Genomic DNA, 54,961 nt, shown 5'->3' with positions numbered 1-54,961 from the left:
CGATGCCCTGTTCGCGGCAGGCAGGATCAACGAACAACCCGGTCAACCAATGCCCGTCCGCGACCGGTCGCAAGCACAGCGCGCCGATGATCCCCTCGCGTCTGGCGACCCAGAGTTGTGCGTCGCGCACGGCTTTCATCGACGATTGATGAGCGCGATAAAACTTGTTCATCAGTGGCCACAAAGGCTCGTCGAGCAAGGTGTACTGGGTGTCGGGCATAGGGTTGGCTTGTCGATACGTAAAACGGGCGATTATAAAAGAACACGCGTGCGGCGATAGGTGTATACCTGATTCCACATCCCGTATGAGTGGAGTACGTATCATGGCCAAAGGCATGGATTCAAAGAAAGCAGCGAAGAAAAAACCGGCAAAAACCGCCGATGAAAAGCGCGCGGACAAGAAGGCCAAGAAGGTGGATGTGTTCGGTCATTGATCCCGCGACAAGGGAGCCCGGCCCTCGGGCTCCTGCTGTCTGTCTAACCTCATAACCAAATAATCTGCAAGAAAACCCGGCGTTCATGCACAGAAGGGGATTGATCCTCGATCTGAGCAACGCCATGCCCACCACTTCGACAATACCCTCCGGGCGCGCTCCAGGGAGGTGTTCCGCGATCCTGAAGACAAGAGTTGCTTGCCGGGTTACATCGCCACGAGGGTTGGCGCCGGTTTGTAGCGAGAAAAAAGGATCAAAACTGTCATTTGTGACAGTAGACAAGATGTCATCAGAAACAGACTCTGCACCTGAACATCACCAATGATCAGCGTGCATTCAGGCGCGGAGTTTTTACATGGTTATCAGATTGATCCTCGTCATCTTTGCGCTGTGTGTTGGCGTCTTCGTACTGTTCTTCTTTTATGCAAAAGACGCCGTAGGTGAAAAAAGTCGTTTCGCCGTCATCAATCCCCCAATGAATGCTGCGCAAACGGTGGCGGTCCAGCAGCGGATCGATGAACAGCTCATTCGCAAAGGGGGTGGCGAGCAAATCAGCTCGACTCAGCTGGTCTACGAAAATGGCGCGGTGATAGTAGCCTTTCCGGTTCCTGGCGACGTCCAGGGGAGCGACGGCATCTGCGACTACGGCTATTTCTGCGTTTGGGAAAATCGGGATTACACCGGGAAAAAATTGTCGGTGTTGAGCAAAGCCGCCAATCGTCCCATCAACCTGTCTGACTACAACATGAGCAAACAGGTATCGTCCTGGCAGCACAATAATAGAGTTCGCACAGTGAAGATCTTTGGCGTAGATGGCCCCGATGCTATTGGTAACATGATGATGAGCAACATCAAGGAAGTGGGATTAGGCAGGGGTTGCTGCCCCTTCAGTTTTCCCGAAAAAGCCGTCGTCCCTGCCCAGGTCACCGAGCTCTATTCCCAGAATGAATTGATCGAGCAAAGCGACAGAATGGTCAGTGTCGCGTTTTCTCCGATGTTTATTTTGTTTGCCCAGTAGTAGCCATTCTCATCCCGCGTGACACCTTCCGACGCTGAACCGATTTAGTCCCGGATACTGGCCGACTAGTGGCCTTGCTTCACGATAATGGCTGTCTATGCTGACGCTAGCCAGCAAGGAGTCTTTGCATAAAAGGAATTACCTATGAATACATCAGGGTTGGCCCTGTCCGGGGCTATCAAGAGAAGGATGTCTTGATAAGAGCGTTGCAGTTAGGACTCTCCGATTGAACATCATTTATCACCTGACACTTCCTTCCTTATTGGGGGATGCGTGTGCCTGTTCCATGGAACGTTTTGGTGGATACGTTGAAAGAACGTTGAACTTTCTTCATTCAAACGACCGCGCTTAGGGTGATACAACCATGTTTAACCTACATCACAAGTCTGATCTGCTGGAAATCGAACGCTTCAGCTGCGCACTGACTGAAGCCAACGGCAAGTTGGCGGCTATCAGTCGTTCAATGGCGATCATCGAGTTCACCCCTGAAGGTGTGGTAATAGACGCCAACGACAACTTCTGCAGCGTCATGGGTTACAGCGTTGAAGAAGTGCGCGGCAAGCACCACAGAATGTTCTGCGAGGAGGCGTTTTATCGGAGCGAGGAATACGCGAAATTGTGGCGCGACCTGGCACGTGGCGAACCGGTGTCCGGGACTTTTTCACGCTTGAATAAACGGGGCCAAGAGGTCTGGCTTGAAGCCAGTTACATGCCGGTATTGGGTGCCGATCGCCAGGTTAAAAGCGTGATGAAAGTGGCCTCGGACATCACCGATCGAATCAACAAGGAACACGAGAACGACAGCCTGCTCGCCGCCATCGGCCGCTCCATGGCGGTTATCGAATTCACCCCCGATGGCAAGGTCATTACCGCCAACGAGAACTTTCTGAAAACCATGCACTACTCGCTCAACGAAGTAGTGGGGCAGCACCACAGCCTGTTTTGCCATCGCAGCGAAAGTGATTCACAAGCGTATAAGGCGTTCTGGGCGTCACTCAACCGTGGCGAATATCACTCGCACCGTTTCGAGCGCAAAGACAAGTACGGTCATACGGTGTTTCTGGAAGCTTCCTACAACCCGTTGTTCGACGCCAAGGGCCGGTTGTACAAAGTGGTGAAGTTTGCCAGTGACATCACCCAACAGGTCACGACCCTGCAAACCGCTGCAGAGTCCGCTCACAGCACGTCAGTGCAAAACGATGCCTGCGCGCAGAAGGGGTCTCAGGTGGTGCAGCAAACCGTGCAGATCATCCAGGACATCTCCCGCGATCTGAACGAAGCCGCCCTGAGTATTGATGCGGTCAGCAAGCAATCCGACATCATCGGCACCATCGTCCAGACCATTCGCGGAATCGCCGATCAAACCAACCTGTTGGCACTCAACGCAGCGATCGAGGCGGCTCGGGCGGGCGAACACGGGCGCGGGTTCGCGGTGGTGGCCGACGAAGTCCGCAGCCTCGCGGCGCGAACCAGTCAGGCGACGCTGGAGATTGTCGACGTGGTGCGCAGGAACCACGACCTGTCGCTGAGTGCGGTCACCAGCATGCAATCGAGCTTGAGCCGGACCGGGCTTGGCGTTGAACTGGCGAACGAGGCGGGCGAGGTGATTCTGGAGATCCAGCAAGGCTCGCGGCATGTGGTGGATGCGATCAGCCAGTTCAACTCGACGTTGCAGTTGAACTAGCGCACGTATGTCTAAATGGCATACCCAATCCTTGTAGCAGCTGGCGCAGCCTGCGTTCGGCTCTGTTGTGGCGAGGGGATTCATCCCCGTTCGGCTGCTCGGCAGTCGTAAAGATATGGGGCCGCTGCGCGACCCAACGGGGATGAATCCCCTCGCCACAGAGCAGCCGGACGCAGGCTGCGCCAGCTGCTACAGGGATTTGTGTGTATTGAGGGATTAGAGCGCGGCCAGGAATTTGTCTACCACTTGGCCATTGTCCTTGTCGGCACTGCTATCGGCGTTCTCGGTTTTCGCCAGTTTCAGCTTGTCTTCCATGCGCTGTGCAAGCTCTTCACCGATCGCCTTTTGCTGCTCCGGTGGCATGGCTTTGACCTCCTCTTCCGTCAGCCCCATCTCTTTCAAAAGGCTGTCGCGCAGACGCTGTTCCGGTGTCTTGCTCATGTAGTCCTTGAAGTCGCTCATGGCCGTGCTGTCGCTCGACGCCGGTACGGTCGACGCGTCGGTCGCTTGCAGGTTGATGCGGGTTTTCGCGAACGCTTCATTGACGTTGTCGCTGATCTTGCTGGTGTCGCTGGCCTGCGCGGTGGGCGTAACGGCGTTGTTCTGGACGTTCTGGATCAACCCGCTGTACAGCGCGCTGGCGGCCGCCGTCGTGGGGTCCATGTCCGTGCGTTGCGGGGGTTGAACGACGTGTGTCTGTTTCGCACTGACCAACATGATGGATAAACCTGCAGGTAATGGCTGATCCAACAGTAAGAGCAATTTGCATGCCGTCAGCTGAGCCCCCTGTTTTCAAGGGGCCAGCGCCATGCCGTGCAACGAAGGCGGAGACAGGTTGCCGCTTGGCGGCATCCCTCGTCCGCGTTGCGGTCAACGATGGGCAATGTTCTCCAGGGCCAGGTTGCGGGTCCGTGGGCCGAACCAGCCGATGGTGATCATCACGATCAGCATGCTGCTGACGATGAACGCCAACACACCCGGCGTGCCGAAATGCTCGAGAAATATCCCGATCAGCAGGCTGCTGAATACCGTCGACAATCGACTGAACGAATAACAGAACCCGACCGCCCGGGCGCGGATGTTGGTGGGGAACAGTTCGCTTTGATAAGAGTGATAACTGAAGCTCAACCAGGCGTTGCAGAAAGTGATCATCACCCCACAGAAAATCAGACCGAACGCACTGGTTTGCCACGCGAACAGCGTACCGAACGTCATCGCGCCCAGCGCTGAACCGACGATCTGCCATTTGTTTTCAAAACGGTTGGCGAACTTCACGAACAGCAAAGGCCCGAGCGGGTAGGCAAGGGTAATGATGAAGGCATACATCAGACTGTGGGTGACACTCACGCCTTGTCCGGACAGCAACGCCGGCAGCCAGTTGCCAAAGCCGAAGAAACCGATGGCCTGAAACACATGGAACACAATCAGCATCAGGGCCCGGCGACGAAACGGTGGCTGCCAGATATCGGCGAAACGACCTTTGCCTTGAACGTCCACCTCAGCCGGTTCCGGCTCGTCCAGCGCCTTGCCTTGATCCTTCACGCAGCGCGCTTCGATGTCATCGAGAATCTTGCCGGCCTCGTCGAATCGGCCGTGCTGGGCCAGCCAGCGCGGAGACTCCGGCAAGCGCGAACGCAGCCACCAGATGAACAAGGCAAACACCGCGCTCGCCAACACCACCCAACGCCAGCCCGAGACACCGAAGGGCGCTTGCGGCACCAGCCACCATGACATCAATGCCACCGCTGGCACCGACAGGAATTGCACGAAAAACGCGAAGGCAAAGGCGGAACTGCGCATGCGTTTGGGGACCAGTTCCGAGAGATACGCGTCGATGGTCACCAGTTCGATGCCCAGCCCAATGCCCACCAGGAAGCGCATGCAGATAATCCCCAGGGCCGAACTCTGAACCCCCATCGCGACGGTCGCGACGGTGTACCAGATCAGGGCAAAGGTGAAGATCGCGCGGCGACCGAAGCGATCCGCCAATGGGCTCAGCAGGCTTGCGCCAAGAAACAACCCGAGGAAGGTCGCCGAGGCAAACGCGGCCTGATCGGAAAAGCCAAACACGCCCTGGCTGCCTGTCGCGAAGATGCCATCGCGAATCAGGCCAGGGCTGATGTAGGCCGTCTGGAAAAGATCGTACAGCTCGAAAAAACCACCGATAGAAAGCAGCGCCACCAGTTTCCAGATCGTTGAAACGGCAGGTAATCGGTCGATGCGAGCGGAGATTTGAGCGGCGCGGACGGGATCGATACCGTCCGCTTGGCTGAAGGAGGCGAGGGTGCGCGCAGACATATGCTGATCCAATTTTTATTGATGGAGAAGCTTAGCCTGCTATCGGAATCAGGTGTGTGCGAATCCCGGCGCATTTTCACTGGATTTCGCTAGTTTATTGCAGTAACGGTATTCATCTTGGTGGTTTATGGCGCAATGGGGATGTCGAACTGTTGAAACGCGTCATCCATCGGCTCATAGCCAAGCACTCGCGTCGTTTCGCTGAGGTCCAGCCGCTTGAAGCGGTTGTTGGAGATGCCATGGGCAATCAGGTGTTGCACGCCTTCCACTTCCACCGAGCGTTGCAGCAACTGCACCGCATCTCGTGGGCTGAGCCAGGCACTCAGATCACGGGCATTGGTCAGTTCATGACGGTCCGGGAATTCGAACGCGCCGATACGCAAGGCGATGGTCGAAAGCCCGCGTTTGGCGGCGTAGTACCCACACAACGCCTCGCCATAGCACTTGCTGACGCCGTAAAGGTTGGCCGGCATCACCTGCATGCCCGGCGTGATTTGCCGATCCACCGGATAACCTTCAATGGTTTGCGCGCTGCTGGCGAACACCAGTCGCTTGCATCCGGCAGCGACGGCGGCTTCGAACAGGTAGGTGGTGGCGAGAATGTTGTTGGGCAGCAACTCATCGAACGAGGCGGTGGCGTGCGGGATGCCAGCCAGGTGCACGATCACGTCGATGCCTTCCAGGGCATTGCCTACGGCTGAAGCGTCGGCCAGGTCCAGGCGCAGGAAACGGTGCGGGACGTCGACCGCGAAGTCGGGTTCGATGCGATCCGTCAGCACAAAGGTGTAGCGGTCCTTCGACGCTTCGAAAAAGGTTTTGCCGATTCTGCCGCAGGCACCGGTCAGCAGTACGTTGAGTCCGTTCATGTGTCTCTCTTTTCAAGGGGGTACAGAAGGGTATGTCGGGCACTAGGGCAACCCGTTGCAGCCATGTTTGAGAAATCCTGGGCGTTGGGCCAGCCGTTGAAAGTACTCGTCGACGGCGGGGTAGTCGGGGCGATCGATCGGTGTCATCAGCCAGCGGTTGACTGAAAGTCCGACGACGATGTCGGCCAGGGTGAAGTGAGGGCCGGCGACATAAGCACCGGTTGCCTTGAGCTGCTGTTCGAGGATGGCCATCTTCTGGTTCCAGCCGCGCACGCCGACGGCGAGACGGTGCGGGTCCTGATATTCCGGATCCTTGCGCACCAGCGCCGTGAACGCATAACTCCAGGAGGGGTTGAGCTCGGTGGCCTGCCAATCCATCCACTGCTCGACCCGGGCGCGGGCTGCAGGCTCCGTGGGCAGCAGATCGGTGTGGTGGTGTTTGCCGACCAGGTAGCGGCAGATGGTGTTGGACTCCCATAACACGCCGGCGTCGTCGATGATCACCGGCACCTGTGCGTTGGGATTGAGCTTGATGAACTCGGGGCTGTGGGTCGATGCAAAACCGCTGCCCCAGTCCTCGCGTTCGTAGGAAACACTCAATTCGTCGCAGGTCCACAGGACCTTTCTGACGTTGATCGAGGATGCTTTACCGAGAATCTTCAGTGCGTGTTCCATTGAGCTACTCCTTTAGCGATTCGACGCTTCAGGAATCTAACAGTGTGTCGGCCAGGATGCGACTCAGGCCGGGTCCGGTAACGCCGAGGCTGGTAAACCAAACGTGCGGTCAAACAGCCAGTTGAACGCGAAGGTGTAGCAGGGAATGAAGATGATCAGTGCCAGATCCAGCAAGAAAGCTTGTACCAGGCTGATGTTCATCCACCAGGCAATCAGCGGGATCAGAAACACTATCAAGGTTAGTTGAAATCCCACTGCATGGGCGATGCGCCGTTTAACCGTGCGGGTGCGCGAAGGCTGGCGGCTTTCCCAGCGTTCGAACAACGAGGTGTAGATGAAATTCCAGCTCACGGCGATGGTGGTAATGACCACGGCCAGCGGGCCGGTGCTACCGGGAGAGGTGCCGGACAACAAGGCCAGGCCTAGCGCCGAGAAGCTCATGCCGATGATTTCGTACAGCGACACATAAACCAGTTTGCGTTTAACACCTTGCATGGGGAACGGCCTCTTTCGGACAACGTGATGCCAGTTTTCTGAAGACTGACTGGCAGAGGCGGCGCAAGATAGCTTCAATGGTATTGACAGAAAAAGTCAGAAGCTTTCAGTTTTATTGATAGGAAGAGTGATGAATTTCAACAGTGACAGCATCGAACTGTTTCTCGCGGTGATTGAGCGTGGTTCGTTTTCTGCCGCCGCTCGAGCACTGGGCAAAGTGCCGTCGGCGGTGAGCATGGGCATTGGCAACCTCGAAGCAGAATTGGGTTACTCGCTGTTCGATCGCAGCCACCGGGACCCGGTGCCGACTGCCATGGCCCACGCGCTGATGCCCCATGCTCGACTGATCGCCGAGCAGCTCAAGCAGTTGCAGGTGCATGCCATCGAGCTGTCGCTGGGCCTGGAAAGCAAGTTGTCGATTGGCGTGGTGGCAGACATCGACAAGCGTCGACTGATGGCGGCGATCAAGGTCATCACCGAGCGACATCCGCTGCTGGACATCGAGGTGCTCAGCGCACCGCAGGATGATGTGTTGGCCTTGCTGCACAGCGGCAGGGTCAGCGTCTGCCTGGCCTTCGCCGGGTTGAGCATGAACGTGCTTGAGCGTTTCCAGTTTGTCGGCACGGAACGGATGATCGCCACGCTCTCGGCGGACAATCCGCTGTTTCAGGGGAAGGATCTGTATCTGGAGGATTTGGTGAACGTGCGGCAAATCATCGTCGCCAGCCGCGACTTGCCGATCAGCGATACACGGCCATTGGTGGCTGAGTCGTATTGGCGCACCGACACGCTGGCGATGGCGCTGGACATGGTCGAAGCCGGGTTGGGGTGGGGGAATTTTCCATTGTCAGTGGTGCAGCCCTTACTCGACGCAGGCCGACTCAAACGCCTGAATTTTCGTAATATCGAGAACGGGTTGGTGTTGCCGGTGCATGCGATATGGCTCAAGAGTCAGCCTTTGCAGAAGGGGGCGTTGGCGGTTGTAGAACTTCTGGCCAGCACAAATTCCTGATCCGCCCCAACTCCTGTAGGAGCTGCCGAGTGAAACGAGGCTGCGATCTTTTGATCTTGTTCTTTCCAAATGAAGATCAGGATCAAAAGATCGCAGCCTCGTTTCACTCGACAGCTCCTACACAGCTCCTGCACAGCGGCCACACAGCTCCGGCAAGGAAACTACGTACTCTCGCGCACCTTCAATTCAAACCCCATGTCCTGCACCGGTTTGGCCACCGTGTTGCCGGCCAGCAAGGTCAGCATCAACTCTGCCGAACGACGGCCAATGGCCTCTCGTGGCGTGCTGATGCTGCTCAAGCGCGGGACCATGTGGGCCGAAGCCGGCAGGTCGTTGAAGCCCAGGATCGCCACTTGTTCGGGAATCTTGATCCCGCAACGCATCGCCTCCAGCAGCGCACCCTGGGCCAGGTCGTCGTTGCCGAAGAAAATCGCATCGACATCCGGGTGACTGGCCATCAGCTGCAGAAACAACTCCCCGCCCAACCCGACAGACGACGCACGCGGGGTCAGGATCTCCAGATCCGGATCGTACAGGCCAGCCTTTTGCAGCGCTTTGCGGAAGCCTTCACCGCGCAGCAAGGTGCGTTGATCCAGCTGCGCGCCGATGTAAGCCAGGCGCTTGCGGCCACGGGACAGCAAATGTTGCGCCGCGGTTTCGCCCGCCGCGAGTTGCGAAAAGCCCACGCAGTTCAAGCCGGCCGCACTGTCCAGTTCCATCATGTACACGCAAGGTATGTTGCTGGCTTCGATCATCCGTCGCGAGCTTTCGGTGCGGTCGAAACCGGTCAGCAACAAGCCGCGAGGCTGATATGCCATGTAGTTGCGCAGCAGGTTTTCTTCTTCGTCGCCGGAGTAGTGGAAGTTGCCGATCAGCACTTCGAAGCCCTTGGGGCGCAAAACCTGATGAATGGCTTCCAGCGTATCGATGAACAACAGGTTGGACAGCGACGGCACCAGCACAACCACCGAATGACCCTGGGCAGACGCCAGCGCACGGGCGGCAGGGTTGACCACGTAGTTGAGTTCGAGGGCGGCTTTCTGGACTTTTTCCACCAGTTCGGTCGCCACGGTGCTGACTCCTCGCAAGGCGCGGGAGGCCGTGATCGGGCTGACGCCGGCCAGCCGGGCGACTTCGTTCAGGGTAGGGCGGCCAGTGGTGCGCGTATTTTTATCGTTTTTAGGGGAGATCATCGGACGGCTTGCCAAACAAAATTCGAGGCACTAAGGTAGCGCTGTCCCGAAGCAGCTGCAAATGCGTAAGCGAGTTTTGCCTGAACCTCGCTTTTTGGCGTTGGGAACGAAAATGCTGCAACCCACAAAAATGACAAGAAGGCGTCGGCAACTTCTACTTTTAGTCGAGTGTCCTAACTGACAAAGGTAGCGCTGTCTGCGCGCTGAGGTGTTACATGAATCATCCCATCACCGCCCTGGTCATCATGGGTGTTGCCGGTTGCGGCAAAACTTGCGTCAGTGAAGCGTTGTGCCAGCTCAGCGGCGCGACTGCCATTGAAGGCGATACTTTCCACCCTGCCGCCAACATCGAAAAGATGAGCGCGGGTATCCCCCTTAACGATCAAGACCGTGCCGGCTGGCTCGACAGCCTGTGCGTCGAATTGCGCCGCGTCGATGCCAAGGGCGAACGCCCGGTGTTGACCTGCTCGGCCCTCAAACACAGTTATCGCGAAGTGTTGCGCAGTGCCTTGCCGGGCCTGGGTTTCGTGTTCCTCGAGTTAACGCCTGAAGTTGCCGCCGAGCGTGTGTCTCATCGGCCCGGCCACTTCATGCCCTCGACCCTGATCGACAGCCAGTTCGCCACGCTCGAGTCGCCCAAGGGCGAGCCTCTGACCCTGGCACTGGACGCTTCCATTCACAGCGTCGATGAGTTGGCCGTTCAAGCGCACCGCTGGTGGCTCGAACACGGCCTGAAACTCGCCGTATGAGTTTTGCTCAAAAAGATAGCGCTGTCCTGATGGCTTGCGAATTACCCGCTTTAATAACAACAACAACCAGGAGACACCCCTAATGTTTGGCATGTCCCACGAGACGTTCCTGCTGCTCGATGCAGTGGTGACGGTGATCGGGCTTATCGTCCTGATTACCAAGTTCAAGTTCCACCCGTTCATTGCCCTGATTATCGCCGCCGCCTTCCTCGGCCTGACCTCCGGCATGCCGATCGGCACCATCATCAAGGCGTTCCAGGACGGCTTCGGTGGGGTGCTCGGTTTTGTCGGGATCATCCTGGCGCTGGGGACCATGCTCGGCAAAATGATGGCGGAGTCGGGCGGGGCGGATCAGATTGCCCAGACCCTGATTCGTGCGTTCGGCAAGGACAAGGTGCAGTGGGCGATGATGTTCGCCGCTTTCCTGGTCGGCATTCCGCTGTTCTTCGAAATCGGTTTCGTGCTGTTGATTCCACTGGTGTTCATCGTCGCGCGGCGTACCGGCGTGTCGATCATCAAGATCGGTATCCCGCTGCTCGCCGGCCTGTCGGCGGTGCACGGTCTGGTTCCGCCACACCCGGGCCCGTTGCTGGCCATTGGCGTGTTCGGTGCCGACATCGGTAAAACCATTCTGTACGGGCTGATCGTGGCGCTGCCAACCGCCATCATTGCCGGGCCGATTTTCGGTACGTTCATCGCCAAGTACATTCCGGGCCATGCCAACCAGGAACTGGTGGATCAACTGGCTCGCGAGCCGGAAGCGACCAACCTGCCAAGCTTCAGCATCACCCTGATCACCGTGTTGCTCCCGGTGTTCCTGATGCTGCTGAAAACATTTGCCGACGTCGCGTTGCCGGATGGCCACTTCTTCCGCACGTGGATGGACATGATCGGTCACCCGATCTCGGCGTTGCTGCTGGCGTTGCTGCTGTCGCTGTATACCTTCGGTCACCGTCAGGGCATCGATTCCAAACGCATTCTCAAATTGCTCGACGCGAGTCTGGCACCGACGGCGGCGATCATTTTGATCATCGGCGCGGGCGGTGGCTTCAAGCAGATGCTGGTCACCAGCGGCGTGGGCGATGTGATCGGCCACATGGCGGTCAACGCACAGATCTCGCCGATCCTGTTGGCGTGGCTGGTAGCGGCAGTGATTCGTGTCGCGACCGGTTCTGCCACTGTGGCGACCATCACTGGCGCGGGCATCGTGGTGCCGGTGGTGGGGATGATTCCAGGTGTGAACCGCGAACTGCTGGTGTTGGCGACCGGTGCCGGTTCGCTGGTGCTGTCCCACGTCAACGACGCCGGTTTCTGGCTGGTGAAGCAGTACTTCAACATGACCGTGGCAGAAACCTTCAAGACCTGGACCGCGATGGAAACCATCCTGTCCGTGGTAGCGCTGGGCTTTATTCTGTTGTTGTCGATGTTCGTTTAAGCACTTCGTTTGACTACTTGAATGCCCGCGCGTTTTGCGGGCATTTTTGTTTTTCCGTATCGGCGTTAACTCTGCCTCAACGCATCGACGCGAGCTTGGAGACTGGACGTCCCAGAAAACGTACTTGTGCTAGAGACATTGCTGCGAAAGCCACTATCGCTGCTCTGGACACTGAGCGTTGAAATTGTGCGGTAAGAACTGGGAGCAGAAACACTGCTGCTACCGCTGGAGACAGAGTGTTGGGAGCTGGCTCTACTCATCGATGGCGCTTTTTCAGTTATCGATACGCCGCTCACCTGATTTGTCGAACGAGTGACGTAAGTTGTTGTGGAGGAACCTTGGCCGGGTAGAGGACCGTCCCTGAAGGGAATGTGTTTGCGTGTCCGGCTACTTTTCGCTGTCCTGACAGTAGGCAGTTTCTTATTGTTCTCGAGGTGTTTTAACAATCCGAGTAACAACCCGCCTTGCAAGGCCGGATCAACTCCTGTGCTTTTTGGGGGAGCACTTGCGCCACCATTACCGACCGGGGAAATTATCCTCCAGACAGCAGAAAAGATTTCAAAAATCCAACCCTCTCCCGTCGGATCCTTACGCATCACAGGCTCACCACCACAATACATATACGCATTCAGCCCTCCCTTGCCGAACGGACTGAATGTGTCCGGGCTATGGAACCGCATCAATCCCGGGTTATAGGCCCGGTATCCATTACCCAGGATGTACCAGCCCATACTCGCTTCACACAGTTCACCGTTGAAGCCCAGACGGGACGTCAACTTCTGTCGGGAAGATTGCGTTCCATAAACCGAATACGCCACGTGGCGGGTTTCACCGGCGACTGTTTCGGCAAGCACCGAGTTTTTGCGGTCACTTGCTAACAGCACGGTCCGTTGCCAGCGCGCGGTGTTTTGAACAACTGGATTTGATGGGGGCATGAGACGGTCTCCTTTGGCACGCGATGAGGGCAATACAGCCGTCTTCAGCATTTCACGTAGACCGGGGGCCGAGAACTGACAGAACTGTCAGGTGTGACGAGTGACTTGGGGTATTCCAGTTCACCGCGAAACCCAATGTGGGAGCGGGCTTGCTTGCGAAAAGGGCGTGCCAGTCAACGTAGATGTTGATTGGCATACCGCATTCGCGAGCAAACCCGCTCCCACATTTGTTATGGGTCAGGCATTGGTTTTTTGTGCCTGCCCATCCGCCCTGAACATCCCGCGAATCCCGCGTACCGCCTGGCGAATCCGGTCCTGGTTTTCGATCAGCGCGAAGCGCACGTGATCATCCCCGTACTCCCCGAACCCCACACCCGGCGAGACGCAGACCTTGGCCTCGGCCAGCAGTTTCTTGGCGAACTCCAGCGAACCCATGTGCGCATACGCGTCAGGAATCTTGGCCCACACGTACATCGAGGCTTTCGGGTTTTCGACCATCCAGCCCAGTTCATGCAGGCCTTTGACCAGCACATTGCGGCGCTGGCGATACTGTTCGGCGATGTCTTTGACACACTGCTGATCGCCTTCCAGCGCCGCAATGGCCGCGACCTGCAGCGGGGTAAATGTGCCGTAGTCGTGGTAACTCTTGATCCGCGCCAGGGCGTTGACCAGTTCCGCGTTGCCGACCATGAAACCGATACGCCAGCCCGCCATGTTGTAGCTCTTGGACAGGGTGAAAAACTCCACCGCAATGTCCTTGGCGCCCGGCACCTGCATGATCGACGGGGCTTTCCAGCCGTCGTAGACGATGTCGGCGTAAGCCAGGTCGTGCACGACCAACACGTCGTACTGCTTGGCGAGGGCGATCACTCGCTCGAAGAAATCGAGCTCCACGCACTGGGCTGTCGGGTTGGACGGGAAGCCGAGGATCATCATTTTCGGCTTCGGGATCGACCCTCGAATGGCGCGTTCGAGTTCGGCGAAGAAATCCACACCCGGAATCAGCGGCACCGAACGCACCTGGGCGCCAGCAATCACGGCACCGTAGATGTGAATCGGGTAGCTCGGGTTCGGCACCAGTACGGTGTCGCCCTGATCAAGGGTCGCCAGCATCAGATGCGCCAGGCCTTCCTTGGAACCGATCGTGACGATGGCCTCGGTTTCCGGGTCGATATCGACTTCGTAGCGATCCTTGTACCAGTTGGAAATCGCCCGACGCAGACGCGGAATGCCCTTGGACGTGGAGTAGCCGTGGGTGTCTTCGCGCTGGGCGACGGTGACGAGTTTTTCGACAATGTGCGGCGGCGTCGGGCCGTCAGGATTGCCCATGCTGAAGTCGATGATGTCTTCGCCACGACGACGGGCGGCCATCTTCAGCTCGGCAGTGATGTTGAAAACGTAAGGGGGGAGTCGATCTATGCGCGCAAAGCGGCGCGGCGAACCTTGTTCGGCCATTGTTGCCTCGGATAACGTAAGCGCCCGGAACCGTCCGAGCGACGCTGGCCACTGCGGTGGCCTGTGGCGGAATGTAAGGGCAGCTGTGGCAAACTGTCCAGCAGGTTTGTAAATAATCTTTTCCCAAGGAAAGCGGTCGATGGAATTCACCAGTGGCTTTTTGCTGAGCCTTTCGCTGTGCCTGGACATTGGCGTGGCCAATATCGCGATGATCACCCTGGCCATGCAACGCGGCTATTTTCAAGGCTTTGCGCTGGGCTTGGGGACCTGTGTCGGCGACCTGATTTACGCGGTGCTGGCGCTGGCGGGCATGACGGTTTTACTGCAATACGAAACCGTGCGCTGGGTATTGTGGATTGGCGGTTCGGCGCTGTTGGTGTATTTCGCGGCGAAGATGATTTATTCGGCGATTCATCACGAAGCGGTGCTGGCGCAAACGGCGGAGGTGGGGCAGAACTCACATCGCAAAGAGTTTTTCCGCGGGATCTTCCTCGCCATGTCGTCCCCCAGCGCCATTCTCTGGTTCGCGGCAGTGGGCGGCACATTGATCGCCCGTTCTGGCGCTGCTGGTCCGGTCAGTTCGGCGTTGTTCCTGAGTGGATTCTTCTTTGCCGGGCTGCTCTGGAGTGCGGGTCTGTGCTTCGCGGCGAGTCATGGCGGCAAGTTGCTGGGCGACAAACTGCTGCGTTATTCCTACATGGCATCAGCGGCGATCTTCTGCTATTTCGCGGTGTACGTGATCCTATCGGGCTACAACGAGTTTGTTGGTAGCGGTGCCGTCGAGCAGTTGCACACCCTGTAATTTGGCGAATCGGGTTTGGCTTCTATACTCCCAGCCGAACCCACTTTTTCATTCCAGGAGTCGAGTCATGGACGAGCAAGCACGTGTGGAACTGGCTGAACCTCGCTTCGAGCATGGACACTTCCTGCTGATCGCGGGGCTTGGTGGACGATTCACCCAGGAAACCGCCGGTGACATTCCTGATCTGTGGGAAAAATTCATCCCCGAGATCGGCAAGATTCCTGGCCAAAAAAGCGAAGTCACCTACGGCATCTGCTGCAATCCGGATGGCCAGGGTGGTTTCGAATACATCGCCGGTGTCGAAATCAGCAAGCTCGATGACCTGCCCGAGAAATATCGCTGGGTCGAGGTTCAACCTCAGCACTACGCGGTATTCGAGCACAAGGGCTCGCTGGATAAACTGCCAGAGGTCTTTCAATACATCTGGAAAACCTGGCTGCCGCAATCCGGACACGAGGCGGCGGACGCTCCGGAATTCGAGCGTTACAGCGAAGACTACAATCCGAAACTCAACACTGGCGTGCTGGAAATCTGGCTGCCGCTCAAGGCGTAATAATTTATGATCGCCAACCTTCTTCATCGCTGACTTCGAGTTGCCATGACCCTTGTTATTCGCCACGTCACGCCTGCTGACCTGGACCGCTGCTACAGCATCGAAACCGTCGCCTACGAAGGCGACGAAGCCGCCACTCGCGAAAAAATCGCGACCCGCATTGCCACCTGGCCCGAAGGTTTCATCGTCGCCGAGGTGGAGGGCGTTGTCGCCGGCTTCATCAATTCCGGCGCGGCGTTTGAAGTGGAAATGTCGGACGAGGCGTTCAAGGAGCTGATCGGCCACGACCCGGCAGGCCCGCATGTGGTGATCATGTCAGTGGTGGTTCATCCGGATTATCAGGGGCAGGGTGTGGCGAAGCGTTTGATGGAAGAGTTCATCGAGCGCATGCGCGCCATGGGCAAGGTCAGCATCAACCTGATGTGCAAGGAGCGGCATGTGCCGTTTTACGCCGGGTTCGGCTTTGCCTACGTCAAGCCATCGACGTCGGATCACGGCGGGATGGCGTGGCATGAGATGGTGCTGACGTTATAGTCAGTGAAGATTAACTGCGGGCGAAAAGCTTGCTCGCGATAGCGATCTCAAAGACGCCATCGCGAGCAGGGATGTGTCAGTAAAGACTGTCGCGCACCCTCGCCGGGGCTTCCCGGTCATAGGTCTCGGCATCGAACTCCCCATCATTCAAACGCTTGTGAAACGCGCCCGCCGTCGGCAGCGCAGAGCGGTCGAGGTAGGTCTGCGGGTTCCACACATCGGAACGCACCATCGCCTTCGAGCAATGAAAATACGCCGCCTCCACTGTCACCAGCATCACCGTGCGTGCGGGTTTGCCGTTCACCGCGAAGCTGTTCAACAGCTCCGGCTCGGCACTGATCTGCGCGGTGCCGTTAACCCGCAAGGTCTCGCCAATCCCCGGAATGATGAACAGCAATGACACCCTTGAATCCAGCACGACATTGCGCAGGGTGTCGATGCGGTTGTTGCCCGGACGGTCCGGAATGGCCAGCGTTCGCGAGTCGATAATCCGCACGAAACCCGGCATGTCACCCCTTGGCGAACCGTCCATGCCATCCGGGCCGACCGAGCTGATGATCACGAGCGGGGAAGCACGGACCATCGCCTGATAATCCTCGTTCAAGAAAGGGATTTGTTTGCGCACGGCGCGATCGTGGGGTTGGCCGTAAATGGCCTCCAGTGCTTCGATGCTATTGAGCATAATTATCTCCTTGAAAAAACAGACCCATGCGCCGTTCAAAACCGATACGGCCCTTGTACGCTTCGCCGGTATCGACCCAGCCGAATTTTGCGTAAAGCGCGATCGCCGCTTCGTTATCCGCGTCCACCGACAGTTCCAGTCCCTTGATCTCCGGCCAGGCCAGGCGCGCCACTTCCGGCAGCGCTTGCAGGCAAGCCTTGCCGTAGCCTTTGCCCTGAGCCCGTTGATCGACTTGCAGTGCATGCAGCGTGGCGCTGTGTTCGTTCGCCCAGGCAGGCAATACCGGCGGGCGTTTGAGCAGCAGGAACGCGACGGGAACGTCCTCGACCAGCAAGGCAAATCCTTTGACGCCGGGGCCGGGTTTGGACAGCAGGGAATGCAGCGCTCCGAAGATATCGCCGCAAAACCTGATTTGTTTCGGATGCACTTCGATGGCCTCGACCTGTTGGCGCTGGAGCGTATTCAGGCTTTCGTAAGGCACAAGCTGGGCTGTCACTGGAGTGTCCTTTTTCCAACAGAATCGAGCCTCGGATTCTAGCGAGTTTGTGTCCGTGGATTATTTTTATTTGGGCTGTCGAATGGGCGTTGGTTCAGACGACTAAGGGGGTCTTCACAACAATACACACGGAGAAACCTCATGAGCGCACACGCTGAAATTCAGAGCCTGATCGATACCTATCAACAGGCCGTCATCGCCAAGGATATTGATAAAGTCATGGCACTGTATGCCGATGACATCGTTTCGTTCGATGCGGTCAAAGCCCTGCAATTCAAGGGCAAGGCCGCTTACCGCGCGCATTGGCAGGCGTGCATGGAAATGTGCCCCGGCCCGCACATTTTCGAGTTTCACCAAATCAACATTGTGACCGGCGAACAGATCGCTTTCGCCCATTGGCTGGCCCATTGCGGTGGTACCAATGACAAGGGTGAAACCCAGGCCTGCTGGATGCGCGGTACAGCCGGGTATCGTCGCGACGCGGGCCAATGGCGCATCGTCCACGAACACTTTTCTGCCCCGTTCGACATGGAAAGCGGTGCCACGTTGTTCGACTTGCAACCTTGATCGTCTGGCTGGTCGTCGGGAAAAAACACCCAAACGCCAAACTGCAGCCATAGTTGATCCGTTCGATCCGGGAGAATCCCATGAAGTATTTGTGCCTGGTCTACAGCAGTGAGCGCGAACTGCATTCGCTGCCCGAGAGCCCTAAAGATGCCGAATGCATGGCCTATGCCGAGTCCATCCAGGGCAGCGGGCGAATGATCGCCGCCGAGGCGCTGGAATCAGTGCAGACCGCGACCACCGTGCGCATGCGCAACGGCAAACTGTCGATTACCGACGGCCCCTTTGCCGAAACCAAGGAGCAGTTGGCTGGCTTCTACCTGATCGATGCCAAGGACCTCAACGAAGCCCTCCAGGTCGCCGGAAATATTCCGGCGGCACGGGTGGGCTGTGTCGAGGTGCGCCCCGTTCGCCAGTTGAATCCCTGAATAACAAAGACAACAGGAGATCCTGCATGAGTCCGACACTCCTTCAACGACAGCCTGCACCGTTCGAGTTATCCATCAGTCGCCTGATCGACGCGCCACGGCGCAAAGTCTTCCGCGCCTGGACCGAGCCGGCCTTGCTCGCCCAGTGGTGGGGGCCGCACGGCATGACCACGCCCGAGTGCGAAATGGACCTGTGGGTCGGTGGCCAATTCCGCACCCTGATGCGCGCCCCCGACGGTTCGGAGTATCCGACCCTGGGCGTGTTTCTGGAAATCGTTGCCCCCGAGCGTCTGGTGTTCACCGATGCCTTCATTCCTGGCTGGATCCCCTCGGGCAAACCATTCATGTCGGCAGAGGTGACGCTTGAAGAGCGCGACGGCAAGACGCTTTACTCCGCGCGCGCCATGCATTGGTCGGAAGAGGATCGTCAGGCCCACGAAGCCATGGGGTTCGAGGACGGTTGGGGGCAGAGCCTGGACAGGTTGGTGACGTTGGTCACTGAAGGCATGCCGGACTGATGTCGGGCGTGTCGGTCAGCGCTCGGGTCGAGCAGGTTTATCGCGACGAGTCGCGGCGAATTCTGGCGACACTGATTCGCTTGCTCGGTGATTTCGATCTCGCGGAGGAGGCGCTGCACGAGGCTTTTTTCGTCGCGGTCGAACGCTGGCAACGAGACGGCGTGCCCGATAATCCGCGCACGTGGCTGGTGTCCACCGGGCGCTTCAAGGCCATTGACGTGTTGCGCCGGCGTGCGCGATTCAATGCGTCGCGACCCCTGCTGATCGCGCAACTGGAGGCGCTGGAGCAGGCGGACTGGAGTGATGAGGACGTGGAAGACGATCGCTTGCGCCTGATCTTCACCTGTTGTCACCCGGCACTCGCGGCGGATTCGCAGGTGCCATTGACGCTGCGGGAAGTGTGCGACCTGACCACGGAAGAAATCGCCCGAGCGTTTCTCGCCACGCCGACCACCATTGCGCAACGCATCGTTCGGGCCAAAGCCAAGATTCGAGACGCAAAAATCCCCTATCAAGTGCCGACCCTGGCGGAATTGCCCGAACGTCTGGACAGCGTGTTGCGGGTGATCTACCTGGTGTTCAACGAGGGTTATTCGGCGTCCATCGGCGCCGAATTGACCCGTGAAGAACTGACCCGCGAAGCCATTCGCCTGGGTCGTTTGTTGATGGAACTGCTGCCTGAGCCGGAAGTGATGGGGCTGTTGGCGTTGATGCTGTTGCACGAGTCCCGGCGTCCTGCCAGGACATCGGCAGACGGCGAGCTGATTGTGCTGGATGAACAGGACCGCTCGCTGTGGAATTGCGAGTTGATCGAAGAAGGATGCGCGCTGATCGAGCGGGCGCTGTCGACGGGGCGGTTCGGGCCGTATTGCTTGCAAGCAGCGATTGCGGCAGTGCATGCAGAGGCGCTGAGCGCTCAGGAAACGGACTGGCTGCAGATTGTGGGTTTGTATGACGTGTTGCTGGCCGCTGTGCCTTCACCGGTGATCGAGCTAAACAGGGCGGCAGCGATTTCCAAACGGGATGGGCCGTTGGCGGCGTTGGCGTTGGTTGACGGGATTCTGCAGCGCGGTGAGCTGCTGGACTATTACCTGGCGCATTCAGCGCGGGCGGAGTTTTACCGGCAGCTGGGCAGGGCGGAGGAGGCGCGGGGGGCGTATCGGCGTGCGCTGGAGTTGACGCAGCAACTGCCGGAACGGCGGTTTCTTGAAGGGCGATTGCGGGCATTAAAGTGAGGCGACCTCAAGGCCGCCATCGCGGGCAAGCCCGGCTCCCACATTAGACCGCGTTTGCCTGGATAACTCGGTCAACTGTGGGAGCCGGGCTTGCCCGCGATGGGGTCCTTAAAACCTGGCCAAAAATCTCAGGCCTGCTGACGTGTTGCCGCCAACACTATCTCCCGAATGCACACATTCTGCGGCTGCTGATAGGCATAGCTGATCGCCGCCGCCACATCCTCTGCGCTCAACACCGTGCCACCCATGTCCTGTTTCCAGGCCTGGTAACCGGTCTTGATCGCGTCATCGGTGGTGTGACTGAGCAACTCGGTTTCCACCGCCCCCGGCGCAATAGTGATCACTCGCACATTGTGCGGCGACAGCTCTTCACGCAGGTTCTCGGACAGACCGTGCACCGCGAATTTGGTCCCGACGTAGGCAACGTGGTTCGGGAACGTCTTGCGACCGGCCACGGAACTGATGTTGATGATCGTGCCGTGTTTACGCTCAACCATGCCCGCGACCACCGCATGCACACCATTGAGCAAACCCTTCACGTTGACGTCGAGCATCTGATCCCACTGCGCCGGATCCTGTTGAGTCATCTCGCCCAGCAACATGACACCGGCGTTGTTGATCAACAGATCCGCGGGGCCGAACTGCGCTTCAGCCTCGGCCACTGCCGCGAGCAGGGTTACGCGGTCGGTGATGTCGACCCGGCGGCTGAGGGTGTTCGGCAGTTCTAGCGCCTCCAGACGCTCAACCCGACGGGCCAGCAGCAACAGGGGATGACCGGCCGCGCTCAACAGGCGTGCAGCCGCTTCGCCAATGCCGGAACTGGCCCCGGTGATGATGATCAATGGCTTGCTCATGCTTGACTCCTGGAATTTGAAAAACAAATAACTAAACGTAAGGCGCAGTATATTTATCGCCTTGCTGGCTGAAAAATGCCTTATTCCTCTTTCTGCTATCGGAATTTCCTATGGATATCCGTCACCTTAAAGCCTTCATCGCCGTATTCGAGGAACGCAATATCACCTCGGCGGCGCAACGATTGTTCCTCAGCCAACCAACGCTGTCAGTCACCATCAAACAGCTCGAAGAAGACATGGGCGCGACGTTGTTCCTCCGTCAGCCACGAGGTGTGGAGGTCAGCGATGAGGCACGGGTGCTGTACCCGCAAGCCCGGCGAATGGTGGCGGAGGCCGAGGCATTGAGCCGGCTGTTTCGTGGTCGAGAAAACCGGTCACCATTGGTGCTGGGGATTGAAGGGGATATTGCCGACAGCCAGATCGAAGCCTTCGTGCGCATGGCCCATCAGGCGTTACCCCATTTGCTGCTCACGCTGGAAGAGGGTTGCCATGGCGACGGTCGCTTGGCGGTGGAGGAGATGTGTTGCGAGGACGAATTGTTCCTGCCGTTGTGGGAGGAGTCCTACGTGATGGCATTGCCGGTCGGGCATCCGATGGCCAAGGGGGAGGCGGGCCAGCACTGGACGCCGATCGATGACTGGATCACCTGTGCGCAGCATCCTTCCCATCAGCGTTTGATGGCGTTGTACGGGCGTTCGCCGGAAGCGGTGGCCGGGCATGCCGGTTCGTTGAAACAGGCACTGCACATGGTCGCGGCGGGGGTTGGTGTGGCGATGTTGCCGCAGTCATTGGTGAGCGGGAATGACCGGGTGGTGACCCGCGCATTGCACCTGCCGGCACCGACCCGGCGAGTGGGTTTGTGTTACGCGGCGCAGGCGTTGGAGTTGCCGATGATGCGCGGGTTGCATGAGTATTTTCAGAGCAATCGGCCGATAGATATCGACGCTGCGTGAAACGTCATCCCTGTAGCAGCTGCCGAAGGCTGCGTTCGGCTGCGAAGCAGTCGTGAAATCAGGCGATGAGGTGTTCCAGTTATAACGTGTGGTCAGAAATTACGACTGCTTCGCAGCCGAACGCAGCCTTCGGCAGCTGCTACAGATAGGTCTGTGTTTACTCCAGCATCTTGCCCAGCAACCAACTCCCCGCCGGCCCTGGCGGATGCAGGCGTGACCACAGCGCATCGACAAACACCGGTTTCGGCCAGCCGCGCACCTTCAGCTCCACTAACGCCCCGGCGTCAAAACGACCCACCAGCCAGCGGGGCAAAGGCGCCCAGCCAAATCCGCCCTGAGCCATTTCCAGCAGCATCAGGTAACTTGGCGCCGACCAGACGCGGCCTTTTGCACGGCTTTCATACGGATTGACGATCGTCGCCAGCCGCAGCTCGCGGTGTTGCTGCAATACCTCCTGATCAATATCGCTCAGCGTCGCCAACGGGTGCGCACGGGAGACGAACAGCGCAATTTCCGTGCGCTCTTCGACGGTCGAGCTGACCAGATCCGGCGGATAACTTTCCTGCATCTCGGCAAACGCGACATGCGCCCGACCTCGTTGTATCAACGCCACCAGGTCGTCGCATTCGGCAATCAGGCATTCGAGTTCCAGGTCGGGATAGCGTTGCTCGAACGCACTCAGGGCCGCCTCGAACCGGTCGGACTGGTACGTATCGGAAATCGCTACGGTGAGCTTGGCTTCGACGCCCTGGGACAGTTGGCTGGCGGACATTTCCAGCCGGCTGGTGGCGGCCAGGATGTCCTCGGCCCGTTGCAGCATGACGTGCCCCGCCGGCGTCAGCGTGGGCTTGCGGCTGCTGCGGTCAAACAGGATCAGATTCAGATCGATTTCCAGGCTGGCCACGGCGGCGCTGATGGTCGACTGACTGCGACCCAGCTTGCGTGCCGCAGCGGAAAACGAACCTTGGGTGGCTGCCTGGACGAACGCCAGCAACACTTCGTGCGAGGCCATGAACTATCGCCTTGATCGATGGTTATTGATTATGAAGTATCGGGGCAGTGCCGGATCATGGCAACCACAGTCACTCAGAGGAGTCTGGTCATGAGCACTAGCAAATCCATCACTGAACGTTTCCTGCAGGCCGTCGGCTTCGAAGCACTGGCCATCCTGATCTGTACCCCGCTACTGGCGTGGATCATGGACAAACCGATGCTGGAAATGGGCGTCGTCACCGTCATCATCGCAGCGCTGGCACTGGCCTGGAACGTGATCTTCAACGGCCTGTTCGATCGGCTGCTGGCACGCCTGAACATTGTGCATAACGCCTGGGTTCGCGTGGTGCATGCGCTGCTGTTCGAAGGCGGGCTGGTGGCGCTGGGCGTGCCGTTGATTGCCTGGTGGCTGAACGTCAGCCTGTGGCAGGCGTTTGTGCTGGACATCGGTGTGCTGCTGTTTTTCCTGCCGTACACCTATGTTTACCACTGGGTGTATGACGTGGTGCGTGAGCGGGTGGTGATGCGCCGGGTCTGTGAGGCATAACCCCGAAACCTGTGGGAGCGGCGGTGATCAGAACAACTGCGTGAACAACCAATACAAACTGCCCGACAGTAGAATCGCCGCTGGCAATGTCAGTACCCAGGCCATCAGCAGGTTGCGGATAGTCTTCATTTGCAAGCCGCCACCGTTGGCGACCATTGTCCCGGCGACGCCCGATGACAGCACATGGGTGGTCGACACGGGCAGGCCAAACATGTCGGCGGCACCAATTGTCAGCATCGCCACGGTTTCCGCCGAGGCGCCCTGTGCATAGGTCAAATGGGTCTTGCCGATCTTCTCGCCGACGGTCACCACGATGCGCTTCCAGCCGACCATGGTGCCCAACCCCAGCGCGATGGCCACGGCGATTTTCACCCACAACGGAATAAACCGCGTGGCGTTGTCGATTTGTTGCTTGAACAGTTGCAGCTTGTCGACGGTGTCGGCGTCGAAATTGCCGACCTTGTTCTTTTCCATCAGGCGAATGGTTTCGCTGGTCAGGTACATGTCGTTACGCACGTTGCCCATGGCTTCGGCAGGGACTTTCGACAGCGAGCCATAACCTTTCACTTCATTACCGATGTGGCCTGTCAGGGCGGCGAGGGCGGGGATCAGTTGCGGCGCCACGTCCTTGCTGCGCACATAGTCAGACAGGATCGCTCTTGGATCGGCAGGTGCCGGTTGAGGCGCACTGCGCTCCAGCGCTTGTTGGGTCACTTGCGCCACAGCAGCAAACTGCAAGGCCTGATCGGCCGGCATGGTCCGGTTCAGCGCATACGCCATCGGTAGCGTGCCCACCAGAATCAGCATGATCAGGCCCATGCCTTTCTGGCCGTCATTGGAACCGTGGGCGAATGACACGCCAGTGCAGGTCAGAATCAACAGGCCGCGAATCCACCACGGTGGCGGCGTGTTGCCTTCCGGAGCGCTGTACAGCGAACGATTCTTGACGAAAGCGCGCAACGCCAGCAGCAGCAACGCGGCGAAACCAAAACCGACCAGGGGCGAAAGCAGCAGCGCGTAACCGATCCTGGTCGCTTGCGCCCAGTCCACGCCGCTGGTGCCATCGCGGCCGTGCATGAGGGCATTGGCCACGCCGACGCCGATGATCGAGCCGATCAGAGTGTGTGAAGACGACGCCGGCAAACCCAGCCACCAGGTACCGAGGTTCCACAGGATCGCGGCGATCAGCAGGGCGAAGATCATCGCGAAGCCGGCGGACGAACCGACTTGCAGAATCAATTCCACCGGCAGCAGGGCAATGATGCCGAACGCTACCGCACCGCTGGAAAGCAGCACGCCGAGAAAGTTGAAGAAGCCGGACCAGGCCACTGCGAAATTCGGCGGTAACGAATTGGTGTAGATCACCGTGGCCACGGCGTTGGCGGTGTCATGGAAACCGTTGACGAACTCAAAGCCGAGGGCGATCAGCAGGGCAACACCAAGCAGCACGAAGGGTGTCCAGGTGGTGACCACGGTGCCGAGTTCATGCACGTCATGCATCAGGCTATAGGCCGTGAACAAAAGCCCGCCTGCCAAGACACCGAAAAAAATCACCAGGGTGAACAGGCCGGGTTTTTTATCGAACTGCGGCTTGGCGCTACTGGCGGGAGCCTGCGCATCGGGACAGTAGGAAGGCGTAGCCATGACGGACAATCCTGAGGAGGGAAGGAATGCCGCCCATGATCGTTGCTAAATGTTACTGAGGGGCTGCTTCAGATCAGGGTTTGGGGTGTTTGTGGGGGCCGCTGATCTGAAAGCAACGATCTTTTGATCTTAATAATCCTGGCGCTTGCGGAACGCCCAGCGCCCCGCAATGACGGTGAACGTGGCCACCAGTGCCACCAGAATCCAGAACCCTTCCGGATCCCCCGATAGCGGCACACCGCCGACGTTCATGCCGAAGAAGCCGGCGATGATGTTGATCGGCAGCGCCAGCACCGTCACCACGGTCAGCGTGAACAGCGTGCGGTTGCTTTGTTCGTTGAGGTTGGCGGCGATTTCTTCCTGCAACAACTTGATCCGTTCGCCCAGGGCCGTGAGGTCGTTGATGATCAGTGCGAACTCCTCGGTGGACTTGCGCAGCTCCTTCACGTCTTCCTTCTGCAGCCATTGCGGCGGGCGATTGAGCAAGCGCAATAACGAGCCTGGCTCCAGCGCCAGCAGGCGTTGCAAACGAACCAGCACCCGCCGGTTGGCCCCCAGTTCGGCGCGGTTGGTGGACAGCCGTGAGGAGAGCAACTCGTCTTCGATCTGGTCGACGCTCTGGCTGGTCCTGCGCACGATTTGCGTCAGGACTTCACCCTGGTCGCGCAGCAAGTGCACCAGCAATTCCAGCGGGGAGCGAAAACGTTCGCCGGCCTTCACCGACGTACGCAGCTTGTCCACCGAGTGCAAGGGTTGCAGGCGCGCGCTGATGATCAGCCGGCTGCGTGCGCACACCCACAGCGTCGACACGTCCGAAGACACCATGCTGCTGAGGTTGAACACCACATCGTTGACCACCGCCAGCAAGGCGGAATCGACATGTTCGATGCGCGTCGAACGGGAGCCTTCATGCAGCGCTTCGAAAAACTCGTCGGGTAATCCCAGATGACTTTTCATCCAGCGCTCACAGGCAGCGTGCGCGAGGTTCAGGTGCAGCCAGAGAAAGTCGTCGTTGTTTTCCGGTTGCTCCAGGCACTGCAACGCCATGGCTGAGTCGATCTCCCGACCACGCTCACCGGGGCGAAAACTGAACCCATAGAGCAGGCCGAACAGGTCCGGATCACGGTGGCTTTGGTCGATGCTGTGGTTCATGAGGTCTCGCTGCGCGAAGGCGGTTGTTGCGGGTTTTACAGGTTCACTGGAGCCGCATCATCGCAAGGAGGTTTGACCGTTTTGTGACCGTTCGATGTCGCTGATGTTTGTGACTGCCAACGGCCGAAAGGATTAAAGAAAGGCTCTGGCACGCCGATGACGGTGATGCTGAATATCGCGATGTGGTCGTGGACCAGCGTCGCCGACAGGGAGGTCCGGACATCTTGCACGCCTGCCGGGCGTGTCTTATCCCTGTCATGAGATTCCCCTCGATGTTTTTGCAAAAATCCCTGAGAGCCCAAATCCTTGCCTTGTTGAGCGGGAGCTTGCTGGCGATGTTGCTGATCGCCCTGGCCTGCTTCCACTTTCTGTCCAGTGGCGTGCAGAGCTATGCGAACCTGATCGAAGGACCTTTGCACACCTCGCAGTTGATCGATGAAGCCAACCTGCAATTCAAGGTGCAGGTTCAGGAATGGAAAAACGTCCTGCTGCGCGGCAAACAACCGGCCGATCTGGACAAGTACTGGAAGCAATTCGAAGACCGTCAGCGCGACGTTCAAAACATCCTCGGTGAACTGGCCGGGCAGAAAGGTATCGAGCCACCACTCAAGACTCGCATCGAACGCCTGCGTGATGAGCATCGCCTGTTGGGCGCGGCGTATCAGAAGGGGCGCGATGCCTATGTGGCCGCGGGTGCTGATCCCGCGGCCGGCGACGCAGCTGTCAAAGGTGTCGATCGCGCGGCCAGCGAGCAGATGAGCGAACTGGTCAGCGAATTGCGCAAGCAGGGCGCCGAGCAGTCGACCGTGATCAGCGCCAGTGCCGATCGCACGGTGTTGCTGGGGATTCTGGTGATGTTGGCGTCGGGCCTGTTGATTGGCCTGTTGAGCCTGTGGCTGGTCAATCGCAACCTGGTCGAACCGATCCGCAAACTGATCGAGTATGTGGCGCAACTCAGCCAGGGGCGCTTTGCCGAGCGTGTGGCCAATACCCGTCAGGATGAGTTGGGCAAGCTGGCCGTCGCGGCCAACTTGCTGCGCGATTTCCTCGCTGACACGTTCACCCGCTTGCAGCGCAGCGCCTCGGATCTGGACAGCGCGAGCGGCGAGCTGAAGTCCATCGCCAGCCTCATGGCCAGCGGCACCAACGAGCAGTTCAACCGCACCGATCAGGTGGCCACGGCCATGAACGAAATGTCCGCCACCGCGCAGGAAGTCGCCCGTCATGCGGCCGATGCGGCGCGCGCCGCCGATGATGCCGACCAGTCGGCGCAGCAGGGCGAAAAAGTCATGCAGGGCACCATTCATACCATCACTCGAATGCGCGGCGAAATCGCCAGCACCGCCACGGTCATCCGTCAGCTGGAAACCGACAGTGGACGTATCGGCAAGGTGCTGGAAGTGATTCGCGGTATCGCCGAACAGACCAACTTGCTGGCGCTTAACGCGGCCATCGAAGCGGCCCGTGCCGGTGAAGCCGGGCGCGGATTTGCCGTGGTAGCCGATGAAGTTCGTAGCCTGGCCCAGCGCACGGCGGCGTCGATCATCGAGATCAACCAGATCATCCAGACCGTGCAAACCGGTGCAGTGGACGCGGCCCAGGCGATTGAAAGCGGTCAGTCGCGCAGTGAAGAAAGCGTCGAGCAGGTGACCCAGGCGGGGGCGATGCTCGAACGCATCACCCACGCGGTGGAAGCGATTCGCGACATGAATCGTCAGATCGCCACGGCTGCCGAAGAGCAGACGTCAGTGGCCGAAGACATTTCGCGCAACCTCACGGAAATTACCAGCATCGCCAGCACCAATCTGGATAACGTGCAGCGCACTGAGGCGGCCAGCCACAACCTGCACGGGTTGTCGGGCCAGCTGAATGAAGTGACGGCGCGCCTGAGCGCTTGATAGCAGGGTGGTTCCGGGCGTTCGCCTGATCAAATCGCGGATGTAAAAAAGCCGCACGATCCGAAGATCGTGCGGCTTTTTTTTAGGTGTTTAATCAGTCGTCTTTTTTGTTCTTCAGGACTTCGCCAGTAGCAGCGTTCAAGTCCACGTCCCATTCAACGCCTTGGGCGTCACGCAGTTCAACTTCGTATTCATAACCGTTGAAGTGGTTGTCCAGGTCGCTGTCGGTAATCGTGGCACCTGGGTGCAGCTTCAGTACGACCTTGTTCAGTTCTTCCAGCGGCTTGATCTTGCCGTCTTTGACCAGTTGAGGGATCTGATCGACCGGCACATCAGCCTGGGCCAGGCCAGCGGTGAGGGTCAGGGCAGCAGCTGTGAACAAAGCAGTCAAAGTTTTCATGAGGTTCTTTCCTTGGATGAGCTGTTTAAGTGGGATCAGATTAACTGTGGCAACTTAATTCAGGCTTAATTCTATTGAACCGGCAAAAAAGCATCGCGGGCAAGCCTTGCTCCTACAGGTCTTGCTCCAATCCTGGGTAAAAAGATCTGTGGGAGCAAAGCTTGCTCGCGAATAGGGTCGACTCGGTCTTCAATCAATACCCGTTGTTGCGCAGTAACTGAGCAACACTGGCCGCCGCCGGGCGTTTATAAAACTTCAATAGTTCGCTGGCGCGGTTGGTGAAAATGCCGTCCACACCGGCATCCATGACCTTCTGATAATCCACAGCATCGTCGACCGTATAGGCATGCACCAGCAGACCTTGGTCGTGGGTGTACTGATTCATCCAAGGTTGCACCAGATCGGAATAGCTCTGATCACCGCCCTTGGTCAGCGCCACAGAAGGCCCGGTGCCTATGGCGCCCTGGGCTTTGGCGTACTCGATCCATTGCTGAAACTCCGCTTTGCTCTTCGGTTCCTGTTTGGCGTAGTACGTGGCTTTGTCCTTATCGCCGGACTGCGCGAACGTCACGCTGGATTTAGGCTCGATACTGCCTGGGCCGACCCACAGCAGCAGGATCTTCGGCACTTGCGGCATTTCCTTTTCGAGCAGTTCGAGGCTGCTCTTCTCGAAGGTTTGCAGCACAACTTTGCCTTTACCCTGGCCGACCGCCAGTTCGCTTTTCGCCAGTTTCGAACCGGCAGGGCTCAACCAGCCGCGGTCCTGAAGTTTTTCCTTGAGGTCGCGTTCGAGGCCGGGAAACTGTTTCGGCTCTTTGGTTTCGATGTACAGCCCGGGCTTATGCAGCGGGTTGCCTTGGGCGATGTCGATGATTTCGTCGAGTGTCAGGATTTTCAGGCCGACGAAGGATGGGCGCGCGCGGTCCGGGTAGGCGGTGTTGAACCAGCTGCCGGCGTCGAGGGTTTTCAGTTCGGCGAGGGTGAACGCATTGGCCGGGCTGTCCTTGCGCTCAGGGAATTTGGTGGCGACGTCAGTGGTGCGTTGCAGGTTGTCATCGTGCAGGGCGAACAGCACGCCATCCTTGCTGCGCTGCAGGTCCATTTCCAGGTAATCGGCTCCCAGGTCGCGGGCCAGTTTGTAGGCCGCCGCGGTGGATTCCGGGGCATCAAACGAGGCGCCACGGTGTGCGATCACCGCCGGGTGCGGGATGCCCATACGGGTCGCCAGCGCCGTGGGGCTTGGCTCGCTGGCAGCCTGAGCCTGGCCGAGGCCGAGCAGTACACTCAGCAGCAGGGCGCTTTGGGTGAAGGTGACTGGCATGGTCGAGGTCCTTTCGCAGAGATTCAAAGACGTCCCTTTTAACAACTGAGGACTTTGAGCGCTATCGCCAGACCGACATAAACCTGTTTAAAGCAGATATTTTCAGCACGTTTGTGCGGTTCTTTGCAGTACTCTTGCCCCTGGCGTTTCCCCGGCAGAGGGAAATCCGTTTGCTTGTCCTGCGTGTAAACCATCGATCACCGGTCCTTTTCGACCTTTTGTGAGGTTTATCATGCGCATCACTTCCCAGCTCATCTGCCAGGCCGCCGACCAACTCAAAGGCTTTGTCGGCCTCAATCGCAAAACCGGTCAGTACATCGTGCGTTTCAGCGAAGACTCCTTCGGGATGGACGTGGCGGACGACGGCATTATTCCCACCAGCGAATTCGTCTGGGCGGCTGATTCGGAGCAGGGCATGACACTTAAACGCGAGTTGATTCAGTTGCTGCTGGACCAGAATATTGATGACCGGATCAACATTACCGAACCGTTGCGGGTGTACATGAATCGGCAGGATGTGCCGGAGATTGCGGCGGTTCGGAGCCTTGTACAGGGCTGAGATTTGAGGTGTTTTTGCTGGCCCCATCGCGAGCAGGCTCACTCCTACAGGGGATTGCGTTGATCACCTGTTGGGTGTCCAGCACCGAACCCTTGTAGGAGTGAGCCTGCTCGCGATGACGACCTGAAGAACACCGCATCATTCACAGCTTGAACGCATACGCCCGCTCAACCCTGCATACCCTCATATGAGCTCGGGCAAGCGCTGAAGGTGTCGTGAGACGCATCAGGCCTTGGGCTGATCCTTGAGCACAAAGTGCTGGTGCATTTCCGAGGTGAGGTTTTCGATGCGCTCGGTCAGCGATTTGGTCATTTCGGTCAGTCGGGTGTTTTGCTCGAGCAGTTCCAGCAGTTGAGCGGAGTTCTGCGCAGCTTGTGCCTGACGTTCGGAATTGGCCACGGCCAGCGCTTCACGGTGCTGCGCATCGGCGTCCGACTGGGCCTTGTCCCGCGCTGCCTGGCGGGTCTGGGCGAGCAGGATCAGCGGCGCGGCATAGGCCGATTGCAGGCTGAACGCGAGGTTCAGGAGGATGAACGGATACAGATCGAAGTGTGCTACGCCAAAGACGTTGAGGCACACCCACAACACGACGATCAGCGTCTGCGCACCCAGGAAGGTCGGCGTGCCGAAGAACCGGGCAAAGGCTTCGGCGCGCAAGGCAAACTTGTCGTTGCCAAAGGTCGGCGCCAAGTGGTCGTGATGGCGGAGAAAACGCCGGTGATCGACGTGGGGGGCGGGCTGGGTTTCGGTCGGCGTGGTCATGATGCCCTCTACGGGTCGGTGGGACTGAAGATCACTATAGCGCCCGCGCCAGTTTCATTCTGAAACACATCATGATGTTTAATTTAGCGTCGGCGAAACCTTGACCCCTGCCGCAGACATTGTCATTTATCGCAGCTCGTAACAGGCCAGGAACATGTCCAGCGCAGCGTCGACGACTGTGTTTTGCATGTCGGATTCAAGGCCCGGCAGCCCCATGGAAATTTGCGGCCAGAACGCAAAGGACTTGAGGATTCCCTGGATTTGTTGCGCAGCAAACGCCGGGTCGACCGGTTTCAACCGGCCATCCGCCTGAGCTGCGCGAATCCACACTGTCAGGCCTTCTTCTCGCTCGCCCATGCGCGCAACCATGTTCTGCCCGCGTTCGGGGGAATGAATAGTCGCGGCGATGGCAACGCGTGCCAGGTCGAGAAAGTTTTCATCGCCGAGGGTTTGCAACTTCGCCATCAGCATCAGGCGCATTTGGCCGCGTAACGGCTGATCAGCGTGGTAGGACGTTTCCTTTTCCTCCGTCACCCGCGACCACAATTGATTGAGGATTTCGGCGAACAATTCTTCCTTGCTCGGGAAATGGTTGTACACCGTGCGCTTCGAAACGCCCGCCGTAGCAGCGATCTTGTCCATGCTGGTGATGTCGAAACCGTTGGCACGGAATTCGGCAATCGCCGCCAGGATGATGGCTTCACGTTTTCGGTCGGTCAGGCGCTTTGGAGCTGTCATAAGTACGCTTCGGTAGGAAGAGAAGGGAATTACACTTGGTAGTTTACTTGTGATCCACTTTGATGCAACCTTGAAACTACACTGTGCAGTGTAATGTTCTGTTAATGCTGCGCGGTCAAAAATAGAAACTTCGGCTGATGCGTGCATGCTTGGCCATTTACCGTTCCACCGAGAAGCACCGTATTGATTGCGGTCATTCTGGAGTCATTCATTCATGGCCATTTCAAATTCCGCGGCGGACAACGCCCAACCCCCTGAATCTTCCCGGCAGGTCGAAGGGCTTTTTCGAAACCATGCGCCGGTCAAACGCGAAGGCTTTCGTAAAACCTTGCGCATCATGTGGAACGTGATTTTCCACAAACCGCGCAACACTCGTCCGACCGCTGCCGTGCCGGTGGAAACCCTGACGCAAGCCGCGTTGATCGCTGCGCCCAATCACAGCGTTTACCGCCTGGGCCACTCCACCGTGCTGCTCAAACTGCGGGACAAATTCTGGATCACCGATCCGGTCTTCGCCGAACGCGCCTCGCCGGTCCAGTGGGCCGGGCCGAAACGCTTTCATCAGCCCCCCATCAGTCTTGAGGAATTGCCACCCATTGAGGCGGTGATCCTGTCCCACGATCACTATGACCACCTGGATTATCAGGCTGTGCTCAGGCTCGCGGACAAGACCAACTACTTTCTCGCGCCACTGGGTGTCGGCGATACCTTGATCAAGTGGGGCGTCGATGCCGGCAAGGTGCGCCAATTGGATTGGTGGCAGGGCACCGAAGTGGCTGGCATTGAGTTCATCGCCACACCTTCGCAGCACTTTTCCGGCCGGGGCCTGTTCGATGGCAACAGCACGCTGTGGGCGTCGTGGGTGATGATCGATGGTGATACGCGGATTTTCTTCAGCGGTGACAGCGGCTATTTCGATGGCTTCAAACGCATCGGTGAACAGTACGGCCCGTTCGACCTGACGCTCATGGAAACCGGTGCATACAACGTCGACTGGCCGCACGTGCACATGCAACCGGAGCAGACCCTGCAGGCGCACATAGACCTGAAAGGACGCTGGTTGTTGCCGATTCACAACGGGACTTTCGATTTGTCGATGCATGCCTGGTACGAACCGTTCGACCGCATTCTGGCGTTGGCGTGGGAGCGCAATGTGTCGATTACTACGCCGCAGATGGGGGCTGCATTCAACGTGAAGTACCCGTCCCGTGGTGCAGCCTGGTGGTATGACGTAGAGCAGCAGGTGTATCAGAATCAGCAAAGCATTGGATAAAGCGGCTACAGCGTAAAGGGCGCATTCATACGTGATCTGGCGATCAGTGATGACACACATTCCTGGCTGCGTCGGTAGGCTGGAAAGCGAGTGAGCTTTGTCACTCGCCATCAGTCATCACAAGGATACCGTTCACATGGATGTAAATTTGAAAGGCCGCATGACGCGGCTGTCCGTCATTGTCCTGCTTTCAATCGCTGGCGCCGCCCATGCGCAAACGCCTGCACCCGAGTCGAGGCTGGAATACCTGAGTGTCGATGAGCTCGGCAAAAGAATGGATCGTGGCCAGCTAACCGCTGTGAAAATCGTGCAGCACCTGCAACAGCGTATCGAGGCGCTGGATAAAAACGGCCCGGCAATCAATTCGATCATCGAGCTCAACCCGGATGCGCTGGACATCGCCGCTTCACTGGACCAGGAGCGACAGCAGGGGCGCATTCGTGGTCCGTTGCATGGCATTCCAGTCCTGCTCAAGGACAACATCGACACCTCCGACCAGATGCAAACCAGTGCCGGATCTTTGGCCATGGTCGGGCAACCCGCCGCGCAGGATGCTTTTGTCGTACAACGTCTCAGGGCTGAGGGAGCGGTCATCCTGGGGAAAACCAATCTCAGCGAATGGGCTAACTTCCGCGATCCCGAAATCCCTCCAGGCTGGAGCGGACGCGGTGGACAGACCAAAAATCCCCATGTGCTGAGTGTCACACCCTGCGGCTCAAGCTCGGGCTCCGGTGCGGCAGTGGCTGCAGGTTTTGCACCGTTAACCGTTGGAACCGAAACCTCTGGCTCGATCATCTGCCCAGCCTCCCTCAATGGCGTGGTAGGCCTCAAACCCACAACAGGGTTGTTGAGTCGCAGTGGCATCGTCCCTTTGGCGCCCAAACTCGACACGCCAGGGCCGATGACACGAACCGTCAGGGACGCCGCATTGCTGTTGAACGCCATGGCGGGCAGTGACGACGCCGATCCGGTCAAACAACCTCACGCCCTCAAAGGGATGGATTACACGGCACTGCTGCAACCCGACTCACTGGTTGCGCGGCGCATCGGCTATCCGGTCAAGTTCGACGCCAGCGGTCAAGCCATGAAAGACGATCCGCAGTTTTCAGAAGCGTTGGAGGTCATGCAGGCCGCAGGCGCCACGTTGATACCGGTCGAGTTCAAAGATCCTGATTCCCCAGGGATAGAAAAGGCCCTGTCGATGAGCTTCAAAAAATACATTCCGAAATACCTTGCGACCCGAACGGGTCTTGCGGTCGATAGCGTAGAAGAAATTGTGCGCTTCACCGAAAACGATCCCGGCACAGAGGGGCATGGGCACGCCTTCTTGAAGCAGGTCGAAAACGTTGTTTTTGACGAACCTACCTATAACGAGTTGTGGCAGAACATTCAACGGGAAAACGCAGCGGTCATCGATGAATTGCTGGCAACGCATCAACTGGATGCCGTGGTCATGGACGTCGGTTCACCGGGGTTGAACGTCATATCCCTGGCTGGATATCCCGGCATCATGATGCCTTCCGGCATTGAAGAAAGCGGGGTGCCAACGTCGGTATTCTTCTTCGGAACACAGTGGAGCGAGGCCACGTTGCTGGCATTGGCTTATGGCTATGAACAAGCGTCCCATGCGCGGCAAGTGCCTCAATTCAAACCTTAGTTTGTGATTAGCAACCCAGTACGCTTCAGGTGAAAACCACTTCAATCCGGCCCTCTTTTCTTGAACGGGGGGCTGACTTAACGACGATTTGAACGTCTCTCCCAAGTAGTAAAAGGCAATCCAACATTTTGGACTCGCTGATGCCACGAAACTTTCCTCGCAACATTTCGGAGAGTTTCGGTTGTGACAGTCCTAAAATCTCGGACGCCTGAACTTGAGTCAAATGACGAGCTTTAATGATCTCGCCGATCTTTGCCGCCAACTGGGATTTGACTCGCATTTCACTGGCGTCAGGTGTCCCGAGATCTTCGTAGACGTTGCCACTGCCTTCTTCGATTTCAATCATTTTATGATCCTCTTGCGTGGTCCTGCGCTCCTTTTACGCTTACGAGAATATATCTATATGGGGATAATCTTCCATCCATGATTTTTTACTCAACCATCGCATAATCCGCCCGCCCAACTGGATTGGGCGTGGACCCTCGCACGTTCATGCCTCTACCCGGCGCAAACCCTGGGAAGAACGCGAGGCCTTCGGATTCCAGCCGATAAGCCAACGCCAATCGAGTGACATCCAGCACGGTTTGCTCATTCTCGAATCGCTGAATGGCCTCTACCGACACCCCGGATTCCCGGGACAACTCTTCGATACTCCAACCCAGCATTGCCCGGGCTTGGGCACAGTGGGCGGGGGTGAATTGAAAAAGGGCGATGCGTTCCAGGGTGATTTTGATTGCGTGAGAGGCCATGGTGTTCTCCGGGCTCGAGAGTGCTGGTTTTAAATGTACTGTGTTTTTGTACAGTTGTTTTGCGCCCGGATCAAATTGATTTTTTCGATTTTCCTATTTCGTCCCGTTCAACCAGACGGACGGCGCCTGTCCCAGGGCGCGGCGGAACATTGTTGAGAACGCTGCGGGGCTGTCGTAACCGAAGTCCAGCGCAATCCGCGTTACGGGTTCACCTTCCGCCAACCGCGCCAGTGCTAACACCACGCAGGCGCGCTGTCGCCGCTGACTGAAACTCAAGCCGGTCTGCTGGCGAAAAAGACGATTGAACGTGCGCAGACTGATATGCAAATGATCAGCCCACTGCTGCGGCGACTGGTGTGCATCGGGATGCTGCACGAAACCTTGGCACAACCCGAGGAGCCGGGCGTCCACAGGCAACGGAATGTGCAGCGGTAAATGAGTGCTGCGTGCCAATTCGTGCAGCAGCAAATCGATCAGCGCTCCATCGCGCCCGGCCTCGTCATACGTTAAGGGAATCTCCACTGCCTCCATCAGTAAATGCCGCATCAACGGCGAAACACTGATCACCTGACAACGACTCCCCAGATCGACAGTCCCCGGTTCGACGTAAAGGCTGCGGGTGCTCACCCCTAACATCACCACTTCGTGGGCAATGCCCGCTGGTATCCACACCGCACGCTGCGGTGGCACGACCCAGTTGCCGTCGTGCGTACTCACCTGCATCACCCCGGTTGCCCCATACAACAATTGCGCGCGCCGGTGCGTATGACGGGGTAACAGATGCCCGTAGGAATAATCCGAACCGGTCGCTACCACGGGTCGCGGCGTGTCATCCAGCAGATCAATTGAAACATTGCGCATTGAGACATCCGGCGATTGGCGTAAACGCGAACATTATTGGCTGGCTTGCTGAAGCGAGCCAACCCCGGCCGGTTTATCGTCATCCCCCCTCAACCAGCGGACGACACGCGATGTTCTATTTACTGCTGACACTTTTCGGCTGCATGACGGGCGCTACCGCTGTGCTGTTTGGCTTTGGCGGCGGCTTCGTGGTCGTGCCATTGCTGTACCGCATGCTTATGACCAGCAGCGGTGCAGACGACTCCATCGGCCAATCGGCGATGCACATTGCTGTCGCTACCTCGACCTGCGTCATGATCGTCAACGCACTGGTTGCCACCGCAAAACACCGTCGCGCCGGCAATCTGATCCGAGACTACTTGTGGCCGTTGGGCGGGTACATCGGAGTGGGTGCAGTCGTTGGCGCGGTCGCGGCGATGTGGGTGAGTGGCGAGGTGATTCGCTATGCCTTCATCGCCTATCTGGGCGTAACCATTCTGGATTGCCTGCTCAGACGCGGATTTCTTACGCAAACCGATAACGAAAGTCCACGTCGATTGGGGAGGGCGGAAGTTTCTGGTGGAGGTGTAGGAATCGGCGCTATTGCTACGTTTCTTGGCGTAGGCGGTAGCGTCATGACTGTGCCTTTATTACGGCGCTGTGGGTTGAGCATGACCCAGGCGACGTCCATGGCGAATCCGCTCAGCCTGCCCGTGGCAGTGGCAGGAACGCTAACTTACATGGGGATGGCGGGGTTCACCGAGTTTGATCTGGGGGCGTGGTTCATCGGCTATGTGGATCTGCTGGCGTTTGCGGTTTTGACGATGGGGTCGTTATTGGGTATTCGATTGGCTACGCCATGGATCGGTCGTATTCCGGATCGGGTGCATGCGCGGGTTTATGTTGGTTTGTTAATGTTGGTCATGCTGAGCATGTGCTTCAGCTAGGGTTGTAACCGCTCTGTTTATTCGCAAGAACACGTCTTTGCATTGTTCAAAGTTCGATGCAGGAGGATGTCATGACAATTCTCGAAAGCGACTGGAAGAAATTTAAGGAGCTGCGCAAGATTGCGCTCGATAGGTTCTGCCAAGGTGTTCTCGCCGATGCCAAAGCAATTACCCAGCATGGAGCGCTGTCAGCATGCGCGATACGGAATGCTTTACGGGTTGATCCATGATCGTAACAAAGACATGGCTCAGGCCTTTGACCGGTACAGTCAATCCCGCTCCAGTGCGCTATGGGGCTTACGGTTGTATGTCATGCACGACTTGCTGACCGACGCCGAGATATCAGTTCTGAGCGAAGACGCGTTGGCTTACATCTCGGATGTAGTTCGCCAGCCCTATGAACTTGAATGGGTTGACGAGATCGTGCGCCAGGACTGAGGTCCTTCAATTCACAGAACCCAAGGACCAAGGATGCTTATCTTCAACTGCACCGAAGCGGCCAGCAACTTCTTCAGCCGTGTGTACAAGGGCAAGAAAATCACTCCATTGGAGAAACCGCCATCGCCGATTATCGAGGACGACGAGCTTGTCGAGTTCAGCGAGCAGTGGCTGGTTCATGCCATCACCGTCCAACGCAAACACGTGTTGTTGGTCATCCATGTGCAAACCCGTTATTGCATGATTTTCGCGGAGGCCAAGAAGGCTGACGTTGAGGGTTTCGTCCGACGTTTTACCGAGCGTTGGATAAATGGCCTGACCCATCATGCGGGGCAGCACGACATCCTGCGTTGGGTCGAAGACGAGCCAATGATGGAGCGTTTTGAGAAAAGCAATCGTGAGTATGTGCTGTACAAACGCCGACATCGTGGTGCGCAAAAGCACATCGACGATATCTCCTGGTTCTTCCAGGATTGCGCTGCGGAGTGGGGCACGTTACCGCCGGATGAGTACGCGGCCGGCCGCTTCGATGCGAGGATGAACGAATTCCTCAGAGGCAGTAAAGGTCAAAAAGACTATTACTGTCCGAGTGAGGTAATGATGGTGTATTGGTTACGCAATTACTGCGGGTGTGATGAGCAAGCTATTCAGTCTGCACGTGATCGATATAAAGAGGTGAAGCGGGAGATTTACGATCTTGAGCGACAACTCCAACAAAGCTGATCACTGCGGCGCCAACCCCGGCGCTTCCCGAATAATGAAGTGATCCAGGTTCTCGATATTCGCACTGAACACCCCGAACGTCTGCTCGGGGTTCTTCTTGCTCGGCACCTGTTTCAACTCCGGCGTCACGCCATAAAAGAAGCAATACAAGTCCTTCCCACTCTCGATGGCGTGCTTGATCTCTTCCAGAAACGCTTTGCGCTTGCGGTAGTTGTCGATCAGCTTTTTGCTCAGGTACACATTGACTGAGTACGGCTTTTTCTTCGCCTCGTCCGCTTGTTTAAACCAGACCTTCTGCTCGAAATCGATGCGAAAGCTCTGGGTGTAATCCTTGATCTCCTTGATCTTGCCCCAGTAAATCAGCCCCTTGTTGTCCGTCAGGTACTCGATCTTCTTGAAGAATGATCCATAGGGCGCCGTGTGCTCGCCAATCTTCAAAGGCATACGCTTGAGCAGTTCTTTGTCTTCGAAGTTCGAGACGAAACACTCCACTGGATGGGCGAAGATGCTGGTCTTGTCTGGCGCGGAATCGTGGGCAGGTTTTTCGACATCTCCTGCGGCTAAATACGGTTTCGCCTCCTCACGAACTACATCGGCCACCACCGTCGTGTTCGAAGGCTTGCGCACATACTCACGTCGAGTCAGCAACAACTCCGATGGGAAATGCTCCTCGCGACTGTCATCCGTTTCCGCCCCATCCGCGTCCACTCCAGGCGCCGGCGATTTGAGACTGACATAAGGGCAGTCCGCAACATGCCGGGTGCTTGGCGTGTTCTTGAAATGCGGAGTGCGGACGTAGTTCACGTTTTTGGCGTTGAACGTCGTCAACACATTCAACCCATCGAACGCGGCCCTGCAGGCGTCATTGGGGCATTGGAAATGTTCTTTCGCAGAATCGAACGCCATGGTCTCGTCGAAATTCAAATCGCGCACGTCATAGATCGACAGCTTGTCGTCGAGGCTGAGGCAGTAGGCGAGGTCGAATTTCATGGTGGGCTCGGGTCCGAGGGAGAACAGTGGCGTATTAATAGCGGGAGGTGCGCGATGGCGCACGTGTTAATTCAAGCTCATCGCATCGACGTTCTCAGTTGTCAGGGGGCTGCGCAGGCGGTGGCTGAGGATCGTAGTATGTGGGTTTGATCAGCCAAAAATGGAAGCCGCTTGATTCATCGCAAGCAACATGATTTCCGCGGAAAAATGTGCAAATAAATGTGCAGCGTTTTGCATCTTTCACGAGCTCGAAGGCTTATAGGTAAGGGCTGTAGGCAGGAAAAACCTGAAAATAAATGTGCAGGAATGCGTGCATCTCGACTGCTATACATCGTCAACCCTTTCATCGCATCGAACACCATACGACATTGACGGGGAAGAGTATCAAAAGCGGCAGGCGGGGCGGGTCGAGTTGAATGTTTTCAGCTCGCCACTCAGCCCACGGCGCACACCAAACCTGTAGGAGTGAGCATGTTCGCGATTTCAAGAATCAACTCGATACATCTACCCTGCGCTAAATCAGCAGCAATACAACTCACTGTGGCGAGGGAGTTTGCTTCCGCTGGGCTGCGCAGCGCCCCTAAATCCGGTGAGCACGGTAGCGTAAACACACACACCGAATTGAATGCCTGGCAATTCGCCACCGAACAAAAATCCGCTACCGGTAACGCCGTCAGCGGATTTTTGCATGGGCTATTAATCAGTATCCACGCATCAGTCGTGATGCTTTCCGCCACCAAGACTCATGTCTATTAAAAGGATCATCCGCCAACACACACGGCATATCCCGTAACCGAATCCACGGTTCATCTTGCCAGTGCAACATACAGAGCGACATCTTCGGCCAGTCAAGCACGCTCAATGTAGGGCGCTCCACCATGCGCGTCGGCTGCGCATCACGCAGCGCGGGCACCACCTGATGCGTCAGCCACTCTCGCAGCATTCGATTCTCGGGACAGTAGTGATAAATCAGCAACGCATACGCGCCTGACTCGCTCACCAGCAAACGCTCTTTGGCTGCACCGTAGATGTCGACGAGCATCATTTGCCTCTGGTCTGCATCGAGCTTACGCGTCATGCGTTCATCGAGGTGTTTCCCCATCAGTCGTCCTAGATCATGCGCACAGAACCATGCCTGGTTCTCCAAGAGGAGGGCATGCAGGTGAACGTTGTGACGGTTGAAAAGGGTAGGTGTGAGTGATTCAGGCATGGCGAGCCTCCTGGAGCGGAAGCGCGTGGTTGGACTGGGTAAGGCGAGTCGCCTTCATCTTGAAGGTCGGAATGTCAGGCATTTCCTTTACCTCTGGCTGCTTTCTTAGGGCATTCGTTATGGGTGTCGGGAGCTAAGAAACCCACCAGAGACGGGCCGGACATATTCCCCTTTCGGGTCTTGTATTCGCCCACTCCCGACATAACGGGGATTTTCTCGCAGGCGTAGTGAAACCGCAGACGAAAAAAAGCCGCATGACTGTCGGGTGCGGAGGACCGCTCTGGTTGAGGCGTTTCTTAGGCGCCGAATTGAGAGCCTAGGGGGTCAATGCCTAGCGGTCAACCCTTCAAAAGGGTTCATCATTTCTCGGTCGAAAATGTTTAGGGCTAAGCATTCAAGCCGAATGCTTCCTGTATTTCAGTACGTAGGACTTCTCTGTTTTTTGTGTGGCATTCCCAAATGATCACCACTCTCCATCCTCGAACGATGAGCGCCTGCTGTGCGTCAAGATCTCGCTCGACGTTCTTTGCCAGTTTTGGCAGCCAGAAATCCAGCCTGCTCTTGGGCGTATACGCATACTTGCATCCAGGGTGCCTGTGCCAAAAGCAGCCATGGACGAATACGCATAATCGATGCTTGGGGAACACCAAGTCAGGTTTTCCTGGCAGATCCTTCCGATGCAGACGATAACGAAGCCCCAACTCATGACACACCGATCGCACTAGCATTTCAGGCTTCGTGTTTTTGCCCTTGATCATTGACATGATCTTGGACCTATGTTCTCGGGTGACTATATCTGCGCTCATTCAAGCCATTACTCAATGGGAGCTAACTCTCAGTCATTTCAGCACATCTTAAATGCTGTTCAAACCGTGTTGAGGACAGCACTAATAATACTGACCTCTTATTCATTGGTGCTTGAACTTCTCATAACAGGAGTGCATTCCAATGCAGAAAATATCCACTCGTTCTAGATTTTAACGCTAACTCGACATTAAGAAGCCTCGGGTATTGCTTTTTGAACTCGCGAGTAGTCAAAATCCCTTACTTTCCACCAACACTCCACCTTCTTGGCCCACTCGGAAACCATTTTCCCTCCCGCTCCTTGATGAAGCGCGTCGCTAACTTCGTGAGCCCATGTGGCTATTTGTTTTTGCAATTGTGGAGAGATAGCCTGCTCCTGCCAAACTCGTTGGAAATCGAAGGTTGAGCCGAGCCTAAGCGCGACAATAGAGACCGTATACGCGGTGATGTTGGCTTGAAATGCGGGGAACAGCGGCCGGATTATCTTGTGTGCTGACTTGAAGATGATTGCCTTGGCAATCATTTGCTTGTATTGATTCTGATCCGGGATCACATTTTTCCCCGCAAGCTCGCGCTCGGAAAGCTCATCCATAAACGCTTGAAAGTTCTTTTGACTGCCTAGGCTAACCACATGAGGTTGTTGATCCCAAGCAAGCAGGAACTTCGCCAGATCCGGCTTAGTAAGCCTTCGATGTGATGGGATGGCCGCCTGCAGCTTTTTCCTCTGGGTGGGAGTAGACGCCTCCTTCTCAAGCATTACCTTGTAGCTGCCGGCAGAACGCTCGTAGAACCAGCGACCTACTCCATCGGGGCAGAAGGAGCGCATCGAAAGTTTTTCCAACTCTCGGTGGTACGGCTTGTTGGCAGAGAGATCCGACTGTTTGACGACGTTCTGACTGTTGGCGTATCTGGAGATTTTGGAAATTAGCTCCTCATCTTCTTCCTGACCTTTTCGAAGCACAATTATTTTGGCAGGCACTCTAACGCGGCTCAGGTCAATATCGGGATTTTTTTTCTTAGCGAAGTAGATGGAGGCAGTCGTCTGCCCTCCATTAACAATTTGCATGCCCTGCAGCCATAAGATGCCTGTCGAACCGTCCGATGCACGATCCAGTTTGGCGTCATCAGCAACTATGACAATGCCATTGTTATAAGCCATGAATCGATCGGGATGGTCCCTCAGGCTGTCGCGGATTCCCTTGTTGACGCCTTTGCTGCTTACTCCTAGGAAAGAACGAACGTTTGCTTCAAGAATGCGTGGTCCATATTTTTCGTAGAGAAAGCGCAGAGCTTCGCCGGGAACAGCAGTCAGTGCATAGTCGTACTCGTCTTTTCCTACGCCTGGTACCCAAACGCTAGGTAGGGCAGTACCGCAAAGCTCTTGAAAATTGACCACCAGCTCGTCTCGTGGGCGACCTTCTTGCCAGTGATTATACAAGCGCTGGATGTCCATGACCTCAAGGCGAATCTGCTTGGTTTCGATATCTTGAGCTGCATAATCTCTAGTTTTAGCCTGTCCGTCTGTAATAACGAAGATTCGGATATTGTCTAAACTCTTGTAGACACGTTCTACCTCTTTAACTAGCGGGTACACTTCATTTGTTTCATCAAGTTCTTGAGAAAGCTTGCCAGTTGCACAGAACTTTAGAAAATGCAGGCCTTGCTTTGCTGCCCTTCCTATCTCTACGTCAGGTATGGTCTCAATCTCTTCTAATCCTTTGTAAAGGCTAACAAACAAGTCCAGTCGATCAGGGTTTCCTTGGTCGTCAGTCGAATCTGAGACAGAGTAACCACTGATTTTCACCTTATGACTTCCAATTTTTGCCCCGTAGTGACAGACAATTGGCTCGAAGGTAATACCCTCGTCCGACATGTGTGTCATTACATGTTCTGTGAATACTGCTTCCGCTGGAACCGGGATCTCACCGGGTGCAACATCTTTCTCTACTTCTTCTCTGATAGATGAGTGCATTTCACGAAGAAAGTCCACAAGTTCCATCAAGCGACTCCAAGTTGTTCGAGCGCATCCGCGAGAGGATGATTGGTGATCGAAAGTAATGACAAATCGAGCTCGTACTGTGCTCGACGGATTGCTGTCGGGACGTTGAAGGGAGCTAATCTAGGAAACTCTGAATCTATGAGATGGATTCTGAGTTCACTTAATGAGAAGCGCCGACTATAAATTTCTGCGTGCATGTCCAAATATCCGACATGTATTAAAGCCTGTTCGAAAAGTCGAGTTGCTGCCGTATCTGGTTCCAAGCGTATGCGCATGTCGGTGATAAACTCGGGCAGAGACGCTCCCAATTCACTCGTCACAAAGCGAAGAGCGGCTAGGAAGAGCGGGGAGCGTCGAGACTCGTCCAGCTGATCCAAAGATGCAATTCGAACAGGAAAGCCCTCTGTTGCCATAGTGGACTTGACCTCTATGGCGCCAGCACCCAACTGAAAATCATGCAACCCGTCAAGTGGCCCCTTCCAGCCGTCAACCGCCGAGAAAATTAGCATTCCTTCATCAAGAAGGCGTTGAAGCAGGCAAAGTTCCCCGACCAGCCCCAGTTCAGTTTCGGAGTTCAAACCCTCCCGCCCATTCCGCATGAATTCCTGCCACCCGCGAACTCGCCCTAGAAGCCGCTGATAAACAACGTCTTCAGGGCAATGGCAGGTAGAGTGCAGTAACCCGCATATATCGATGACAACTGCAGCAAATAATTCAAGATTTCCTGAAGGTTGGCAGACGATTGCGAGCCACTGTAAACCACCTGAAGCCTCACCAAGAGACGCTCGTTCCATGCGAAATCCTTGGCCCGACGGAAACTGTGAGGTTGGTGCTATTTTGGCACTGGAAAAACCAATCAGTACTGCTTCCTCATTTCCAGGCGCATGTCTTGCAGCTTTGATTCGGTAGGTTCCAGCATGGAAGAGATCAATCGCTCTCCAGCCTGGCGTTGACACGTTACCGGGAAGAGCTCGCCAGATTCCGAGAATCTCGGTGCTACTCAGTGCCGCCATACTGCTGCTCCCATAGAAGGTTAGTGACTATGTATGGCACAGATTTTCCTGCTTTACTTCCAGGGAAGCTGATGGCGAATGCAACTACTGATGTTTCAATTCCCGTAACGTTAGATTTTTCCGGGTCGAGAAGAGATATCAGTAAAAGTCCTCTTTCAGGATGCGGTGCGATATTTTCTCCGCCCAATCCCCGGATATGTCTGATACTAGGTCCGCTCGGTACTACGGGTAGCTCTCGGCCTTTTGAGCGCCCGGGGTCGGGTTTCCAGCCCCTCTGTGTGAGTTTGAGTGCTGCATTCCATGACTCCTCATCAAGATCGATTGCTTCATCTTGTGGGGAGAGTAGACGCCCGATGGAGTACTTGTCATCAGACTCCAGCGACTTATTCTGGCGTTTCATTCGTTTTACTTTACAACCTGCTACATCTTCTGTTCTTTCAACGCCACCACCGATAACTGCGACTGTCCATGATGTCAATTCACTTGAGCGGGTCATTTCCTCGATAAAGTCGGCCAATAGATCGCTCCGCACCTTTCGAGAATCCGGGTGAGTCTTATAAGCTCTTAGGAAGTCAATGACCGGTTGTGCGGGAACATCGACCCATTTCGCTCCACTCCAATTGTCTTGTTGCCCGTTTCGCTGCTGTGAAGGAATGGCAGAGGCAGGTCCAATACTGGCAACAAGGCTATTGAATGCAGTTTGGTTTTGTTCAATCTTTGCTTTGTCTTTGAAAAAGCTAACGGTTTCGACGATGTCACCGCTAAAAGAAAGGTACAGGGTTTTTGCAGTCCTCATTTTTAGAGGAGATGTGACCATCAGGACGGAATGGGATTTGACTTTAAGGCCATAGTCACGGGGAGTCAGACCGCTTTCCATCATGAAGTCAAATTCGGATCTGAGTTCTTCGGCCGCGTCGGCAATGTGTTCAAACCAATCAGTCAAATCTTCTGTGGTATAGAGGCGACAAACATCTAGGTATCCTGGTCGATAGCCGAACCAACGGCCCATCTGCATTAATGTGTCGTACATTTTAGAGGCGCGAAGGAAGTAGCTGACACACAGCCCTTCAAGGGTCAGGCCGCGGGCCAATTTGTCCCCACCAATAGCGATGACCTTGAGCCCTGTCGCACTATCGGCATAGTCCAGTGCATCCTTTGCCGTACCATTTATCATGCGTACATCAATTTGGTCCAGTAGATCAGGGAGAGCCTGTTCAATGTCCTCCCAGCTGCTAGTTAATTGATAGAGTGCATCCGAAGTCTGTTCAGCAATGCTCTGGCTAGTTGTAAGAAAATCACGATTCCAGAGAACACGTAACTCGGCCAAAAAATCTTTATGGTCTATCTGTCTTCTAAGTCTTTGCTTGACGTGCATTACATAACTTTGGACTTGTCTATGCACATGTTGCTGGACTAGATTAAAACGGGTGACATGGACAAGCATCGAGCAGTGTTCAGCACCCTGTCCGCGAAGTTGGCGGATGACGCATGCCAGAATGAAAGAATTGACTGCTTCTATCAGCGAAGGAGGCATTACGTCCTCGCCATTAATGGCAGGTACGTAATTGCTTTTGTGGCTTACTGGCATCCATCCGCTTTTTCCATCTGGCGAACATTGATCGGATATCAATCGAATCAAATCGAGAGCGCCAGTTCGTCCATCTTCACTGGCAAGCCCGAAAACTCGTGACGGGCCTACGTAACTTGAGGGGGCAGCGAGATTCGTGATGAAGGCCGCTGGGAACAGGTCCGGGCCTTCCTTTGTAGTTTCACCGTGTTCATGAATATATATATTCGCAAATGGCGTTGCTGTGTAACCCACATAAGCCTTTCTAGAAAAAGAATGCAGTATCTGGCGAATGAGACTGTTGATAGCTGTTGGTTCATGTTCGAGATCTGGAGAACCATTTTCATCGACTACCTTTTCACCCGTATCTACCGACGCATGATCAGCCTCGTCGTCCACAATGAGAAGTGGTAGATGAGTTACTAGAGGGCGACCTGATTCCTGATCTGTCGTTTCTGCTACATGCTTATGAATCCACTTCAGCAGGCGCTGTAAGACAGTCTTGTTTTTCTTGACGACGAAAAGCCATGGTTTTTGTTCTGGGGAAACACCAAGGTTTCTCACAAATCTTGTGTTGAAATCACCGGTTTCTGTTCTGTTAGTTACATACTGGGGGCGCAATGCTGGGGATGGGTCAATCTTCCCTACACCGATTGCGACGTTCCCTTCTCCTTCGATGGGACTCGTTTCATAGCCTAGGAACCCTTCATCCAATCTCATTTGTGTTTGAGCGCGTAAGTTGTTATGAAGTCCTGCTAGTACGATGATGATTTTATAACCGGCATCAGCTGATTTGCAGATAAGACCAGTATAGTTGCCCGTTTTGCCTGACTGTACGTGCCCTACCACCATGCCCCGACGATCCCAAAAACCTTCTCGTTTTGGGTCTTCCAGCATCGAAAGAATGTTGTCGGTGGTTTTGTCGAGTGCTTCCACCGCACTCCAAGACAACTTCCCCTCCTGCCATTCTCGATACCTTCGCCAGTAGCGCCACTCCTTCTTCTGCTCAGTTGTTAACCAAGGTATATGTCCAGCCATATCGACAAGCGATGAGTCATCTCCCACCCAGATGCTAAAACGTCTGATTAGTTCGTCGGTGACTGCGTTACGGTCGAGCCCCTCTGCCTTTTTTGGCATGATCTTCAGGACCATGTCGATTTTCTGCGAAATGAGTGCTGGTGTAATGACGGACTTGTCCTGTTCGTCTGCAAGCATTTCTTGGACTATCTTGACCACACTCCATTTGTTGTCTTCAGACATCCGTCATTACTCCTTAAATAATGTCAGGCAGGGCATTCACTAGTGAGGGGAAAGCGTGGAAGGGCTCTGTTGCCCTAAGTTGTTCCTTTGCAGAGGAAGGTGAATAACCCTTCTTTTCAATCATGCTGCGATACATGATCATCAGAATCTCATTAACTTCTTCAGATGATGTTTTTTCGAATCCCGTGCATGGGGTATCCTTATTCTCTGCCGTATCGATCCATATTCTTTGGACTGGGACGGTCTCCTCGATCACGCGCAGCATCACCTTGATCTGTGGGAGCAATGCGCCGGCCTCATCTAATACCCCTCTTACGGCAGGATGGTCGCTGTCAATTCTATAGCGTACTCCGCTTGCCAAGCGCTCAATTTTCCAAGCCTCGATAACCTGTCTATTCCCTAATAGAGAAGGTCTACCTCTATGGGCAAAGGCTCTCCTGGCACGTGAACGAGTGGCTTCAGCAAGAGTGGTCAACCAATCACGTAGGTATACAGGAGGTCTAGCGGTCGATTTTCGAATATCAATTTTCCAATCGGCATCGGCCGAGTTGGGAATATCAAGTCGAATTCTTGCTAGTCGGTGCGCTTCATCCTTCGTCCATGATCTACCAGTTCCTAAGCCAAGCCAGCTACCAGCAACTAAAAGGCGTTCGTTGCGATAGACGTAGAATCCCTGTTGCGCAGTCCACCCTTCAGGACCACCCAGTCGTTCGAAGTCTTCGGGTGAGAGCATATCCTTGTGAGGTAGAACATGACATTCAGCTTCAATACCTTTGCGATTGGGATGCTTGAACACAGGAGGGTTGAAGGATTTCCCCGGGTGATCCGTCATGAAAGGGTCCCAAGGTCTTACAGGGTGATCATTGATCAAAATCTGGAGGCGAGGTTTGCTTCCTTCCAGATATCTGTGGAAGACCATTCCTAGGTGCTGCTCGATTTTATCTGCGAGATTGAGAAAGTCTTGAACTGTGCTTCCGGGCGTGACAATTCGATCTAGCTCTTCCCATAGCACAAGCGTCCCTCGATGTGTACCGCAGAGGCGATGCAAAAAACCTTCCGAACCAGGGTGTACGCCTTCCAAAAGATGCCAGCCATCGTCAGCGCTGCTTGCCAGATAATCTAGGTCCCAGCGAAGCGCGTGCGTTCCGTCGCTACCGGTCGTTGCTACCGTAAGTCTACGACACTGCGAAAAGGATGCGGTCTTGAGACCAAGCCCAAAACGGCCCAGATCAGAAGCAGAACGTTCCTCCAATGGATTGCGTTCACCTAACCGCATTGCTCGATCTAGCCCGTGTTCGGACATCCCACTACCATTGTCGAGACAGAGAATGCGGCTATCTAGTCCTGCCCAGATTAGGTCGATACGAACTTCATTTGCCCCAGCTGCAATACTGTTATCAATGATGTCTGCCAAGGCAGTCTGCGTGTTGTAACCGAGTCCGCGCAGTGCCTCAACCATTGCGCTGGCTTTTGGGGGGGCGCTTCGACTTTTGAATATAGATGACAAGCTGGCTCTCCCTTGTTGAACATGCCGCATTACTGTTGGCGCTATTTTGTGTTTTTTCCGCTTCTAATAATGCGTGCGACAACGTCTGCAATTTGTCTTGCTAGTAGGGGCGGTACAGCATTTCCTACTTGGTGAAATTGTTGAGTCCTATTGCCCAAGAAGAAATAGTTGTCAGGAAAGGTCTGCAGGCGAGCAGCCTCCCGAACAGTCAGACTGCGGCACTGTCTGGGGTCGTAGTGAATAAAATAGTGCCCGTCTTTGGCGATATGACTCGTTATTGTAGTTGAGGTAATGCCGGATCGTTGTACTCGGAAGCGATCATTGAACTTTCCAGTTTTCCAGTTTTTGTGGTCTGGTTCGAGCCCGGAAAGGTTGAAATCTTGATGCCCTTTAGGTGAGCTTTTGTTCGTATCAGCAAACACTGCTGCATAAACGTATCTACGAAGATCGGAGCTCATATGGCCCCTGGCTTCATGGTTAAGCCAGTATTTGAGTCGTGGATCTGGTAGCCAGTCATCCAAATGAGTGCCAGTCACTCCATCTCCAGATTTTGTTTTTAGAACTCGTAGCCCTCCGTAGTTCATATCGGCACCGCTAAAACTACTTGCGAGGATGCTTAGATTTGCTGCTAGGGAAACGCTTTTTGGCGCTCCAGCGACTTGGCGCAGAGACTCTTTGCTGAGTTCGACTAGATGCTGTTTTATCACCTGCGACCACAGATCAGCGGAATCCTTAACGCGGGTAAGGGTGCTCCGCAATTGCGGAAGCCGATCGATTACCTGATCAATTGTGGGACCTGGATTTGGAGTGAGTTTGTGATCACCTAGCACTCCCCAGTACTCCTCTGAAACACCGAGCAGTATTACGCGATGTCTTGCCTGAGGAATTCCATATTCCTCCGCGCGAATGATGTAATTACTAGGCTCGATGTTCTCTGATGCTGCATCGCTTTCATACATGTCATCCGCTGCAAGCGAACAGATTTTATACTTCGGTCCGTTGGTGCTTTCACCTAATGCTGCATCCGGGTCAGCTAAGTCCTGCAAAATTTGCGGAAACATTAGCTTCCCAGCTACACGTGCCGAGAGGATGCCCTTAACGTTTTCCATCACGAAAACTGCGGGTCTCTTTTTCTGAATGATCCTTAAGTATTCGCGATACAAAAAATGTCGGTGGTCGTCTTCGGCCCGATAATTTTGCTTGCCACGGTTTCGGGCTCGGCCGACAACTGAGTAGGCTTGGCATGGTGGTCCGCCAATTAGCACCCATGGCTTGGTTTCGTCCAAGCGACTATCCAGAATGTTGTCTAATCGTTTGTTGCCTTCATCTGTGCCCAGCTCTAGAAGCTGGGCTTCTTGATCGGCATGTTTCCATGCTTCTAAGCTTCTACTTGTGTAAGGCTCCGGCACATCTGCCGTCTCGCAGAAGTTGTAATAGTCCTCCAGAGCTTCAGGTTGACTGGTTTTCAAAAGACGGTAGAACGCTCTGAGTCTCAGGGTAGAGCGAGCAGATACCTCCATCTCGGCAGAAACCTTGATTTCAAAGGTATCGCCGTTACTGTCTGCATGAGAAGAGAAGCCTTCTCCAAGGCCTCCCGGCCCAGCAAAGAGATCCACGATCTGAATGGGATAGCTAGGACTCATGAAACCACGCTTTGTCTAGGGATTACGAAATTGATTCTCGTTGACTGTGCCAAAAGAATCCTGGCGACGAATCACATCAGAGGAAAGAGCTTAGAGCTGGGGGAAAAATGTGTGCGATCCTTGCTGCGTACGTGTGGTAACCGCATTTTTCACTCATCGTATGGGGCCGTCAGTAGGTACAGAGATTGTACTGTCCGCCTAAGGGTGGCTAACTGCTTTTCTTCCTTGAGAATCTGTTCATCTGGCTTCATCTAATGCGGCCAGTACATCATGTGTCCAAGGTTGACATTCCCAGCCCCCTGATCCGCTTCTTTTCAAGTAGCTACTGAGTGAGCCTGAGAGAAACTTATTGATATCGGTGGTAGCGTATCCCAACACCAACTCCGCATGGGAGGCTCTATCTCCGGGATTGTCGGCAAAATACCTTAGTAGATCCAAAGCGATGCTGCCGAGTTTTGCGGTTCGCTCTACAAGCGCACTTTCCATTCGTGCCGCGTTACTATATTGAGTGGTGGGGGAACTTTCGTGCATCCAGGCAAACTCGCCTTCACGCACATTGAGGTCTGGAATTACAGCCCCCTGCTCTGAAGATCGAAAAATCCCGATAGTTTTCTGAACTCGCTCTGCTTCTTTTCTGAGGTCCAAGTCATTAACTCTTGGGGCGCTCGTTTCCTGTGCTGGCATCCAGTCCCAATCAGAGTGCTCATCGTCAATGATTGCTTCGACGCCGAACCTTGGTTCTATATTTCCGGGTGGGGAGGCCACGTTACGATTAGACGCTTCAGGATTCTCGTTAAAATGTGGCTGCGCTCGAAGCTCCTTCAACAATTTTTCAGAATCGTGCTTTTCTCGCAAAAAATCGACTAATAGTTCACGTGCCTCCTGTTCCAACCCGGTGAAAGTGAGTGAGGACACGGCTCGTACCACACCATCTGGAAGGATTTTTCTAAAACAATTTTGAAGCAGTTCTGAACACTCGGTGCGCTGGGTCGGAAGCTGTGTTGGCAGCAGACGAGCCACGAGTGTTGCCCATTCGCTCATTTCTATGGTGTGAGGGGGGACTACCAAAGTGAATTCGGGCTCGATATGGATACAGCCGTCGATTACCGGACAGAGCAGCTTTTTGTATGTGACTGCTGGCTGGCCTCCGCTCGATCTTAAAGGGCGTGTTATCTGGTCTATTTCCCTTCCTCGATGCATGACTTTTACGGTTACTTCCATATCCCTTCCGCCTGCTCATCCAATAGCTGCCCCTTCACCTAGGTGCTGGCTAGATGCCAGATCATGCCTAGCGGAAGGTGCTTATCCAAGTACTGTTGATCAAAAAATTTTAGATCAAGGCAATTTTCGTCAACATAAGCCGGTTCTCACGGGCGCTGATCAGCGTTGCGGAGGCGCGGTTCCTGTACAAATTGCAATTGGAGTGTTTTTTCGCAAAAAAACCCCGACGGAGTCGAGGTTTTTTTATTTGCTCAGAGGACAATTATTAAATCGCGGCGAACTTGGTAATCAATCCCAGCTCAACGCCCCACCAGTCTGATACTCAATAACCCGAGTCTCAAAGAAATTCTTCTCTTTCTTCAAGTCCATAATCTCGCTCATCCAAGGGAACGGGTTAGTCGTCCCTGGATACTCTTCCTTCAAACCAATCTGGCTCAAACGACGGTTAGCGATGAACTTCAGATAGTCCTCCATCATCGCTGCGTTCATGCCCAGCACGCCGCGAGGCATGGTGTCGCGTGCGTATTCGATTTCCAGCTGAGTGCCCTGCAGAATCATCTGCGAAGCTTCTTCCTTCATTTCAGCATCCCACAAGTGCGGGTTTTCGATTTTGATCTGGTTGATCACGTCGATGCCGAAGTTCAGGTGCATGGATTCGTCGCGCAGGATGTACTGGAACTGCTCGGCGACGCCGGTCATTTTGTTGCGACGGCCCATGGAAAGGATCTGGGTGAAGCCGCAGTAGAAGAAGATGCCTTCCAGAACGCAGTAGTAGGCGATCAGGTTGCGCAGCAGCTCTTTGTCGGTTTCGACGGTGCCGGTTTCGAACTTCGGATCGGAGATCGAACGGGTGTACTTGAGGCCCCAGGTGGCTTTTTTCGCGACCGATGGGATCTCGTGGTACATGTTGAAGATCTCGCCTTCATCCATGGCCAGCGATTCGATGCAGTACTGGTAGGCGTGGGTGTGGATCGCCTCTTCGAACGCCTGGCGCAGGATGTACTGGCGGCATTCCGGGTTGGTGATCAGGCGGTACACGGCCAGGACCAGGTTGTTGGCAACCAGGGAGTCGGCGGTGGAGAAGAAGCCGAGGTTGCGCATCACGATGCGGCGCTCGTCGTCGGTCAGGCCTTCCGGGTCTTTCCAGAGGGCGATGTCGGCGGTCATGTTGACTTCTTGCGGCATCCAGTGGTTTGCGCAACCGTCCAGGTACTTCTGCCAGGCCCAGTCGTACTTGAAAGGTACGAGTTGGTTGAGGTCGGCGCGGCAGTTGATCATGCGCTTTTCGTCGACGGCCACACGGGCGGAGGCGCCTTCGAGTTCGGCGAGGCCTTCGGCGATGTCGAGGTTGTCCAGGGCGGCCTTGGCGCGAGCGATGGCGGCGGAGTCGGACGCGGTCACAGCGCGAGCTTCTTGAGCGGCAACACCACCTGCGGTGTCGAGGCGGTCCATGTTGGCTTCAGTCGCGTGGCCGGCGTTGGCGCCTTTGACCACGGTTTCGGCGCTGTCTTCTTTGTCGAATTCGTCCCAGCTCAGCATGACGTGTCGTCTCCTGCGTGAGGGCCAGATGCCCGTGTGATGGTTTTTCACACGGTCGGGTCTGACCGCGTTGGATCTAAAGGAATATCGTTTTTTGCAGCAGCTATACGCAGGCATCAAACAGAATTTTGTACGGGTATACCGAAGCCGCTGATGGGCGCAGATTGCGTGAACAGTTCTGCGTGGGCTTCAGACTGGCTTTTGACCCCTGTAAGGGGATATTGCAGGCCCGTTTAAGCCGGCATTATAGGGAAATTTTTGCGGCCGTGGTGGGGCGAATCCGCGCATGGAGCGGTCGAGAAGGAGGGATTTTCGGTCAGAGCGAGGCTTTACAGGGCTTTGGCTGGATAACGCGGCTGAAGATTTTTTTTCTTAAATTTTGACGTGCTGATTTTTTGTTCAAAAAATAGCCAAAAAATCACGTTTTTCACTACATCTTGTGTTTAAAGGCGTTTTTCGATAGCCCTGGACACAACTAAGCCCGACCGAGGTCGGGCTGTAAAGTCACGCTATAGGATCAGCTGTAGCGAGCGGCGCCTACGTGATCGGCACCATCGGCTGCGACTTTCGCGGCACCGGTGTGATCGAAACCGTCGGCAGCGACTTTGGCGGCGCCGGTACGATCAAACCCATCAGAAGCCAGTTTGCCTACACCGACGTGATCCGAACCATCGGCAGCGAAAGACGCTGAACCGGTATGGTCGTAACCATCTGCAGCGACGGCTGCTTCGTGGGTGAAGGTGGCCGAGCCGGTGCGGTCATAACCGTCGGCGGCAAAGGTGTTTGCGGCCAGTACAGACAGGGTCAGGGCGAGGATCAGTTTGGTTTTCATGGGAGTGGCTCCAGGTTCGTTGGCGTTTTGTGCCTTGGGTGTGGAATTCATACTACGCTTGATAAATCGATTAAAAAGCGCAAATAAATGCTTAAAACAATCGTATAAATCGATCTATACGGTTTGGCGCTTCATCTGCCTGGAATAACGGGCGGACGGGTCAAACCGTATAAAGGGGGGGCGGGTGATCAGCCGTTGGAGCAGCCGTTACCCATGACGCTGTAACGCAGGATGTGGCGTTGACCGGTGGAGTCGTCGTATTCCATTTTCATTGGAACCACTTCGCACACATTCGGGATTTCACTCATGGAGACAACTTTGGCGATGTCCAGGTGAGTGGAGTAAGTGTATTCCTCAATGGCCGGTTTTTGCTGTGCGACATCAGTCGGGACCTCGTCTGCCATGGCGGTTACGCACAGACTGGAGAGGGCCAGAACTAATAAAGCTTTCATTTCAAATTTACCTTTTAGAGGTCGAATGGGGTCACGCAACCTTTTTGGGGTTGCGTGTGGAGCTTTAACAAGAGTCTTGGATTAACTGCCTTCGTGGGGGCTGCAACTGGGTTAATCACTTGCCTGGTTGGCGAGTTGGATTTTAGGCGCGGGGGGTGAATTCATATAGGTGGGGTTTTGATAAACACCTTTGACAGATTTCGTAACAATCGGTGTTTCCCAGCGGTAACACACGACTTGTAGCCGCTGGCGAAGCCTGCGTCCGGCTGCGAAGCAGTCGTCATTTCGGGGCATGCGGTGTGTCAGGCGAAACTGCGCTATCAGATTTCACGACTGCTTCGCAGCCGGACGCAGGCTTCGCCAGCGGCTACAAAGTGAGCGTTGTTGATCTTCAGGTTTAAGTTTTCAGTGATAT

55 protein-coding genes and 3 pseudogenes (1 of these 58 running past the window's edge) are annotated in these 54,961 nt (G+C 55.7%); 23 read left to right on the top strand and 35 right to left on the bottom strand.

Going from position 1 to position 54,961, the window contains the following annotated elements; genetic code table 11:
* Window positions 1–220, bottom strand: partial view of a GNAT family N-acetyltransferase gene (locus AC3ZVB_RS20775; RefSeq protein ID WP_490147609.1) — the 5' portion only. 218 nt of this gene lie to the left of the window's left edge; 220 of the gene's 438 nt are visible here — the first part of the coding sequence; the start codon lies at window positions 218–220; the stop codon falls past the left edge of the window.
* Window positions 221–789: 569 nt separating this feature from the next.
* On the opposite strand from AC3ZVB_RS20775, the gene AC3ZVB_RS20770 reads away from it, so the two are divergent.
* From AC3ZVB_RS20770 to AC3ZVB_RS20760, 3 genes and pseudogenes are all read left to right on the top strand, one after another.
* Entirely contained in the window at window positions 790–1,452 is a 663-nt protein-coding gene (locus AC3ZVB_RS20770; protein WP_490147608.1) for a peptidase inhibitor family I36 protein, read from the top strand.
* A gap of 364 nt (window positions 1,453–1,816) precedes the next feature.
* Window positions 1,817–2,593, top strand: a pseudogene (locus AC3ZVB_RS20765) (PAS domain-containing protein); the annotation flags it as partial.
* Entirely contained in the window at window positions 2,567–3,136 is a 570-nt protein-coding gene (locus AC3ZVB_RS20760) for a methyl-accepting chemotaxis protein (RefSeq protein WP_490147627.1), read from the top strand. The pseudogene AC3ZVB_RS20765 and the gene AC3ZVB_RS20760, both read left to right, overlap by 27 nt.
* Window positions 3,137–3,352: 216 nt before the next feature.
* On the opposite strand, the gene AC3ZVB_RS20755 is transcribed toward AC3ZVB_RS20760, so the two are convergent.
* From AC3ZVB_RS20755 to AC3ZVB_RS20735, 5 genes are all read right to left on the bottom strand, one after another.
* Entirely contained in the window at window positions 3,353–3,853 is a 501-nt protein-coding gene (locus AC3ZVB_RS20755) for a hypothetical protein (protein ID WP_162438654.1), read from the bottom strand.
* Between the two features lie 153 nt (window positions 3,854–4,006).
* Window positions 4,007–5,434 carry an MFS transporter gene (locus AC3ZVB_RS20750; RefSeq protein WP_162438655.1) on the bottom strand — a complete coding sequence of 476 codons (1,428 nt, stop codon included), beginning with the start codon at window positions 5,432–5,434 and terminating at the stop codon, window positions 4,007–4,009.
* A 125-nt stretch (window positions 5,435–5,559) separates the two neighbouring features.
* Complete coding sequence (locus AC3ZVB_RS20745) at window positions 5,560–6,300, bottom strand: NAD-dependent epimerase/dehydratase family protein (protein ID WP_490147607.1); 741 nt, start codon at window positions 6,298–6,300, stop codon at window positions 5,560–5,562.
* 42 nt (window positions 6,301–6,342) lie between these two features.
* Window positions 6,343–6,975: a glutathione S-transferase family protein gene (locus AC3ZVB_RS20740; protein WP_490147606.1), complete on the bottom strand. Its 633-nt coding sequence runs from the start codon at window positions 6,973–6,975 to the stop codon at window positions 6,343–6,345.
* 63 nt (window positions 6,976–7,038) lie between these two features.
* Window positions 7,039–7,470, bottom strand: coding sequence for a PACE efflux transporter (locus tag AC3ZVB_RS20735; protein ID WP_490147605.1), 432 nt, complete (start codon window positions 7,468–7,470; stop codon window positions 7,039–7,041).
* A gap of 130 nt (window positions 7,471–7,600) precedes the next feature.
* Between AC3ZVB_RS20735 and AC3ZVB_RS20730 the strand changes: the two genes are divergently transcribed.
* On the top strand, window positions 7,601–8,482 hold the full coding sequence (locus AC3ZVB_RS20730) for a LysR family transcriptional regulator (protein ID WP_490147604.1): 882 nt from the start codon (window positions 7,601–7,603) through the stop codon (window positions 8,480–8,482).
* Between the two features lie 161 nt (window positions 8,483–8,643).
* Here AC3ZVB_RS20730 and gntR read toward each other — a convergent pair whose 3' ends face one another.
* A complete protein-coding gene (gene gntR / locus AC3ZVB_RS20725; protein WP_490147603.1) occupies window positions 8,644–9,675 on the bottom strand; it encodes an HTH-type transcriptional regulator GntR in 1,032 nt (343 codons plus the stop codon).
* 215 nt (window positions 9,676–9,890) lie between these two features.
* Here gntR and AC3ZVB_RS20720 point away from each other — a divergent pair, with 215 nt between their 5' ends.
* Window positions 9,891–10,424 (top strand): gluconokinase, encoded by a 534-nt coding sequence (locus tag AC3ZVB_RS20720; RefSeq protein ID WP_162438661.1) that lies wholly within the window; start codon window positions 9,891–9,893, stop codon window positions 10,422–10,424.
* Between the two features lie 82 nt (window positions 10,425–10,506).
* A complete protein-coding gene (locus AC3ZVB_RS20715) occupies window positions 10,507–11,859 on the top strand; it encodes a GntP family permease (protein ID WP_162438662.1) in 1,353 nt (450 codons plus the stop codon).
* A 65-nt stretch (window positions 11,860–11,924) separates the two neighbouring features.
* Here the strand turns inward: AC3ZVB_RS20715 and AC3ZVB_RS20710 are convergent, their stop codons facing one another.
* Window positions 11,925–12,794, bottom strand: a complete 870-nt coding sequence (locus AC3ZVB_RS20710) for an RHS repeat-associated core domain-containing protein (RefSeq protein ID WP_490147602.1) — start codon at window positions 12,792–12,794, stop codon at window positions 11,925–11,927.
* Window positions 12,795–13,031: 237 nt separating this feature from the next.
* A complete protein-coding gene (gene alaC, locus AC3ZVB_RS20705) occupies window positions 13,032–14,249 on the bottom strand; it encodes an alanine transaminase (RefSeq protein WP_490147601.1) in 1,218 nt (405 codons plus the stop codon).
* A gap of 139 nt (window positions 14,250–14,388) precedes the next feature.
* Here alaC and AC3ZVB_RS20700 point away from each other — a divergent pair, with 139 nt between their 5' ends.
* From AC3ZVB_RS20700 to AC3ZVB_RS20690, 3 genes are all read left to right on the top strand, one after another.
* Entirely contained in the window at window positions 14,389–15,051 is a 663-nt protein-coding gene (locus AC3ZVB_RS20700) for a LysE family translocator (RefSeq protein ID WP_490147600.1), read from the top strand.
* A 67-nt stretch (window positions 15,052–15,118) separates the two neighbouring features.
* The gene (locus AC3ZVB_RS20695) at window positions 15,119–15,604 is read left to right on the top strand and encodes a GyrI-like domain-containing protein (RefSeq protein WP_490147599.1); all 486 of its coding nucleotides are present in this window, start codon (window positions 15,119–15,121) and stop codon (window positions 15,602–15,604) included.
* Window positions 15,605–15,649: 45 nt separating this feature from the next.
* Window positions 15,650–16,138 (top strand): GNAT family N-acetyltransferase, encoded by a 489-nt coding sequence (locus AC3ZVB_RS20690; RefSeq protein WP_162438666.1) that lies wholly within the window; start codon window positions 15,650–15,652, stop codon window positions 16,136–16,138.
* A 76-nt stretch (window positions 16,139–16,214) separates the two neighbouring features.
* Here the strand turns inward: AC3ZVB_RS20690 and AC3ZVB_RS20685 are convergent, their stop codons facing one another.
* Window positions 16,215–16,820 carry a pyridoxamine 5'-phosphate oxidase family protein gene (locus AC3ZVB_RS20685; protein ID WP_490147598.1) on the bottom strand — a complete coding sequence of 202 codons (606 nt, stop codon included), beginning with the start codon at window positions 16,818–16,820 and terminating at the stop codon, window positions 16,215–16,217.
* Window positions 16,810–17,316, bottom strand: a complete 507-nt coding sequence (locus AC3ZVB_RS20680) for a GNAT family N-acetyltransferase (protein WP_194693745.1) — start codon at window positions 17,314–17,316, stop codon at window positions 16,810–16,812. The genes AC3ZVB_RS20685 and AC3ZVB_RS20680 overlap by 11 nt, the downstream gene beginning before the upstream one ends.
* A gap of 141 nt (window positions 17,317–17,457) precedes the next feature.
* Here AC3ZVB_RS20680 and AC3ZVB_RS20675 point away from each other — a divergent pair, with 141 nt between their 5' ends.
* The 4 genes from AC3ZVB_RS20675 to AC3ZVB_RS20660 all read left to right on the top strand — a co-directional run bounded on the left by AC3ZVB_RS20675 (window position 17,458) and on the right by AC3ZVB_RS20660 (window position 20,061).
* Window positions 17,458–17,883 (top strand): YybH family protein, encoded by a 426-nt coding sequence (locus tag AC3ZVB_RS20675; RefSeq protein ID WP_162438669.1) that lies wholly within the window; start codon window positions 17,458–17,460, stop codon window positions 17,881–17,883.
* An 80-nt stretch (window positions 17,884–17,963) separates the two neighbouring features.
* Window positions 17,964–18,308, top strand: a complete 345-nt coding sequence (locus tag AC3ZVB_RS20670; RefSeq protein WP_162438670.1) for a YciI family protein — start codon at window positions 17,964–17,966, stop codon at window positions 18,306–18,308.
* 26 nt (window positions 18,309–18,334) lie between these two features.
* Window positions 18,335–18,826, top strand: a complete 492-nt coding sequence (locus AC3ZVB_RS20665; protein WP_162438671.1) for an SRPBCC family protein — start codon at window positions 18,335–18,337, stop codon at window positions 18,824–18,826.
* Window positions 18,826–20,061: an RNA polymerase sigma factor gene (locus AC3ZVB_RS20660; RefSeq protein WP_490147597.1), complete on the top strand. Its 1,236-nt coding sequence runs from the start codon at window positions 18,826–18,828 to the stop codon at window positions 20,059–20,061. Before AC3ZVB_RS20665 ends, AC3ZVB_RS20660 begins: the two co-directional genes overlap by 1 nt.
* Window positions 20,062–20,189: 128 nt before the next feature.
* On the opposite strand, the gene AC3ZVB_RS20655 is transcribed toward AC3ZVB_RS20660, so the two are convergent.
* Window positions 20,190–20,915 carry an SDR family oxidoreductase gene (locus AC3ZVB_RS20655; protein ID WP_194693747.1) on the bottom strand — a complete coding sequence of 242 codons (726 nt, stop codon included), beginning with the start codon at window positions 20,913–20,915 and terminating at the stop codon, window positions 20,190–20,192.
* 110 nt (window positions 20,916–21,025) lie between these two features.
* On the opposite strand from AC3ZVB_RS20655, the gene AC3ZVB_RS20650 reads away from it, so the two are divergent.
* Complete coding sequence (locus AC3ZVB_RS20650; protein WP_162438674.1) at window positions 21,026–21,868, top strand: LysR family transcriptional regulator; 843 nt, start codon at window positions 21,026–21,028, stop codon at window positions 21,866–21,868.
* A 157-nt stretch (window positions 21,869–22,025) separates the two neighbouring features.
* On the opposite strand, the gene AC3ZVB_RS20645 is transcribed toward AC3ZVB_RS20650, so the two are convergent.
* Entirely contained in the window at window positions 22,026–22,880 is an 855-nt protein-coding gene (locus AC3ZVB_RS20645; protein ID WP_490147596.1) for a LysR family transcriptional regulator, read from the bottom strand.
* A 90-nt stretch (window positions 22,881–22,970) separates the two neighbouring features.
* Between AC3ZVB_RS20645 and AC3ZVB_RS20640 the strand changes: the two genes are divergently transcribed.
* A complete protein-coding gene (locus AC3ZVB_RS20640) occupies window positions 22,971–23,408 on the top strand; it encodes a multidrug/biocide efflux PACE transporter (protein ID WP_490147595.1) in 438 nt (145 codons plus the stop codon).
* Between the two features lie 27 nt (window positions 23,409–23,435).
* On the opposite strand, the gene AC3ZVB_RS20635 is transcribed toward AC3ZVB_RS20640, so the two are convergent.
* From AC3ZVB_RS20635 to AC3ZVB_RS20625, 3 genes are all read right to left on the bottom strand, one after another.
* Complete coding sequence (locus AC3ZVB_RS20635; RefSeq protein WP_490147626.1) at window positions 23,436–24,908, bottom strand: inorganic phosphate transporter; 1,473 nt, start codon at window positions 24,906–24,908, stop codon at window positions 23,436–23,438.
* 273 nt (window positions 24,909–25,181) lie between these two features.
* On the bottom strand, window positions 25,182–26,204 hold the full coding sequence (locus tag AC3ZVB_RS20630; protein ID WP_162438677.1) for a transporter: 1,023 nt from the start codon (window positions 26,202–26,204) through the stop codon (window positions 25,182–25,184).
* A 35-nt stretch (window positions 26,205–26,239) separates the two neighbouring features.
* A complete protein-coding gene (locus tag AC3ZVB_RS20625) occupies window positions 26,240–26,569 on the bottom strand; it encodes a hypothetical protein (RefSeq protein ID WP_490147629.1) in 330 nt (109 codons plus the stop codon).
* Between AC3ZVB_RS20625 and AC3ZVB_RS20620 the strand changes: the two are divergent.
* Window positions 26,462–27,169, top strand: a pseudogene (locus tag AC3ZVB_RS20620) (methyl-accepting chemotaxis protein); the annotation flags it as partial. The gene AC3ZVB_RS20625 and the pseudogene AC3ZVB_RS20620 sit on opposite strands and share 108 nt — an antisense overlap.
* 165 nt (window positions 27,170–27,334) lie before the next feature.
* Entirely contained in the window at window positions 27,335–28,102 is a 768-nt protein-coding gene (locus tag AC3ZVB_RS20615; RefSeq protein ID WP_490147625.1) for a methyl-accepting chemotaxis protein, read from the top strand.
* 94 nt (window positions 28,103–28,196) lie between these two features.
* Here AC3ZVB_RS20615 and AC3ZVB_RS20610 read toward each other — a convergent pair whose 3' ends face one another.
* Both AC3ZVB_RS20610 and AC3ZVB_RS20605 read right to left on the bottom strand, forming a co-directional pair.
* Window positions 28,197–28,502 carry a PepSY domain-containing protein gene (locus AC3ZVB_RS20610; RefSeq protein WP_490147594.1) on the bottom strand — a complete coding sequence of 102 codons (306 nt, stop codon included), beginning with the start codon at window positions 28,500–28,502 and terminating at the stop codon, window positions 28,197–28,199.
* 193 nt (window positions 28,503–28,695) lie between these two features.
* Window positions 28,696–29,823 (bottom strand): glycerophosphodiester phosphodiesterase, encoded by a 1,128-nt coding sequence (locus AC3ZVB_RS20605; RefSeq protein ID WP_194693753.1) that lies wholly within the window; start codon window positions 29,821–29,823, stop codon window positions 28,696–28,698.
* 232 nt (window positions 29,824–30,055) lie between these two features.
* On the opposite strand from AC3ZVB_RS20605, the gene AC3ZVB_RS20600 reads away from it, so the two are divergent.
* Complete coding sequence (locus AC3ZVB_RS20600) at window positions 30,056–30,382, top strand: DUF2025 family protein (protein WP_162438681.1); 327 nt, start codon at window positions 30,056–30,058, stop codon at window positions 30,380–30,382.
* A 225-nt stretch (window positions 30,383–30,607) separates the two neighbouring features.
* On the opposite strand, the gene AC3ZVB_RS20595 is transcribed toward AC3ZVB_RS20600, so the two are convergent.
* Window positions 30,608–31,144, bottom strand: a complete 537-nt coding sequence (locus AC3ZVB_RS20595) for a DUF1003 domain-containing protein (protein ID WP_162438682.1) — start codon at window positions 31,142–31,144, stop codon at window positions 30,608–30,610.
* Between the two features lie 126 nt (window positions 31,145–31,270).
* On the bottom strand, window positions 31,271–31,882 hold the full coding sequence (locus AC3ZVB_RS20590) for a TetR/AcrR family transcriptional regulator (protein ID WP_490147593.1): 612 nt from the start codon (window positions 31,880–31,882) through the stop codon (window positions 31,271–31,273).
* Window positions 31,883–32,096: 214 nt separating this feature from the next.
* On the opposite strand from AC3ZVB_RS20590, the gene AC3ZVB_RS20585 reads away from it, so the two are divergent.
* Together AC3ZVB_RS20585 and AC3ZVB_RS20580 are read left to right on the top strand one after the other, a co-directional pair.
* Window positions 32,097–33,155, top strand: a complete 1,059-nt coding sequence (locus tag AC3ZVB_RS20585; protein WP_490147592.1) for an MBL fold metallo-hydrolase — start codon at window positions 32,097–32,099, stop codon at window positions 33,153–33,155.
* A 136-nt stretch (window positions 33,156–33,291) separates the two neighbouring features.
* Entirely contained in the window at window positions 33,292–34,812 is a 1,521-nt protein-coding gene (locus AC3ZVB_RS20580; RefSeq protein WP_490147591.1) for an amidase family protein, read from the top strand.
* Between the two features lie 25 nt (window positions 34,813–34,837).
* On the opposite strand, the gene AC3ZVB_RS20575 is transcribed toward AC3ZVB_RS20580, so the two are convergent.
* The 3 genes from AC3ZVB_RS20575 to AC3ZVB_RS20565 form a co-directional block, all read right to left on the bottom strand.
* Window positions 34,838–35,158 carry a helix-turn-helix domain-containing protein gene (locus AC3ZVB_RS20575; RefSeq protein ID WP_490147590.1) on the bottom strand — a complete coding sequence of 107 codons (321 nt, stop codon included), beginning with the start codon at window positions 35,156–35,158 and terminating at the stop codon, window positions 34,838–34,840.
* 85 nt (window positions 35,159–35,243) lie between these two features.
* Window positions 35,244–35,561: a helix-turn-helix domain-containing protein gene (locus AC3ZVB_RS20570; RefSeq protein ID WP_162438686.1), complete on the bottom strand. Its 318-nt coding sequence runs from the start codon at window positions 35,559–35,561 to the stop codon at window positions 35,244–35,246.
* A gap of 93 nt (window positions 35,562–35,654) precedes the next feature.
* Window positions 35,655–36,422 (bottom strand): AraC family transcriptional regulator, encoded by a 768-nt coding sequence (locus AC3ZVB_RS20565; protein ID WP_490147589.1) that lies wholly within the window; start codon window positions 36,420–36,422, stop codon window positions 35,655–35,657.
* A 110-nt stretch (window positions 36,423–36,532) separates the two neighbouring features.
* On the opposite strand from AC3ZVB_RS20565, the gene AC3ZVB_RS20560 reads away from it, so the two are divergent.
* The 3 genes and pseudogenes from AC3ZVB_RS20560 (at window position 36,533) to AC3ZVB_RS20550 (ending at window position 38,509) form a co-directional block, all read left to right on the top strand.
* Window positions 36,533–37,348: a sulfite exporter TauE/SafE family protein gene (locus tag AC3ZVB_RS20560; protein WP_490147588.1), complete on the top strand. Its 816-nt coding sequence runs from the start codon at window positions 36,533–36,535 to the stop codon at window positions 37,346–37,348.
* A 71-nt stretch (window positions 37,349–37,419) separates the two neighbouring features.
* Window positions 37,420–37,786: pseudogene (locus tag AC3ZVB_RS20555) on the top strand (hypothetical protein).
* Window positions 37,787–37,819: 33 nt separating this feature from the next.
* The gene (locus AC3ZVB_RS20550) at window positions 37,820–38,509 is read left to right on the top strand and encodes a DUF6933 domain-containing protein (RefSeq protein ID WP_490147587.1); all 690 of its coding nucleotides are present in this window, start codon (window positions 37,820–37,822) and stop codon (window positions 38,507–38,509) included.
* On the opposite strand, the gene AC3ZVB_RS20545 is transcribed toward AC3ZVB_RS20550, so the two are convergent.
* From AC3ZVB_RS20545 to AC3ZVB_RS20490, 12 genes are all read right to left on the bottom strand, one after another.
* A complete protein-coding gene (locus AC3ZVB_RS20545) occupies window positions 38,510–39,499 on the bottom strand; it encodes a hypothetical protein (protein ID WP_490147586.1) in 990 nt (329 codons plus the stop codon). It lies immediately after the preceding gene.
* Between the two features lie 700 nt (window positions 39,500–40,199).
* Window positions 40,200–40,709 (bottom strand): BRO-N domain-containing protein, encoded by a 510-nt coding sequence (locus AC3ZVB_RS20540; protein ID WP_490147585.1) that lies wholly within the window; start codon window positions 40,707–40,709, stop codon window positions 40,200–40,202.
* Between the two features lie 386 nt (window positions 40,710–41,095).
* Window positions 41,096–41,515 (bottom strand): very short patch repair endonuclease, encoded by a 420-nt coding sequence (locus tag AC3ZVB_RS20535; RefSeq protein WP_490147584.1) that lies wholly within the window; start codon window positions 41,513–41,515, stop codon window positions 41,096–41,098.
* 188 nt (window positions 41,516–41,703) lie between these two features.
* Window positions 41,704–43,512, bottom strand: a complete 1,809-nt coding sequence (locus AC3ZVB_RS20530) for an AIPR family protein (protein WP_490147583.1) — start codon at window positions 43,510–43,512, stop codon at window positions 41,704–41,706.
* Window positions 43,512–44,525 (bottom strand): PD-(D/E)XK motif protein, encoded by a 1,014-nt coding sequence (locus tag AC3ZVB_RS20525; protein WP_490147582.1) that lies wholly within the window; start codon window positions 44,523–44,525, stop codon window positions 43,512–43,514. Before AC3ZVB_RS20525 ends, AC3ZVB_RS20530 begins: the two co-directional genes overlap by 1 nt.
* Entirely contained in the window at window positions 44,509–47,352 is a 2,844-nt protein-coding gene (locus tag AC3ZVB_RS20520; RefSeq protein WP_490147581.1) for a Z1 domain-containing protein, read from the bottom strand. The genes AC3ZVB_RS20525 and AC3ZVB_RS20520 overlap by 17 nt, the downstream gene beginning before the upstream one ends.
* Window positions 47,353–47,365: 13 nt before the next feature.
* A complete protein-coding gene (locus AC3ZVB_RS20515; RefSeq protein WP_490147580.1) occupies window positions 47,366–48,811 on the bottom strand; it encodes an ATP-binding protein in 1,446 nt (481 codons plus the stop codon).
* Between the two features lie 89 nt (window positions 48,812–48,900).
* Window positions 48,901–50,502 (bottom strand): DNA cytosine methyltransferase, encoded by a 1,602-nt coding sequence (locus AC3ZVB_RS20510; RefSeq protein ID WP_490147579.1) that lies wholly within the window; start codon window positions 50,500–50,502, stop codon window positions 48,901–48,903.
* Between the two features lie 237 nt (window positions 50,503–50,739).
* Window positions 50,740–51,723 (bottom strand): hypothetical protein, encoded by a 984-nt coding sequence (locus tag AC3ZVB_RS20505; protein ID WP_490147578.1) that lies wholly within the window; start codon window positions 51,721–51,723, stop codon window positions 50,740–50,742.
* 288 nt (window positions 51,724–52,011) lie between these two features.
* Window positions 52,012–53,262 carry a ribonucleotide-diphosphate reductase subunit beta gene (locus tag AC3ZVB_RS20500; protein ID WP_028622416.1) on the bottom strand — a complete coding sequence of 417 codons (1,251 nt, stop codon included), beginning with the start codon at window positions 53,260–53,262 and terminating at the stop codon, window positions 52,012–52,014.
* A 517-nt stretch (window positions 53,263–53,779) separates the two neighbouring features.
* On the bottom strand, window positions 53,780–54,094 hold the full coding sequence (locus tag AC3ZVB_RS20495; protein WP_194693763.1) for a hypothetical protein: 315 nt from the start codon (window positions 54,092–54,094) through the stop codon (window positions 53,780–53,782).
* A 188-nt stretch (window positions 54,095–54,282) separates the two neighbouring features.
* The gene (locus tag AC3ZVB_RS20490; RefSeq protein ID WP_162438693.1) at window positions 54,283–54,546 is read right to left on the bottom strand and encodes a DUF2790 domain-containing protein; all 264 of its coding nucleotides are present in this window, start codon (window positions 54,544–54,546) and stop codon (window positions 54,283–54,285) included.
* Window positions 54,547–54,961: the final 415 nt, after the last annotated feature.

The organism is Pseudomonas sp. MDV22-iso1, from assembly GCF_058145095.1.
The sequence above is the reverse complement of the archived record's forward strand: the minus strand, read 5'-3'. Positions and strand labels throughout refer to the sequence as shown.

Bases quoted from the DNA above. Each gene is read 5' to 3' on its own strand.
- AC3ZVB_RS20750 (WP_162438655.1), bottom strand. From the start codon at position 5,434: ATGTCTGCGCGCACCCTCGCCTCCTTCAGCCAAGCGGACGGTATCGAT.
- AC3ZVB_RS20695 (WP_490147599.1), top strand. From the start codon at position 15,119: ATGGACGAGCAAGCACGTGTGGAACTGGCTGAACCTCGCTTCGAGCAT.
- AC3ZVB_RS20550 (WP_490147587.1), top strand. From the start codon at position 37,820: ATGCTTATCTTCAACTGCACCGAAGCGGCCAGCAACTTCTTCAGCCGT.
- AC3ZVB_RS20710 (WP_490147602.1), bottom strand. From the start codon at position 12,794: ATGCCCCCATCAAATCCAGTTGTTCAAAACACCGCGCGCTGGCAACGG.
- AC3ZVB_RS20590 (WP_490147593.1), bottom strand. From the start codon at position 31,882: ATGACAGCTCCAAAGCGCCTGACCGACCGAAAACGTGAAGCCATCATC.
- AC3ZVB_RS20610 (WP_490147594.1), bottom strand. From the start codon at position 28,502: ATGAAAACTTTGACTGCTTTGTTCACAGCTGCTGCCCTGACCCTCACC.
- AC3ZVB_RS20650 (WP_162438674.1), top strand. From the start codon at position 21,026: ATGGATATCCGTCACCTTAAAGCCTTCATCGCCGTATTCGAGGAACGC.
- AC3ZVB_RS20690 (WP_162438666.1), top strand. From the start codon at position 15,650: ATGACCCTTGTTATTCGCCACGTCACGCCTGCTGACCTGGACCGCTGC.
- AC3ZVB_RS20520 (WP_490147581.1), bottom strand. From the start codon at position 47,352: ATGTCTGAAGACAACAAATGGAGTGTGGTCAAGATAGTCCAAGAAATG.
- AC3ZVB_RS20675 (WP_162438669.1), top strand. From the start codon at position 17,458: ATGAGCGCACACGCTGAAATTCAGAGCCTGATCGATACCTATCAACAG.
- AC3ZVB_RS20605 (WP_194693753.1), bottom strand. From the start codon at position 29,823: ATGCCAGTCACCTTCACCCAAAGCGCCCTGCTGCTGAGTGTACTGCTC.
- AC3ZVB_RS20525 (WP_490147582.1), bottom strand. From the start codon at position 44,525: ATGGCGGCACTGAGTAGCACCGAGATTCTCGGAATCTGGCGAGCTCTT.
- AC3ZVB_RS20700 (WP_490147600.1), top strand. From the start codon at position 14,389: ATGGAATTCACCAGTGGCTTTTTGCTGAGCCTTTCGCTGTGCCTGGAC.
- AC3ZVB_RS20570 (WP_162438686.1), bottom strand. From the start codon at position 35,561: ATGGCCTCTCACGCAATCAAAATCACCCTGGAACGCATCGCCCTTTTT.
- AC3ZVB_RS20770 (WP_490147608.1), top strand. From the start codon at position 790: ATGGTTATCAGATTGATCCTCGTCATCTTTGCGCTGTGTGTTGGCGTC.
- AC3ZVB_RS20635 (WP_490147626.1), bottom strand. From the start codon at position 24,908: ATGCATGACGTGCATGAACTCGGCACCGTGGTCACCACCTGGACACCC.
- AC3ZVB_RS20565 (WP_490147589.1), bottom strand. From the start codon at position 36,422: ATGCGCAATGTTTCAATTGATCTGCTGGATGACACGCCGCGACCCGTG.
- AC3ZVB_RS20585 (WP_490147592.1), top strand. From the start codon at position 32,097: ATGGCCATTTCAAATTCCGCGGCGGACAACGCCCAACCCCCTGAATCT.
- alaC (WP_490147601.1), bottom strand. From the start codon at position 14,249: ATGGCCGAACAAGGTTCGCCGCGCCGCTTTGCGCGCATAGATCGACTC.
- AC3ZVB_RS20575 (WP_490147590.1), bottom strand. From the start codon at position 35,158: ATGATTGAAATCGAAGAAGGCAGTGGCAACGTCTACGAAGATCTCGGG.
- AC3ZVB_RS20530 (WP_490147583.1), bottom strand. From the start codon at position 43,512: ATGGAACTTGTGGACTTTCTTCGTGAAATGCACTCATCTATCAGAGAA.
- AC3ZVB_RS20540 (WP_490147585.1), bottom strand. From the start codon at position 40,709: ATGCCTGAATCACTCACACCTACCCTTTTCAACCGTCACAACGTTCAC.
- AC3ZVB_RS20535 (WP_490147584.1), bottom strand. From the start codon at position 41,515: ATGAGCGCAGATATAGTCACCCGAGAACATAGGTCCAAGATCATGTCA.
- gntR (WP_490147603.1), bottom strand. From the start codon at position 9,675: ATGATCTCCCCTAAAAACGATAAAAATACGCGCACCACTGGCCGCCCT.
- AC3ZVB_RS20495 (WP_194693763.1), bottom strand. From the start codon at position 54,094: ATGAAAACCAAACTGATCCTCGCCCTGACCCTGTCTGTACTGGCCGCA.
- AC3ZVB_RS20755 (WP_162438654.1), bottom strand. From the start codon at position 3,853: ATGTTGGTCAGTGCGAAACAGACACACGTCGTTCAACCCCCGCAACGC.
- AC3ZVB_RS20515 (WP_490147580.1), bottom strand. From the start codon at position 48,811: ATGGTTGAGGCACTGCGCGGACTCGGTTACAACACGCAGACTGCCTTG.
- AC3ZVB_RS20655 (WP_194693747.1), bottom strand. From the start codon at position 20,915: ATGAGCAAGCCATTGATCATCATCACCGGGGCCAGTTCCGGCATTGGC.
- AC3ZVB_RS20505 (WP_490147578.1), bottom strand. From the start codon at position 51,723: ATGGAAGTAACCGTAAAAGTCATGCATCGAGGAAGGGAAATAGACCAG.
- AC3ZVB_RS20490 (WP_162438693.1), bottom strand. From the start codon at position 54,546: ATGAAAGCTTTATTAGTTCTGGCCCTCTCCAGTCTGTGCGTAACCGCC.
- AC3ZVB_RS20645 (WP_490147596.1), bottom strand. From the start codon at position 22,880: ATGGCCTCGCACGAAGTGTTGCTGGCGTTCGTCCAGGCAGCCACCCAA.
- AC3ZVB_RS20595 (WP_162438682.1), bottom strand. From the start codon at position 31,144: ATGACCACGCCGACCGAAACCCAGCCCGCCCCCCACGTCGATCACCGG.
- AC3ZVB_RS20510 (WP_490147579.1), bottom strand. From the start codon at position 50,502: ATGAGTCCTAGCTATCCCATTCAGATCGTGGATCTCTTTGCTGGGCCG.
- AC3ZVB_RS20630 (WP_162438677.1), bottom strand. From the start codon at position 26,204: ATGAACCACAGCATCGACCAAAGCCACCGTGATCCGGACCTGTTCGGC.
- AC3ZVB_RS20740 (WP_490147606.1), bottom strand. From the start codon at position 6,975: ATGGAACACGCACTGAAGATTCTCGGTAAAGCATCCTCGATCAACGTC.
- AC3ZVB_RS20735 (WP_490147605.1), bottom strand. From the start codon at position 7,470: ATGCAAGGTGTTAAACGCAAACTGGTTTATGTGTCGCTGTACGAAATC.
- AC3ZVB_RS20745 (WP_490147607.1), bottom strand. From the start codon at position 6,300: ATGAACGGACTCAACGTACTGCTGACCGGTGCCTGCGGCAGAATCGGC.
- AC3ZVB_RS20560 (WP_490147588.1), top strand. From the start codon at position 36,533: ATGTTCTATTTACTGCTGACACTTTTCGGCTGCATGACGGGCGCTACC.
- AC3ZVB_RS20685 (WP_490147598.1), bottom strand. From the start codon at position 16,820: ATGCTCAATAGCATCGAAGCACTGGAGGCCATTTACGGCCAACCCCAC.
- AC3ZVB_RS20715 (WP_162438662.1), top strand. From the start codon at position 10,507: ATGTTTGGCATGTCCCACGAGACGTTCCTGCTGCTCGATGCAGTGGTG.
- AC3ZVB_RS20640 (WP_490147595.1), top strand. From the start codon at position 22,971: ATGAGCACTAGCAAATCCATCACTGAACGTTTCCTGCAGGCCGTCGGC.
- AC3ZVB_RS20615 (WP_490147625.1), top strand. From the start codon at position 27,335: ATGGCCAGCGGCACCAACGAGCAGTTCAACCGCACCGATCAGGTGGCC.
- AC3ZVB_RS20545 (WP_490147586.1), bottom strand. From the start codon at position 39,499: ATGAAATTCGACCTCGCCTACTGCCTCAGCCTCGACGACAAGCTGTCG.
- AC3ZVB_RS20730 (WP_490147604.1), top strand. From the start codon at position 7,601: ATGAATTTCAACAGTGACAGCATCGAACTGTTTCTCGCGGTGATTGAG.
- AC3ZVB_RS20600 (WP_162438681.1), top strand. From the start codon at position 30,056: ATGCGCATCACTTCCCAGCTCATCTGCCAGGCCGCCGACCAACTCAAA.
- AC3ZVB_RS20500 (WP_028622416.1), bottom strand. From the start codon at position 53,262: ATGCTGAGCTGGGACGAATTCGACAAAGAAGACAGCGCCGAAACCGTG.
- AC3ZVB_RS20720 (WP_162438661.1), top strand. From the start codon at position 9,891: ATGAATCATCCCATCACCGCCCTGGTCATCATGGGTGTTGCCGGTTGC.
- AC3ZVB_RS20580 (WP_490147591.1), top strand. From the start codon at position 33,292: ATGGATGTAAATTTGAAAGGCCGCATGACGCGGCTGTCCGTCATTGTC.
- AC3ZVB_RS20665 (WP_162438671.1), top strand. From the start codon at position 18,335: ATGAGTCCGACACTCCTTCAACGACAGCCTGCACCGTTCGAGTTATCC.
- AC3ZVB_RS20660 (WP_490147597.1), top strand. From the start codon at position 18,826: ATGTCGGGCGTGTCGGTCAGCGCTCGGGTCGAGCAGGTTTATCGCGAC.
- AC3ZVB_RS20670 (WP_162438670.1), top strand. From the start codon at position 17,964: ATGAAGTATTTGTGCCTGGTCTACAGCAGTGAGCGCGAACTGCATTCG.